The following is a 57671-nucleotide window of genomic DNA, read 5'->3' on the forward strand; positions in this document are numbered from 1 at the left end:
AGACGCTCAGAAGATCCACAAGCAACGACCGATCCTTCAAGAACAGCTCGCTACCACCATCCAACCGACCGCTGAGGCTTAGCTAAAGACCAATGATGGCAGCATTAGTTCGAGCTCTCGAGAACCATCCCGAACATCTGGATGACGTTGGTCATCGTCTTCAGGACGAACTTGATGTCGACCAAGGGGATGTTGATCGGAGCGAGGTTATTCGGCTTGCGCTTCGGCTTGGACTTCGAACCGCGGCACCAGAAGTTATGGAAGCAACGCGTGAGGCGGTCAGCGACAAGGCGACAAAAAACCTATAGATGGCCCTATATCGTATCCTATAGGAAAACCTATATTCACATATTCTCGCCGTATATTGCCTCTCATCTCCTTCTAACTATAGATGCGAGTGATCGAAGAGGATTCGTCAGTGGGCTAGGGTATTTACCGGACCAATCAAAATCTCCACTTACGATGAGTCAATCAAACGCATCATCCCCCGCTGACGATCACGGCTTCCACGATGGTGGAGGCCCCCTCGAGCTACCGGTGGAACTCGACGCAACCAAGATCGAGAACAGGTTTGTAAACGAGCCAGAGTACAAAATCCAGGGCCAGATCCCAGTCGAGCAAGGATCCGACCTTGAAGTGGACCTGTCTGCTCTCTCCAGTACCAGTGGTTGGTACGTTGATCCTGACGCCGCCCTCTACATTCAGGGGACGGGCTACACGCAGGGGACGATAGACAGCTATTACGTCAAAATTCAACAAGTCGCGACGCAAAGGCCGCGTATCGTCCCGATCGAGTCAGCAAAGGTCCCGGTCGCCAGCATGGACATCAAAAAAAGTCTGAGCGATGTCGGTGTGTCGGCTTCCACCCCTGGATCCGCCGTCGTTGATCTCGTCGATCGCTACGTCACTAGCGCGACCGAAGTCATCACGCAGAAACTGCTCAACGGTCGTGGTGGAATCGTTGACCTCCTCACTCACGCTGACGGCACCCGTGTCAGCATTGACGTCGAGAAACCCTACGCTGGATGGCAACACGACGTGCAGCAAATCAAAAACGACCACGATCTCCAAGCGCTTGACCCCGAAGACTACGAGCACGTACGCGCTATGGTGCGACCCGTTCTCGGTGCCACTTGGGGAGATAGCGAGTATGAGGCGAGAATAGAAGTGCCCGACCCAGACCTCGACCGCCTCTACGAACTCGCAGACGACGAGAGCTACGAAGCTCTTACTCGAGTCTGACCGCTACGCCTCCTGCTGATCTACGGTTCTATTGGGAGAAATTGATCTTGGTGAATCGAACAAATGAAGATGAGTTTCCGAAATATACGTAGGCGTATGCATGTATCGGATCATACGGTCTGGCTGCCGTATTGATGTCAGAGTGCCCATGAACCTAGCGGGATGTGTTTCTCCTTCTGAAACTGCCCATCCTCGACGCGGTTCAAAATGGCTTGAGGGACAGAAACCCCATAACTAGTGGATGTTCGTTCGGTAGGCCCCGTTTCACATTGATTCTTGAACGAATTCGGGTGTGACCCGCTCTTGGTTTTCCTCAACAGCAGAGTCCAATACGCGGCTACAGATAGCAAGGGCTTGGCGAACGTTACCCTGTGAACGTTGTAGGATCACATCCAACGCTTCATCAGTAAACGGGTCGATCGAAGAAGTTTCGGTCGGCCCATTGCGTTCTCGACTGAGGTAGTCTGATACCAGGTCGTTCAGATGCTCGTTTGTGAGGGGTTTCAGAGCGACCTCCTCGCCGATCCGCTCGCTAAAAGCATGATATTCACTCATGACGTCTTGCCAGACCTCGGGAGCACAGCCAAACAACATACACAACCCGGAACTATTCTGGTCCATCAGGTGTCGAATACTGTTGAGCGTGGCCTGCTCATTCTTTGGGCTGAGACGTGCGATACTCTCGAACTCGTCGACGAAAACGAATACGCCAGTGTAACCGAGTTCGAGTAGCATATTCTTGAAAGCGGTGAACGCCCGGACGCCCATCGTATCGTCATCGAGTGCGCTGTGGATTTCCATCTCCTTGCGCTGCTCATACCGGATACCCTCTGCGGTCAACCACTGCCAAGCATAGAGGTTGGTGTCTTCGTACACCATGTGTACGATCGCACGAGCAAAGTCGGCAAAGTGAGTCACATCGCTTAACCGTCGAACCGCCTCCGGGACGATCTCAGAGAGAAGGACGTCTCCCTCATCGATGAGCGATTTCATTGCGCTCGCGCTAATTGGATTCGCATCTGTGACGTCACGAGCAACCGAGGCGAGGTACTCGTAGGCCAACTCTTGGACTCGATTGAAACCTAGGTCGTACACGAACTCATGATAGATGTCGAGAAAGCCCTCTCCCGGTTGAGCGACGTACCCAACGACGACATCGTCCCGGTCCCGTAACAGAGAGCGGGTATATTTGAGCGTATGCGACTTTCCGTTGCCGTATTTCCCAGTGATAACGAGATGCTTAGACTTTCCAGTCGAAAGCATCGTGGAGACTGTGGAACTAATCTTTTCGGAGACGTGTTGTTGACCACAGTATATTTCGGGGTCCTCTGCGGGAACCGGGCTGTACGGAAACGGATTGGCCTCGAGGTCGTACTGTGAGTAATCTTGCTGTTCGTCTGAAATGTCGAATGCGTCGGCCATTATGTATCCTCCTGGTGGAACGTGACGTCGCGGTCGTGGACCGCGAGGTAGTAGTATTGTTTGTCGTACAATTCAACGCCAGACATCACCTGCTGTGTCGACTGCGACGTGGAGACTAACGTTCCCTCATCTGCCACGGAAATCCGCTTGATTCCGAGAGCAGAATCTTTAGCCTCCGTATCCATCGGAGCTCCCGAAAGCTCGAGTTTGCCGACGTTTTGCTGGCAGAGAGCGACTAGTGCCTCGTCGAAACCCGCACGTGAACATCCAATTCGTTCACAGACTTCCTCCCGAAGTTGCGGTATCGACAGATAGCGCTGTCGTAAATCTACGCCTGCTGTCTGTTCGAGGTGGTCATAAGCGTCAAGCACCACGAAAGGGAAGTTGTCCGGAATGCTGGATTGGCTGGTCAAATAGTAGCTCCCAGTGAAGGCATTCCGCTGAACGCGACCTAATCGTTCGGCCCAGTCGCCGACGACCTCTATGCCGGTCTGGTTGAAGGAATAGGGTGTATACTTCTGGTCTTCTTCCAGGCTCTCCAGAAGGGTATCGAGGTCTGTAGGTTCGAGTCGCTCCAGAACCTCGAGAAATGTTCCGTAGTGGGGGCTACGAGTTGCGAGGATTGAACTCACCTGCTGCCAGCTCTCATCCCGAATCGCCTCTAAGAAGGCTTCGCCGATAGCGGTGGTCCCGTAATAGGAATCGTCATCTGATTCGCGTTCGTCCAGCAGATCGATTCGTTTCGCTTCTAGAACCGTTTCTCGCGCTCGCCGATGACTTACATCGAGAGCGGTCTCGAGATCCTCTGTCGTTTTCTCGTCGTCTTCACAGGCATGTGTGAGTTCAACCAAACGACTCAGTGTGACTGGACGGATCGTCGCTCGTTCGTCACTCATGTGAGCCTCCTCACTTGCTGTTTTGCGGTCTCATAGGCCCGTCTAGTAACTTCGTTGCCCTGGAAGCGAAGATCGAGATAATTCTCGACATCCCGATCAGACTCAGCTATGTATTTGAACCGTCGAAGCTCCGTTGCAAGCGCCCAGAGGTTATGCTGAGTGAGTGCAGTTCGGTCTTCCCGAATGTCTTCTAAACTCCGTTGACCACAGATCGGACAGGGGCAAGGCAACCGATCTAAGTCCTCGATGTTGTGGAGTTCTTCCCCTCCAAAACCAGGTATCAAGTAATTACGATTGCCGGCACTTCTGATGAACGCCGACGAATCGAAACTATCGACACCGAGATAAAGTAAAAGTGGTTGATAGACTAATCCGCCGAGACCATAGACGTGTAGATGCTTCTCCGTCGCATTTCTTGCAGCAAGTACCAACTTTGTCACCTTTTTGTAATCTGTCCGGATCGGCACCATGCTCCCGAGTGCATATCCATCAAAATCTCCGCGGTTCTCTAGGTACTGGATATTGTTACGAATCGTTTCTGGATCGTACCCGTGAACGCTCGCGAAGAGTAGAGCATCACCAGTATGGAGATCACTTGCCTCGAGAGCAAACTCGATGCTTCGGTCGATACGCCGTTGATTCTCTGCTGCACGGTTTTCTCTGGACAAAGGGATGTCAATTGTCCCGTGTATGTCGCTATCTAATTTCTGTTGAGTTTTGATCGTCTTTTCCGGCGTAGTGTCGATCTCCTGTTCCGAAAAATCGAATCCACCGCTATCAGCGAAGATGATGGTGTCTTCTGGAACGTCCATCTCTTCGCGGAGGGTCACACCATTCGTTAGCCGATTCCACATCGGGTCCCGGTTCCGTATCGATCGAGCGTTAATCATCGCCGCGGAAAACTCCGGGATAGTGCCGACGTACTTGGGAGTGTTATCACTCGATCGCTTCCCCACGTTCCTAACTGGGAAGAGAACTGGTGTATCCAGTTCTCCGTGGGGAAGATCGAGTTTCCGTTGTCTGTACAGCATCCCTCCCGCTCGGATATGCTGTTATCTTACTTAGATAATGGGGCGATAGACGATCAGAAGAGGTGAAGTATAGAGGTTCGCCTTAGTAATTTCTCGTCTAATACTTCTCGAAGGCCATCTGAGTAGGTTCCTCTTCTACACGACGACAGAGGCCCTCAATCGCTTCAGGTTCCAGTGATTCGACACTGTCTATACGGTGTGCGAAATTCTTCATATAGTGTCCTTTCAACCCTACTACGATTGTGCCGTGGTTTTTCGCGTCTTCTGTGCGGGCAGGCACTGACACGATATTATCGAACTGGTCGTCGACGAGTTCCCGGTTGAAGACGACTCCAATACGATCAGAACGAACGTCCTGGACCATATTATCGATGTCAATGCTGGTGTAGTAATCCTTCCCGAGAGTGAAGAAGACTACATCGTAGTCTGACTCGTTCAGCACCTGCTCTAAGTCGGCCTGAATGCTGAGTTGTTTAGATCGCTCCCTGATGTCGGCAACGCCCATCGAGCTGAACGTCACTTCGTATGGCGGCAACGGTTCGTCCTCGGAAACGAGGCCGAAGCCTGCACTTATGAAGTACCGCTCGACATCGTGACCTTCTCCTTTGAGCCGTCTAACCGCTTCCTTCACGAACTCCTGCTGTCGGCCCGTGTAGAGATCCTTGGCGTTGATTGCAGGAACATTATCGCGCTCCAAGAGCTCTTCTCTCGAGAATTGGAGCGTCTCTTTATCATCGAAGACGGGTGCACCTTCGGGGATGTCCTTCGAGCCAGAACATTGGTCGATAACCAAAATGTCGAGCCCATCCTGGACGTTGATTTTGGGTGGGTGAGGCAGGAAGTCATCCCCAGCTATGTAATTCTCTCCGCACGCTTCCAAAGCATTCTGGCGCAGTTTCGATGGATCTTGGAACGTCTGGATTGTACAGTTACTTTCCTCCACGGCATCTACGATGTGCTCGTCGATTTCTCCGTCAGGTGTGTGGAGGAACACCTTCTGGTATCGCTCTGCTTGCTGACCAAGGTTTTCAGCCATGCGACTCCGGGCAAGCGAAACGCCGGTGGGGGTCTTGTCCCACCACTCTCGTACACCGCCGGCGTCCAAAACGCCAACTTCGGCAACTGGGAGATCATGCACCTGCTGCCAGAAGTCAGGATGCTCGGCTCGAAGGTAGTCCTCGATAGTTTCGTAGCCGTTCAGAGATGCCGTACCTCGAGTTCCGATGAGGATTTTCGGTAGCTCGTCGGTGAATTCGTCGTAGAACCGTCGGGTGTTATGGAATCCACGTCGACGGTTGCGGTCGTTACCACGGAAGATACAGACCTCAATACTGTTCTCGGTACAGATCGAGCAATCGCACTTCTCCCAAGGTCGGTTTTGCAGTGTACGCTGGTACTCTTCTAAGAGGTCTTCGTCGCCGATCCACGTCGCGTAATCGCGAACGACGGTCCAAATCGCGTCATAAGTAGTTTCAGGATCGTCGTTTTCAAGGATGGTAGTCATACGCGGGAAAGGCTCGAACTCCTGCTGTGCGACGGTTAGTAGATCAGAATACTCTTCGAAGCTAACCGGGTCCTCGGGATCGTCTTTCCGAAGAAGCTTGACCAGCTTTCCTCGAAGATTGTCGCTGAAACTCGCTTGTAGCTCTCGGGCGTACTCGAAATCGTCTCTAAAAGCGGTTTCGACTTCTTGGAGTAGCGAAGCGTCGTATTGCTCGTCGTGACGGTGTTCACGCAGATATTCTCGAGTGGCTGGAAGGACCTTTTCTGCTTTCTTTTGCCACTCATAGAGCGCGTCAACGATGGGTTCCTCAGAATCGAAGGCTCTCAACGCAACTAGCGTCTCGCGGCCTCGAAGGGACTTCTCCACGGCCTCTGCAAGAGAATCGCGGTTAGATGGGTAACGCACCCGAATCGCGTCGTATCGCTCGTTGTTGTCAAGCCGGTAATTCTGCCCTCCTGTCCATGCCGAACGGAGCATACTCGCACTATCGAAACTGGTCATCCCCGATCGACCGACCGTCTCGAATCCTTCGCTCTTCGCAAACCCGAAGACGTGCGAGTCAATGCGAGTGTTATTCTCGCGTTCAAACTCCTTTACAGACTTTCCGACGCCCTTCACGATTTGCCTGACGTCATGGATGGGACTGCCAGCGACGCCACCGATACCGAGATAATCGTATCCAATGTCGAGCACTTCTTCCGTGGCCTCGATATACGTCTCGGGGTTCCAGCCCTGGATCGCTACCATTAGCCGGAACGGGTAGTTACCTCGGTGGTACAGGTCGTACATCTCCTGAGCGTTCCGGAGAGTAAGCTCGTAGCGGAATGCTGCGTCGTCCTCTCGGTACACCGCTCTGGGATCGCGAGCCAATCGCGCAAGTACCGTATCGACGTCACCCTGGAAGTCCTCTGGAGCAAAGGCCTCGACCTCTTTCTTCGATTGAGTACAGATGGTCGGTTCGTACTCCTCGACGTAAGTAGGCCATTCGTTGGGCCACTCGTCGACCATCAAATCGACGACGTCAGTCAGTGCGTCTGGGATGTCACTCTTCTTGAAATCGGTATGGAAGGCGCGTTCGTCGAGGTACAGACGACCCTTGTCTTTCCCCGAGCCCAAAACGAGGTGATCGATAGTAACGCCGACTGTGACCTCCAGCGTTTCGTAGAAGTCGAGCATCTCGGCGTTCCCGTACGGAGGGAACGGGAGTGACTTGTAGCCCCACGCGCCGCAGTCGCTGATCGTAGGAAGCCATTCTGGAACGGACAACACCGGGTCATCGTAGACCCCGTACTCGGCGAGACGATTTGCTTTGCGAGTCGTCTCTTCGACTTGTTCACGCGAAATTAGCACGCCATCGATCGGGGTTGTGTCGCGCTCGAAAATGTCCCAGATGTAATCTAGATCCCGCTCCTGACGGTCGAGAGTAGAGAGTTCGTCGTGTCGGAAATCGTAGTGGGAATCGACCGCGTCGTCCCACTCAGGAACGTAAAATCTCACAGATTCTATTCACCGTCTTACGCTAAGTTGGTTCCTCCTTATGAATCTCCCTTTCCGCTTCGTCGAAGTGTAGTTCCGGAACGGATGAAAATATTATCACGTTAGGACGTACCCGAGCCCGAGGTGGGCTTTTCTGGTCTTGTTGAAACCCACAGCAGGTGATGGAGATTAGCGGTCGTGCTGTATAGAGCGCACATGTCGGTTATAGAGTAGGACGTCATCGATCGTCGGGAGAATCACTAAGTACAGATTGGTTATTCAACTATCTGAACTGCCTCTTCCGTCGGCTCAATACGACTATTTTTGTTCCGATGGTAGTAGTCCTCCAGATGCTGAGAAAGGTACTCCCATGCCTCTTTTCCTGTCTCGAGACCCCAAGAAGAAGCAAGTTCCCCATTCGATGTTGGCGCCAAGCGAACAATATCTGCCACTCGTTCCTGTTCCTGCTCCGAGAGCTCACGTCTCGCCGAAGAACCAGCACTCACCGAACCAGAGTCATCTGTCATTGGTGCCGGTACCTGCTGCGACTCAGAACCACTCTGCGTAGATTGTGAATCGTCCTCCGTAGTCTGCGTCGAAGCCGGGGTGTCTTCCACAGACGCGAGCGCTTGCAACGGTGTTTCTTCTGGGACTTCGTCCATCAATTCCTGCGCGATAAGCGAAAGCATCTGCTGCTGCCTCTCCGGAGTGATCGAGAACTCATATCGAATCTTTTCCTTCACAACCCCATCGGTCTGATGCCCCTCAAATACACTATGAGTATAAGACACCCGCTGAATATCCACCTGCCCGTGGAGGTTCGGTGCGACCGTTATCCCAAGCGTCCATGATTTCGGTTCAAGTTTACTGTAGTTGGTGGAGAACTGTGGAGATAGCTGCGTATCACGTTGGTCTACACTGGGCGGAATATCTGTTTCTGTCGATGCTAAATCATGAGTCGGTGAATACGTTTGCCCGTCACTCCCGACGAATTTCGTTTTACTGAGCCCGTTCCACTTTTGCACGTACTCGGAAGTGTTCTCGATGCGAGTTACACAGAGAAACCGGTCCTCAGTCTGGATAGAATCAATCTCATGAGGCCAAGCGAGTGGTTCGATGTCGGTTCGGAACAGTCCGATAAGAGACACGCGCAGCGGGCCCTTCTCGACTGTCAAGTCATCTGCAAGCGTGCCCTCTATCGACGCTACGCTAACGGGTGTACCGAGCGCCGCGAGTCCACGAGCAAACCCACTGAACGTACTTGTACCGTCCGCAGTACCAGCAGTTGGGTCACCATTCTGTATCTGCTTGTACGCATCCCGAATCTCTTGGAAACGCTCCTTGCTTCCACCCTGATCTGGATGGTGTTCCTTTACCAGCGCTCGATATGCAGCTTCAACAACTACCTCATTTGCATTTTTTGTTATTCCGAGGACATTGTACGGGTTGGGCATACGCATCGATACGAGTCAATCAAGAAATTTGTTTTCCTTCTTATAGATGCACGGCTATCTAACGACCGCATTGTTCTAACCGGCTGAAACAAACGATGACTTCTTACTGACCAAACGCGCTGTATTCAGCATACCATTCCTAGCAACTGGAGAGTGTTTCGACAGAATCAGGATCCTCCAAGAGAGGCGAACTCAAAGCGTGGTTTGTTAGCCACTGAGCCAATTTACCTACGGTTAAGACGGTTCTCGACCTACACGTTTTTGACGCGCGGTGGTCCACAGAAGTGGGCCCGGTGGTGAAGACACCGAACCCGCGCTGTCTGGAGCAGACAGCATGTACATAGTCGAGGACGATTCGCAAAAGTCCGACGATGGAATAGTAGACGCAACTATCGCATTGCCCTCAACGGAGGTGGAGAAGAATGGCAGCTAAGAGTGACGTCGACACCCAACCGGCTTCGGTGCACAAACTCCTCGGCAACGAACGGCGTAACCTGCTCATTCGGTACCTCTCTCTGTTCGAGGAGAACGCCTCTGTAACAGTCCGTCACATCGCGAGGGTCATTCGAGGAATAGAGACCGGCACGCCACCCACGCAGGTCAGTACAGGCGATTACGAATCAGCCTACAACGGACTGATTCAAACGCACCTCCCGAAACTCAGCGCGAGGGGCTTGATTGAGTACGATGAATCAGCGAAGGAGGTAGTGGTAACCCCCTGTCTCCAGAGGTACGCATCGATCTCTGTGCTCGCTCAACTCGCCATCTCGGTCTAAGGTCACCTCTTCAGAATAAAGTAAGTCACCAGTCTACGCGGCCAATATCTTTATCTCTTGACCGCATTTGATCCAGTGGACGACGGCCTACCGCGTAGTGGGATGCGCGGTATGCTCTGGAATTACGTCGTCCCCACCTGGGAAGCTTGGGAGTTGCCATCCTCCATCGGTGGCACGAACTTCCCTTTTGAAATAGTGACACAGCACCGCCAAAGTAGCCGGTATTAATTTGTGTGAACACAGAACACTCGACCATGCCAAGAATATCTCAGTCAACCACGCTGGAACAAGTTGAACACATTCTCGGGAGTGGATCTGGGATCCTTGATTTTGCAGTTGAAGGTGAGAATGACTACTACACGTGGGAGGATGGTGAAGATGCGAATTGGGAGATAGAGGGCGTTGACTGCGTCAAAAACGTTGAAGAAGATCGATTCATCATGTTCCCTGAAGGAGATTCATTCACGTGTGAGGTCGAAACCGAAGAGGATGAGAGTCGAGTTCGCTGCTGGTGCGAATGACCAGTTTTGTACGAGTTGGCTCTGATGAATTACTGGGCAGCGGCGACTTTCGGTAGGAAACCACGTCGCTCAAAGCGTTACGCTGGAACGCTCTTGTGTGCAATCTCGAAGGATCCGTGTTGGCGAACCAATTAGACGTTCTCACGATGACTCCAACACACTAGACCCCTTGCAGTATGGCGATTCGCCAGAACCTACGAGTTAATAATGGCAGTGGGGTCTGAAAACGAAGAAATAACAGATGGAGTTCAATTTGGCGGCCAAAAGTGTATTGGGGTTTATGTAACACTGACAAACATCCTAATACCAGAATTTTCATACGATACCTCTTGCCACGTCCCCCAATTCTCAAGGAATGTGTGCAACCTGCCCACATTAGGATAATCAGTCAAACTATTCTGGTCGTGTATTAAATTTGAGTTATAAAAACCATCTTATGTGTAGTAGGTTACCTAGCGCATGTCTGATTTTGAATATTGTGTTTCGGATTTCGTCTTGCGATTTCTGGAACTCTGTGGGCAATCTGCCCACATTACAGTAAAAATTCTCCCATGATGTGTACCAAGCGTGCTGCATAATGGTAATATTATTTATAATATGGAGGATGATACACAGAATATCATTTGGATGATTTCAGAGTCGTCTCGATGGCCTGCGATTTTTAGACCGATGTGGGCAGGTTGCACACATTTGTGTCATCCCGAGAAGCTATATTTGTCACCAGCACCGTCTTTCGGTAGTTCTAGTGGGAAACAAAAACCCAAATCCTATTTCGTCTTCTATAAACTCCTTAGAAAGTGTGAGGTCGGCAATGGCAAAAATCGACGAAATCTCTCACGCTTTCTCTCGCCATTAGATGGTATATTATCGTTTCTAATACTCTTATATAGCAAAACGTGGAGTCGTGAGGGTGGTTTTGAGTCCGTAAGAACCCATGCCTATGAGCCATTAAGGCGACGAACCGACTGAGCCAACTTGCGAAGAACTTCAGTCGCCAGTTGGGCTATCTACATATTTGCACCAACTTATATACTAACGTATGTTTCTTAGGTAGAGATCCAAATGCGCTTGTTAGGCCGAACAGGTCTAGCTATAGTACGTTGGTACTAGCTGGTGATCGGGAATCTCTTGCAACCGCTCAATCGATAATTCGTCAGCCGCCGAGATGTCCCATACGATGTCGAAGAATTCGATCGCGGCATCGACAAACTGCGTTCGTTCGGTGTAGATCCCACATTCGGGGTTCCAGTCGTAACTGTTTTCCATGAAGTTCGCAGACCCGAGGAGTGCTGCCCCTTCCTCCGGTGCACCGACCGTCTGGAGTTTGCCATGAATCCCGATCTCATTGAGGTCGCGGAAGTCCATATTGGGCGTCACACGCTGGTGTTGCTTGAACCGCGAATAGGTACGCACCGTCACTCGATCACGATGTTCTTTGATCTCGCTCAGCAGGTTTCGTTGAAGCCGCCGCCACTCCCAAGGTTCCTTCGTATGGCGAGTGAGCAAACGCAACTCGAAGCCATGTTCGAGAAGACGACGAATCTGAGCCACGTACTCATTGAACGTATCGTCGTCGAACGGTGTCATGATGCGCAAAACCTTGTCCTCGATGTCGCGCTCGAGGCCGAGGCTGAACAAGCGGTCGGTCATTGCAGTGTACGATTCCAGTCCCGACGAGCGCCTCTCATGCCAGCGGCGGAGACGCGCCCGTTCTCTGCCGAGTCCTCGTGAGTCTCTGACGTAGGCGTCCATCTTCTGTTCTCCGAGAGCGTCCGGATCGACGAGCGTGTAGGTGAAGTAGGTCGGCGCGATCGCCCCGCTGTCGATCGATTCGTAGTCTTGAACCACCATCGACTCGGTCGCAACGGGGTCTGGTGGGAGTGACACCGTCTCTTGAGAGAGGGAGTCGATACGACTCTGAAGGTCCGAACAGCGTTCTACGAGGTGTTTCGTGTATTCGTCTCGTACAGCCTCGACATCGACAGCTTCTGGCACGGTCTCAAATTCGACGAGGCCATCGCTAACTTCACACTTCACTCCCGGAACTGATGAAAGTGCTTGGTAGAGAGAGTACGGTGTTATGCTCGGCCACCGCTCAGTAACGAAGTGCACGTCGAACGTCGCCAGGACAGGGTATGCCGCAACAGTAGCGACGACTTTGAGAGCTGCCTCCCGTTCATCAGCGCTAAGGTCCGCATCTTCCGACACATCGTCGAGTCCGATCGACTGGTCCGTGTTGACTCTCTCTAAGTCGGCCTCAGTGGATGGCACCAGCAGTGACCGTACCTGGTCGAATTCGTTCTTGTATTCCTGCCGCTGGTTACGGACTGCGTCTTCGACTTCCGTTTCATCGACTGTGATCGCTTCCGTATTGGCGAGGTTTGCTACCTCGGCCATCTCCAGTTCTCCCTTCGTCGGAGTTGTTCCAATCAATCGCTGCACGAGGTCTTCTAGACAGGCTGCGTCCGCAGACTCGAAGACGCAAGAGAGGATGTCGCGATAGGATTCTGCAACAACGGTCTCAGTAGACATTGTCTGCTGGGCCGACAACGAACTGCCGATCCGTTCTCGATTAAGGTCGACGCTGTCGGGATAGATAGTCATGAACCCGAGTGACCCTAAGAGGGGAGCAAGAACGGTCTCATCCCACTCGTCGGCGAGCAGGCTGTCGAGTTCGCGTCTCGGGATGTTGTCCTCCTCAATCTCGTTGCACGAGCGAAGCACCATCTCAGCTGGCTGAAGCCGAGCGACAGTAGCTGTTCGGATGAACGGCTGTGGCTCGTCCGATATTAGCACTACCATTCCCAGTAGGGAAATGGTGCCGTTGTCGACGAGACCGAGTTCGTCGAGCAGCCACTCGTGTATCAAGATGACGGGATCGCGGCCTCGTTCGTCATTCGTTCTGACAATTTCAGTCCGAACGTGCGGTTCGAGCCGTTCCTGTATCGACTCCCCAGTTGCTGTTGCGGCGAGTGCAGAGTACACGCTCTCCGCTGAAAGCGCCCAGAGGCGCTCAGGTGACTGTGTTCGGAGTTCGTTCGCGGCGTTGAGTGGATCACTCATGGTTCCTTGGTTCGAGGTGAAGGTCGTGAGATAGCAGGTCTAGCAGTTCGTCCTTTGCAAACGATTCGGGGTCGTTCTGCTCTACACACCCATACTGGTAGAGGCAGAACGGACATCCGTTCTCGCAGTTGCACTTCGACTCGTCCGGTGAAAACGCCTCACGCATGAGTTCGACGGCGCGTTCGAATTTCTCTCCGTCATCTTGGGTCAGCAGCACGGTGATGCCGCTTCCGCCTTCGTCGGAATCGTAGACTAGTGTTCCTTCGTCCTCGATGGATTCCGGAACCTGCCTGACGCTAACACCGCCGATGTACTGGAGTGCGACTCGGAGGCCGTGAGCGAAGCCGTGTTCGAGTTCTTCGCTGTCGAAGCGTACCCGAACCGCCTTCGTAGAGAACTTCGTTGCGGGCCGGACAGCCTCGCTCTCATCGACCGGATGTTCGACGTTGTTCGTACAGTATGCCGAGTCTCCGGTTTTCGCGATTGCTCCGTTACATCCGTCGACACCGCACATCTCGAACACGTTCGGTAACGGGTCTGCTCCACCGTCCTTGTAGGTCGCCCAGTATTTGCTCGTCGAGGCGAGTAGCGTGACGTCACCGTACTCGAACTGTCCGTGGACGGTCCCGTTTTCGTCGATGATGTCCCGGGAGAACGTCGCCTCGAACGAATCGCCGGCATCGGTTTCGACGGGAGCGTACGTGCTCTGGGGTTCCGTATCGTTCTGGTAGACCGTCGAGGGTTGAAGTTGCTGGGTACTCGGCGTCGAACTGAGCGGGAGATCGTGCTGGTACGCAATCACTCTTTCCGGGACCTGAGTGACGAGCGGCTTCAGTCGCGTCCCGCACGACTCGCAGTTGGAAGTGTCGCTATCGTACTCGGAAGCACACGTCGGACAAATAGCCGCATCTTCGAGGTCGTCAGTGATGCGTGCGGATTCCAGCGGCTCCCAGTACACCTGTGTCACGACGTAGGTCTCGCTGTCGTAGAGATACGCAGCGCCAGGATGGAGTTCAGAGAGAGCGATGCGGCGCTCGCGTGACCCGTCGCTGACGTGCTCGAAGTCTTCACCGACGAGTTGGTAATCGACCGAGCTACCAACCGACCGCAATCCGAACGCAGCAGGACTCTCCCGGTTCAGATAGCTACCGAAGTCCATGTCCTCAAGTCGGTCGAGATAGTCGTTCAGTTGGTCGAGTTGACGCTCGACCTGCTCTCGCTGTTCTCGTAGGCGGCGCTTTTCGTCGCGGTCGCGAGTATTCCGTTCTTCTCGCCGTAGATCGCTTACTTCCTCGTCAAGTTCATCGATGTCGTCGTAGATGTCGTCTTGCTGGTCGCGATAGAGATCGACGATAGTCTCCTCGAAGCTCTGTTTGTCCTCGGTTCCGGCGAGGATCCCTTCGACGATGTCCCCATGCTTATCGAGAACCGACTCGACGACACCGTCACAGTCGTTACGCTGACACACCCCGCCGTAGCCAGCGGCGTGCTTTCGGCCACACGCTGAACAAACGCTGAACGACAGGAGGTCCTCCAACCACTGCTCGATTTCGTCCCGGTTCTCGTCGAGGAGCCTCCGAAGTGCTTCAAGCGGAGCATCATCGTTCCAACTCTGGACTTGGAAGTTCGTGGACGAAAGCACCCCGGTGAACGTCATCACGTCGTTCGGTCGGGGCTCCGTTCGCGGTACTGGCTCGTTGCCACAGACGATGAGGTCTTCGAGACCGCTCTGTTCGCGGCGCCATGGGACCCATCGGGTCGTCGCAGCCCAGTCGAGGACGGCCCACGAAAGCGACTGGTGGAGCACTTCGTGGTTCACCTCGTTGAGCGGAACCTGCTGGGGGTCGGCCGCGATGAGTTCCTCTGGGTGTTCGTGGTAGTAGTAATCGATGGGGTTCCGCTGGCTGACCGAGTGAATGAGGGAATTGCCCGAAGCCCGACCCGCACGTCCGATTCGCTGAAGATACGAGTTGGCGTTCGGCGGGGTCCCGTACAGGAGGAGCGTGTTGAGGTCGCCGATGTCGACACCTAACTCCATCGCCGGCCCAGACGAGAGGAAGTGTGGATACCGCCCCTGTCGGAACTGGTACTCCAGTTTTCGCCGCTCGTCGCGGTCGGTCTCACCGTAGTATGCCCGCGCGAGCAACATCATCGGGTCGGACGTCGAAACCTGTTGAGCAGTCAGGGAGTAGTGGGAGTGAGAGAACTCCGACCGGTCCTCTATCGTCGTTCCGAACTCGATGACATCATCCGGTGCGAGCCCTAGAGTGACTTCGAGCGAGGTCGCGTATTCCTCTTGGCTCGGACTGTAGTTCGTCGGCGTCACGTTGTCGACGACCGCACATTCGACCGCATCTTCGTCGACCATGACGAACCGACTCCCCTCCTCTTCGACGCGACGTAGAATACCGCGATCGACGAGGGAGTCGAGATGGTCGTGTCCGTTCTCGATCTCGTCCACCAGATTCGGCTCATAATGGTGGTTCTGACCGATTGCCTCTACGAGTAACTCACGCTCGCCCTCGCTGAGCTCGTCAAGTCCGGCGTCCAGCCGAACGTCGACCAGCCCCTCGTCGCTAAGCTGGCTACTGCGGTAACGCTGACTGTACTTACCTTCAAAGACGCGAGATAGCAATTCTTCTGTCAGGTATTCGTCGACCGACTGGTCGTAGCCGGTCAGATGTTCGTACATCTGCGGGGCGTTACCGTCCTTACCGACTAATTGCCCTTCGTACTGGTGTGCATCGTCTACTCCGCACTCCACGACGTCGGACAGTGTTGCCCAACCCGATTCGTCAGCCTCCGAGCTGACGCTATCTACGAACAACTGGTCGAAGAAGAACGACTCTTCGGGTTCGCGGAAGTTCCGTTCGAGTTCCTTCATGTCGGACTGGCTGTCCGCGAACGAGAGCATCTTCGATTCTCCGAAGGTACTGGGATCGTCACGATCTGCCAGTGAACGCAACAAATAGCGCCCGCTCGTCACAGCAGCATTGGCCGGACCACGGAGCATCGAGTCGTATCGCCGGTTCTTCGCGTAGGTTTCTCGCCGATCTTCGTGGTAACACGGCAGTCCGCCGGAGAAGTTACTCGCTTCCCTGATTCGTCCGTTATCGTCTACCATCCGAAAGTTCCCGTAGCCCTTCGCCCGGCGGCTAATCTCGGGATCGTCGCAGTTGCAGTTGTGTGGACCGTTAGGAAGGAACTCGTGCCCGCAGGACTGACACTCGTCGACCATGTTGATGTCGAACAGCGCGGATCGAACGAGTTTCCGTTTATTGCAACTGCACGACGCGGGTGGATTACCGAAATACACTTCGTCGCACCCGGGGTCGCTACACGTCCATCCGAGGAACCGTTTGGGCGTGAGTTCGCCGTCACAGTCGTCTGTAGTGCACTCCTGACCCTCCGGATCTTCATAGACTTCTCCACACTCGGTGCAATACTGAACATCTTCGTCTGCAAGCGGCTCTAACGCAGTGGAACGGCAGGAATGACATTCGGGTTCCCGTGCTTCCTCGACCGTGAGTTCGCCGTCACAGTCTGGGTTGGTGCAAACGTGCTTCTCCATCGAATCGTCGAGGACCATCGAGGCGTCGCAGTCGGGACAGTCATGCTGATGGTCAATCTTCTGACGCTCGCCACAGTCCGTACACTCGTAGTACGGTCGCCAGTAAACTCGAACCATCTCCGGTGTTTCGCCGTCGATGGTCTCACACTGACATTCTCTCCGTTGGAAATACTCGAAACGGCCTTCTTCCGACGTGACGGTATGAGGTGCGAGGCGCTCACAGTTTGGACAGAACCACGATTCAAGCGACTCTTCACCACACTCGTTACACAACGAGAGTTTCGTCACGAAGTGGTGGCCGCACTCAGTACAGGACGACTGCGGGGTGTCGTAGACTGTCCCACAGTTAATACACGTGTAGTAACCGTCGAGCGGCCAGCTGAACAAGTGGGCGCGGCGCTCGAGAATGCCCGACACCTCGCCGATAGTCATGAAGTTCGCTACGACTGTCTCCGCCTGGGACTCAGAAAGCCCAGCCTCGTCGATCAGGCGGCCCCGAAGACCGACTGGCCGAAGTGGGGTCTCACGGAGCGCCGCGTAGATCCCGCGGACGAACTCAAGGGGCCCACCTTCGTCCTCGACTAAATGTTCGTAGAGCGCATCATCAACGTCCTCACTACCATCCTTTACGGCAGCTGCGTCAAGTGCTTGCCTCGCGGCATCGGTGTCCCCGGCACGTAACTCCTCTTCGCTCATTTCTGCCGAAACAAATTCGTCGGGGATGTCGACGGGGAACGGTGCGTCGAGGGTACGCTCGTCTTCTTCGACAACTTCGATGTCAGGGTCGACGAACGGATTGATGCGCTGGAAGACCGTCCGTTTGTTCTCCACGGTCGCCGACGCACCGACGATGGTGAGATCGTCGTCTGCCTCACTCTCGTACCCGTTGAGTTCCTGCCGCTCTCGAATATACCGGCGCATGAGCGTCGACGTGAACGAACCGAAGAGCTCGGAATACTCGTGGATCTCATCGAACACAAAGTATTTCGGCTCGGCGACGAAGCGCTGCTGTTCCTCGTCACCGTTGACGTTGAAGAGCCTGTAGTTGATCGTGTCTGGGTTCGTCAACAGGATGTCCGCTGGCGATTCGACGATGGCGTCACGAGTGACATTGATGAAATCGAACGTGAGGTCGTCCTCGTGTTCCACCATCGGTTCGACGACGAACGAGTCGTCGTCACGCTGCCTAACCGTCAGCGACGAATCACACTCGTCGCACGGGCAGTCGAAGTATTGGAACGTGGTCTGGAGGTACGCGAGTTCGTCGGGGTCGCGACGCTTAGTGTCACCGTCGTAGATACCAACGGTCACTTGCTCGTCCGACGATCGATCTCGATTGAGCGTGAAGAGGTAGTCGATCAATCGCTTCAACTGGTCCTGTGCGAGTGCTTTTGTCGGGTATGTGAGGACGCACTTGACGCTGTCTGGTGGATGGTCGTCGTGCTGACCCGCTTTTGCCTCAGTAATGAACTGAAGGATAGGGATGAGCCATCCCTCGGTCTTTCCCCGACCCGTACTTGCGGTCAGGAGCGTGTGGTGGTCCTCGAGAACCGATTCGACCGCTGACTCCTGAAATTCATACAGGGATCGGAACCCGGCCTCAGAGAACGTTTCGGTGACATCGTCGTGGAGGCCTTGGTTACTGGCGAACGTCTCCCAAGAGGTGTCGCTCATCCGTGGAAGGTCCAGCACCTGGAGGAAGGGGCCTTTCGTCCGGATGAACTCAGGAAGGTCCTCCTCCAGTGACTCGCCAGACCCGTCGTGGTACCGCGAGACGAGGCTCTTGACGGCTCGCTGTGGTTGGGAGCCGGCGTAGTGTTCAGCGTACGATTCGCGCATCGAGTTCGCGAGTTCGAGTGGGTCGAAATCCATCGGTGGCAATTTGTGTGGGATGTTGGTCAGTCGGTGAGCTGTTCGTCGATTTCGTGGTTCGTGATCGGCTGAATGATCACGCTACCGTTGGCGAGGATGTCTCGAAGACGTTCTCGGTCGAACGACCGCTGGTCGTTCCTGACGTCACAGCCGTATTGGTAGAGACAGGACGGACACCCGTTCTCGCAGTCACAGTCGAACTGATCGCGCATAAGCCCGACTGCACGGTGGAACGCCCGGAACTCTCCGTCCGTCCGTTCGAAGAGGAGTCGCGCGACGTCGGACCCGCCCTCTTGAGACTCGAAGACGTCTACGTGATCCTCGCCGACATATTCGGCGAGGTCACGGATGTTGACGCCGCCGAGGTATTGCAGCGCGACTCGGAGGCCGTGAGCCAACGTGTGCGACAGGTCGCGGTCGTTGAGGTCAACTCGGACACCCTGAGTGTCGTACTGGTATCCAAGGCGAATGAACTCGGAGTCAGCACCGCGGCCGTTAGGGAAGTGGTCAGGGTCGGCGCTGCACCGACGCTCGTCGTCATCGTCACGATAGATGACGCCTGGACAGTTCTCTTCACCGCATACCTCGAAGGCTGTCGGCCTCGGATCGACCTCACCGGACTTGTACTTCGTCTTGTAGCTCTTCGTGTGCAGCAGAACCGAGTAATCGCCGTACTCGATCGTCCCGAGAGGATCGCCATCGGCATCCTGGAGTTCGAACGTCCGTTCAGAGTCGAACTCGAGTATCGACGTCTCCCGCTCGGCGTACGTGTTCTGGATCGGTTTGTTCGGTTCGTCGTGGAGGTAGCGCGCTTCGTCACCTTCTGCGGTCAGTTTGAGGTTGTCGTGGTAGGCATCGACCGAATCGAGTACCGCCAGTCGGCGTCGCTTGAGCGGTACATCGTTATCGCAATCACACCCGTCAGCGTCGAGGTCGTGCGAGGTGTGGCACGCCGGGCAAACGAGTTCCTCGGCCAGGTGATCTCCGTCGACGGCTTCGCTCACGGTATCCCGGAGGTCCGAGCTAGCCTTGTCGTCGAGTCGGACGCGCGAGACGGTGTACGTCTCCCCGCCGTCAAGGTAGGCGGCACCGGGGTGGAGTTCTGAGAGCGCCATCTGCATCGCGCGGCCGCTCCCCTGATCGCCGACGTTCCGGCGGTTGTACCCTTCGTCGACCAGGGACAGACCTGCCGTCGTGGCGACGCTCCGCATCGAGAAGTCGTATTTGCTTTCACGGGACTCTCTGAGGAAGTCGAAGTAGCTCGCACCACCTAGATCAGAGAGGTAGTCCTCGAGAACCTCGATGCGGTCCTTGAGGCCCCGGCGTTCGCGCATGATGCGTGCTCGTTCGTCTGACCCGGCCCGCTGCTGGTCACGACGCAACCGAGAGTTACGTCGTTTCAGGTTGGACAACTCACTTTCCAGTCCCCGTTTGTATTCGCGGTATCCAGTGATGTAGCGCTCGTCAAAGTTCGCGAGAACGTCGTCGACAAGGTGGCCGAACTCGCTCTGAGCGTGCAGGATTTCTCCATCACAGTCACTGTTGGTACACGTTTCGCGGTCGTCGTCAGTAGCATACCGCCGCTCACATTCTTCGCAGTAGCGGTAGTCGAGGAGAGATTCAAGGTAGTCGGCGATGTCTCGTTCATAGTCGTCGACGACTTCGCCGAGTACGTCGAGTTTTGAGTCGTCGCCACCGAGCGATAGCGTGTCGGCACCGAGGGACATCACGTGGGTCAGTTTACTGGCGTCGTCACGTTCGCTCTCGTCGAGCATGCTCCGACGGTGATAGGTATCTCCACCATCGATCGACCGCGCGCGACCGTGTCGACTGACGTCCCACGGAATAGTGAAGTTAGCCGCCACGTAGTCGAAGATCCCCCACGACAGCGAAACGCGTAGGACCTCCTCGTTGTGTTCGTTGAGCGGTACTGGAGTCGGATCGGTGTCGATGAGTTCGTCCGGGTGGTCGTAGTAGTAGTAGTCGATCGGGTTGCGCTGACTGACCGAGTGAACCATCGAAGAATGGGAGCTGCGCCCCGCACGCCCGACCCGCTGGAGGTACGCGTTCATGTTCGGCGGCGTCCCGTACAGCAGGAGTGCGTCGAGGTCACCGATGTCGACCCCGAGTTCCATCGTCGGTCCCGAAGAGAGGTGGTGGGGGTAGTTCTCCTCGCGGAAGAGGTACTCTAATTCCCGACGTTTGCGCTTATTCGTCGCCCCGAGATACTCCTCAGAGATGAGAATCCGCGTCTCTGAGTATTCGGCACGGTGGGCACGCTGTGTGAACCGGGGATGGGAGGTCGAGGCACGTTCGGCGAGCGACGTTCCGGACTGAACAGTGGACTGCGTATCCAGACCAAACTGGTGCTGGAGCGTCGTGTAGTACCGCTCAGTATCAGGGTCGAACCGAATACCATCACCGTCGCCCGCAACCGTAACAGCGAGCGCCGACGGATCGAACGAGACGTAGTCATCAGAGTGCCCGTAGGAGAGGATATTGCGGTCAACCAGCTTGTCGACGACTGCTTCGGCGGGCCTGTCGGGACTCGGATGGTCGAAGTTTGCGACACGATAGTCATTGCCCTCGTCGGCGAGTTCGCGGACGATAGCGCGCTCATCACCATCGAGTTCGTCGAGACCTGGGGCAAAGCGGACATCGAGCAGTCCTTCTTCGGTGAGGGAGCCGTCCCGCTCGCCCAAACGCTGGCTGTAGGTGTGTTCGAGTGCGCGTCGGGTGAGTCGATCCCGAAGCGCGTCATCGTCGTCCCAGCGCTTTCGGGGCTGATCTTTCAATCGTGACTTCAGGTCAAACTCGACACTCCTCGCGACTCGCGGCGGTTCCAGTGCATCGTTTACCTCGTCGACGATGTTCGCCGCGTCCTCGAGGACCTGATTAAACGGTGTCCAGTCGTTCCCGTCATTATGGGACGACGCACTTTCGATTAACAGTTGATCGAGAAGGGTCTCGACCTCTGGTTCCGAGAAGTCACGACTGAGCTCCTTCATGTCACGATGAGAGTCAGCGAACGACAGGAGCTTCGCCGCCTGTTGGCCCTCCTCGTCGGCGACGCGGCGCAACATGTACTGCGAGGTGGTCACCGCGAGATTGCTCGGTCCTCGCATCAGTTCGTCGAACCGGCGGTCAATCTCGTACCGGGCATACGGATGCGGGCACGGGACAGCCGACGGCTGCGAACTCATCGTGTGAATCCGCCCACTGGTGTCGATCGTCTTGTAGGCCTGATGATGACCGGTCCGCGGATGGATGTCCGGATCGTCACAGTTGCAGCCCTCGTCGCCGAGGAATGCCGTCTCACACGAACGGCAGTGTTGGTCGTCGTAAATCTCGAAGAGTCCGCGCTTTACGAACGACGATGAGCCACAGTCGCATTGATCAGGGGAATCATCGAAGAGGATCCGGCTACAATCGTCGCTCCCACAGACCCAGGGAAGGAACCTCGTCGAGGTGAGTGAGGAACCACAGTCGACGCACTGGTCAGGGGCCTGCTCGGGGTGTTCGTAAGTCGCGCCACATTCCGGGCAATCGAATCGACTCGCAACAGTAGCTAGCCCGAAGTCGGTCCCGTCACAGTTATCGCAGACTCGCTCAATCTCGTGAGCCGACTCACACTTCGGATTAACGCAGGTGAACGTCTCATCGTCGGTCCTGACGGTCTTGGAACCGCACTCGGGACAGTCACGGGTCGTCGTTCGCTCGGTTCGGAGTCCACAGTCGAGGCACTCGAGGAACGGCTGGAACGTCGTACGAACCATCTGGACGACATCGTCGCGCGCTACCTCACATCGGCGGCAGACGTGTTCCTCGTCTTGGTCGATCGTCCCGTGTTCGGTTGGCGTGTACGGCTCTAGTTGGTCGCAGCCTGGACAGTACCATCCGACAAGGTGTTCGTCGCTACAGTGTCGGCAGTAGGTAGAGCGCGTGACGAAGTCGAACCCACACTCGTTACAGTCGTCCTGTGGGGAGCGGTACGTTGCGTCACACGATGGACACGTATAGAAGCCGTCGATCGGCCAAGAGAACACGTGACTTCGGTTCTCCAGCATGCCGGAAAACTCACCGAGGGTCCGGACGTTCGCCACCAGTTTCGATGCTTCATCGGCGTCGAGATTCAGCGTCGTCGCTAACTCGTCGTGTAGTTGGGACCGCGTGAGTGGCCCATCGTACAACAACTGGTGGACGTAGCGAACGACCTGTGCGCCGGGGTCGTCCTCGGCTTCAGTGAGGTAATCGAAGAGAGCGTCACTCGCTAGCGTCTCCCGGCGGTCACGGTCGTAACTCGATGCATCCTCCAGCGTGTAGTCGAACGCATCGAGGCCCGGAACAACGTCGTCCGGCGCGGCCGTCGCACGCAGAATGCGGTCGACGGACAGACTGTGCGACGTTAGCTCTTCCGGAACATCGTCCGGAACCTCCCCATCGAGGTCGCGTGGTGACTCACTCACCTGTTTGACGTCGACGGCACCGCTAACCTTCTGGAACAACTCGACGTCGTTCTCGACGGTCGCACTGCTCGCGACGAGTTGTAAGTCATCGAGGCCGCGTTCCTCGCGGAGCGACTGGATTCGCTTCATCAGCGTCGACGTGTAGCTCCCGAACAGGCCGTCGTAGGTGTGGACCTCGTCGAAGACGAGGAATTCAGGTTCGTAGACGAACCGCTCGTGCTCGTCTTCGGCGTTAGTGTTGATGAGTCGGTAGTTGATCGTGTCCGGGTTTGTGAGCAGGATGTCAACGCCGTTCTCGAGGATGTCGTTCTTCGTTAGCCGCAGGAAATCGAGCGGAACGTCGTGCGGATCATCGTCTTCACAGTGCGCTTTCTCTGGGATGAGTTTGAACCGAGCGCCGGTGTTTCGGATCCGAACACCACCACCGCAGTCTTGGCATTTGTCGAGTTCGTCATTGTACCCAGGGCACTCGAAGTGACGGAAGGTCGCATTGAGGTACCCTTCGGAGCCTGATTCGCCGACATTCCGCGGGGTATCACCGTCGTAAATACCGACGGTAATCTGTTGTTCCGACCGTAGGTGGTTGTTGATGAGGTAGAGGTACTGGAGGAGGCGCTTCAACTGGTCCTGTGCGAGCGCCTTCGTCGGATAGATGAGCGTGGCCTTGACGCTCGTATCGTCACCCCCGTCACCATGCCGTTTGTTTTCGAGGATGCGGTTGAGGATGGGAATGAGCCACGCTTCAGTTTTTCCTCGTCCCGTCGCGGCAGTAATGACGGTATCATCTCCCTCAAGAATGGCCTCGATACTACGCTCCTGGAAGTCGTAGAGTCGTTCGAAGCCGATTTTCGAGAAAGCCCGGCGGATATGCGGCTCGAGACGTGCCGACCTGGCGAACGCGTCCCACGAACGGCCGCTCCAGTTCGGGATGTCGAGTGCCTGAAGGTAGGGGCCGCGCATCCCCGTGATGTCGTCCTCGCCGTCCGCCAGGCGATTAGCGACGCTACGCGCAGCCCGTCCACCACGACCGATAAAGTAGTCGTGGTATGCGGCTTGCATTTGTTCCGCGCTGGCGACGGGGTCCTTCATCGTTACAGGTTAAGCTCCACCGCCGATTCCAGTTCATCCACGCGTTTCATCTCCTCGAGCGAGTCGAGCGAGACATCAGCCAACGTAAGCTGTTGGGACTTACTGAGCGTCTTTACGTCCTCGATCGTGGAGTCTGAGAGGTCGTGTTTCTCTTGAAAGTCGTCGAAGCTCTGGAGCGATTGATGTTTCTCCCAGTCGCTGGTGGCGTTATCCCACTTTGATACGAAGCTCGTGGCGCTTCCGCTCGAGTCCATCAACTCTCGCGTCAGCAACGTGTGCATGTGGTTGAGTGTACGCGCGAAGTCCGAGTCCTGCCCACCGAGGATCTTCTGGAGTTCTTCCGCTGCCGCGACCTTTGTACTCCAATCGTTGCGCTTGCTGTCGAGTTGACTCTCAATGGTCTCGGTGACGTTCTTCACCTGCTTCTTCGCCGAGCGAATCTGCTCGATATGGGTCTCGACGTCCGGTGTCAGCTGGACTTCGAGGTCGCTCTGACCGTCTGCGCCAAGATCGTCGAGTTCCGCGTCTCCCTCGCCCATATCGTCGCTCTGGACGTTCTCGAGTAGATCCTCTTGAGTCACCTCGACCGCTTTCTCTGCCACCTGAACCGCACTACTGGTCATCGATGGCGCGGAACCGTCGAAGGCCTCCTCAAGCACTTTCTTGTAGTATTTCAGGTCTCGAAGGCGCTCGGCGAGGTCGTCGAGTTCGTCGTTCACCTCGCTGATGTTGTGCCGCGCGACCGAGACGTGATACTGCGTGTTCTGTGCCTGCTTGTGTTCTCGAGCCTTGTCTTCGAGAGCGTCAACGGCCGTCGGTAGTGATTTCGATTCGCTCATTTTACAGATCCTCCGTCAGAGAGACGATCGACTGGCGCTTCTGCTCGTAGTTACTGTACTCGCTGAGTTGCTTGATGCGATGTTCGAGATCGGCCCCGGTAGCGTGTTCCTGGTCTTGGAGATCGCTGATCAGCGAGTCGAACGCCTCGTATATCTCCCACGCTGCTTGTTCGTCTTGGCTCCGGGCGAAGTCGTGAAGTCGAGCGATGAACGTCACACCGGTTGCGTCACCCATGTTACGGAACTGCTTGACATCATCACGGAAGGCCGTGAGCTTCACTTCCTCCGGCGATTCGGTGAGCAGTTCGTAGGCGTCCTCGTAACTCGACTTGATCGGAACGTCCATCGCACCTGCGCACTGATACAACGTCTCGAACCACTCTGCGAGCTGGTCGACCGTATGGCCGCTGTCGTACCACCGTTCAACGGGTTCAAGCGCGTCCTGGATGTGTGATGCGTCGTCGTCGACCGTGAGCCGCTGGAGTTCTGCTGCGTAATCCGAAATCCGATCGAAAAGACTCGATACCTTGGTATTGGCGTTATTTCGCGTCGTTCCGACCTTGTACGCGTCAGCGAGTTCGTCGGTATCGATGACCATCGCAGCGTCGACGTGTGCCTCGAGGTCTTCGGCAACCTCCCTACGTGCTTCAGACAGGCGCTCGTAGTCTACGACGTTCGATTTGAGGAGGAAGAACCCCTCGATGAGGTCACTAATATCCCCCGACGACACGGTGAGGTCGGTGAACGCCTGTCCAAACGCGCTATCTCGATCGAAGTTTTCGACGATCGGTTTACCGTACGACTGATTGCTGTCATACTCCTCGAAGACGATTTCTGTGGGGATCTGATCGTCGTCGACCTCAACTCCACGGGCAGCGTTGATAAGGAAGAACTGTGCGAGGACCAGCGTTTTCTCTATCGTGAGTTCCTCGGGAAGACAGTCCTCGATCTCTTCGCGCATTTCATGCTGGAACTGGGCGACGTTAGTGTCTGCCCACGCACGGAGCTGATCGAAGTTCGTCGTCGTAGGGTCGAACATATCGAACAGTCCGTACTCCAGCATCGGTGTGTAGAGATCGGCGTGTTCTGCGCCCCATTCGAGTTCGATGTCGACGCTAGCTTGGCGTTGTTGGTCCCCTTGAATGGAGACCGGAATACTGTCGCCGCGAGCGTAGTAGATCCCACCGACCGACCGCGTCGAGGAGTTCGGATTACTCAGGCGCGTAGGGTTGTGCCACCGTTCGAGAACGGCGACTGCGCCGTCGTGGAGCGTGTCCGAACTGGGATACTCTTCGCCGCTCGTGACCCAGTCTTGGAACTCCTGGAATTTGCGCTGTCGCTCGCGTTCTTCCTCGCTCAGTTCTGGTTCGTCGATGACCTCAACCTGCTCGTCTTCTGGATCCTCGTCGTCTGCTGCTTCTTCGCCGTCTTCGACCTCAGAAGAGTTGCTTTCTGTATCGTCTCCGTCGTCCTCGGTATCGACCTCGTGATCCGGTACCGGCGGGTTCTTGATCTTATCGAGTACCGCACTCCCCTTGCCCTTGTCGAACACGACGTAATCGCCTTTCACAGCGGCAGTGTCGTCGTCCGGTAGTTCGATACCGAACGTTTCGAAGATGCCGACCTTGACCCCGACGCCGTCCTCGACAGGAACTCCGTACCAGCGGCTGACGTCTTGGTAGATTTGGTCGTATTTCATGTCGATCTCGAAGGTCGGCGTGTCGACGAACGAGTTCGACTTCATCGCTTCGTAAGGTGCCCACGTCGACTTGAGACAGTGCTTTACCACTCGAAGAAGCAACAGTCGCGGCGTCTTCCGGTTGCTTCCCTCGTCGTTTAGCTGTCGATAAGCGACGTGTATGAAGCGCTCGTTAAACGGGTATAAACCGTCGAAAGCTTCTGCAACGTCCTGAGGCGCATCTGCCGCATCAGAATTCCGTTCGATGGCACCTAGATACGATCGGGCGAGGGCTACCGAAGCATCGTCGTCGAGGAAGTACGCCTCGCCGTTCTCGTCGGTCATCGTTAGGTACCCCTCGGATCGGCCTTGCATGTACGTCGCTGCGTCTTCGCGAGCGAGGGCGTCGTCGATGTTGTCCTGCTCCCAACCGATCGTCCAACCGAGGACGATGTCGTAGCTGCTACTACTAAGTTCGAAGATGTGGTCTAGGAGTTGCTCTTTCAGGACGCTGAACGTCGTGAGGTCCTCACAGATGAGTACCGGCCGGATACCGCGCTCTTGATACATCTCCGAGTATTGCTGTAGCTGTTCCTTGAAGTCGCCCACGAGATTGCGGGAAAGGTATTCGTGAGCCTCGTTCTTCAAGACAGAGTACAGAACGTCTTTGTTCTCCGTGAGCTTCGTACTGAAGCTCAGTTGCAGGCGTAGAGTGCGGAAATCTGCGCGGGTTAGCAGATTGAAATCGGGATTCTCGTCACGAGACTCGAGAGCTTCCTGATACTCCCTGATGTTCTTGGCGAAGATTTCTCGCAGGTCGCTATTATCGCCTCTGCTCTCGGTCAGTTCCTGTATTTCTTGGTCTGAAAAGTGTTCGGTCGACCAGATACCGCGCATATACTCGACGATGGCGCTCGCCGCATCGGCGGGGTCGAGATCGTCGATGTTTCTGACATCAGTATCGACGTCGAGTGGTTCAGTGAGGACGTCGATGATCTGATCCATTCGGGTCTGGCTACGGGAGACGTGCAAGGCGACGTAATCTTCGACGCCATCGTCATCCTCGCCGTAACCATTGATCTGATACTTTGTCCACTCACAGAGCTGGCTTTTACCCGATCCGGGTTCACCACGGAGGATGAAAATACGGTTCGGGTCGTCGATATTCGACGCAGTAATCGCGTCGAGTACGTTCTCTTGGGTAACGAAGTCGCCCGAGATACCGAGTGGGGTCAGCGTGTCTGCGTAAATCCGATCGATGTCGACGTGGGTCTCTCGGAACTGTTCGGGCGTCTTCTTCTTCGTATGGGCTTCCGACGTGATGAAGTGGTCGACTTCCTCGTCGTCCCAGTATTGGGGCATCTCTCCGCTGGCCGGTGAATCTTTGATTTGTTGGCTCATTGGTGAGTGAGAAGTTGGTCGAGAGGGTACTGATACGCCGTTTCGTCCGGTCGAGAATGAATCGAAACGTGCGTCACGCTTCGTCTGTTTCCGCGGACGTCATCGTCGAGGTCTGCTGGTGGCACTTCTACCTGGTTCTGCGCGTCGCCGGGTGCAGACAGGGACAAGACCCCATCTTCCTCCATGTTACGGAGGACGTCAGCGATTGCAGGGTGAAGCCGCGGCGTTCCAGTTCGTGCCTTGTAGACGGTGAACAAGTTGTCGTTGATCCAGTTGAGTGCGCGTCGGAATTCACCGTTTTCAACTGTCTCTCCGTCGTAGCCTGCGTCCTCTCCCGAACTAGTTGGGGCGAGTATGAGCGCGTCGTACATCATTGCCCGACAGGGGCTCAGCACGAGACCGTCCTCGGTCTCCGACACGAGACCCAGTTGCTCGCACAACGTCACCCACATGTCGATCTTCTCGTCGGTCCAACTGAAGTCGTAGTCAGTCTCGCGCTTCAGGATGGTTCGAAGGTTGTCTCGGCCAGCGTTCACCGTTCGGCTCCCCTCACTCAATAGGGCACGGTGAACATCCCCAAAGTGGGACTGACGACCGTCCTGCTGATTGCAGTGGTATAGCAACTGTGCTTCGAAAGGGAGACCCTCGAAGTGCCGCTCGTTAATGGGTTCGACCGTATCTTTGATGTCTCCGGTCGGACTCTCGACGAGATCGACCGCATTCAGGAAACGAAGTGACCCTTCGACGTGATCGGTTTTCACCTCACCGCCGGTGGCTGGTCGACCGAATTTGCTCGTGACTTCCGAGACACTGGTGGTCCCCTGAAGTGAGCCGTAGATGTGTTTTAGCTCCGGTGCTCGCACCGAGATGAACCCGGTGAGTAGTTTGTCCGGCTTGTTGGTCGCCGGTGTGTATGTTGTACTCATATGTCCTCCTGGTGGCGATAACGATAACTGTCTAATCGATCTTCCTCGAATTCTACACGTTCGAGCATATCGAGCATGCTGTTCGCGACTTTCTGCGTGGGCCCGCGCTCAGTCCACGAACGGAGCGCCTCTCTGATGCGCTCGGAGTAATCTTCCAGTACACGGTCTACGTCCTCTCGAATGAGGTAGTAGAGGGGTGCCCAGGCGGGACTGTCAGCCGGAATCTGCGTGTAATCGAAGAGTACCGGAATCGAGCCTGCCTCGAGACCCTCCTGTTTGTGATGCGCAGAAATCTGATGGAAGAACAGATTCTGCGTTGTTGATAGCGGTAGATCCGAGTCGAGGTTGTACTGTATGTACCGCTTCAGCAGTCCTTTGTAATCGGTGACCGTGCACTCGAACTCGTCGATGAACGACTTCCCCGGTTTCTTCGTATGACGGGGCATCTTCGGTGTACTCGTATCAGTGACGAGCACATATGGCAGACCTTCCGGGCGCTTCCGCAGCAGCCGCCGAATAACATCCTGATCGTCGAACGTACTGTCTTCGTCCCGTAGTTCTCCCGTCAGCATCTCTTGGCTGACGTAGTGAACTAGTGGAAACTCGACACCATCCACCCCATTCTCTCGGAGATCCTCGTTCGGAAACAGTTCGTACTCGACGAGTCGCAACCCGTTGTCGTATATTTCGGGATGCGAGACTCTATCGAGGCCGAATTCGGCGAGGAACGGCAACGATCTGAGTTGCGCACGTGCTTGGGAACCAGTCTTTGCTAGTTGCGGATCCCGAATCACGAGAAACGAATCTCGTGTTCCGATGAAGTCCGCTAATGCTGGCGTCTCTGAGTCGGGTGGATCGTGCATCGTTCTGGTGATCGCTTGGGAGTTGGTTTCGGCGTCGGTGTGGGATGGACGCCGTCTGAACGCACCCATTGACCGTAGCTATCGCTACGTCGTTCTCGGCCTTCTCAGGCCGTGAACGTAGGGTGCGAACGCATAGCAGTCAGAGCGGAACCCACATAAAACTGTCGGGAAGGTTATAATTCCATAGATGCCTCTACTCGCCCCGTCGGCGAGATGAGCGAACACTTCACACTCTCTGTCGAATCATCATATAATTATCGGCGATGAAACAGTTAGACGTGAGTTGCGATAATGCGATACGGTAGATCGCGAACTAAACCAAGACATCGGATGTGCCAGTGATTTCTGGACCCTTCTCGTCGCTCCTGTTCGAATATAGTGCGCACTGTTGCACTATTCCGGAACAGTAACGATGCTTCGAGCAGATGCTATCGATATGCGCACATACCTCGCTCCATTGGGATTCGATAGTCGACGCGTAGTCAGACCAGTTTTGAGTGAAGGTATAGAGACAGGAGATCAAGTCGTATTACTGCAACCCGCAAGCAGTTCCGATCGAGGAGAGGATGCTTTTCAGGAAGTTCAAAATGTTCTGACGCAAGTAGTCCCGGACCTAGACTTAGAAACAGAGCATCTACCGTACACAGATTTTGTCGAGACAACGTTATACTGTGCTGATCTCATCCAAGCATCGGAAGGTGAAACCATCGTTATTTTGGGTGGTGGTGCGCGGGAATTACTGTTGCCACTAACAGTCGCGACATTCACTAGTGGTGAAAATATCGACACAGTGCTCCAAGTAGGCGATATAGATAGCAGTGTCCGACGGTTACCACGCTTGAATCTCCGCGGGGAAGTTTCGGACGCTGAAGCGACCCTTCTCGCCGACCTCCACGACCTGGATACAGTTTTATCAATAAGTGAAATAGCAGATGAGCTTGATAAGTCGAAGAGTACAATCGCACGCCATATCAATAGCCTAGAATCCGCGGGCTTCGTGCGGACCAGAAAGAATGGGAGAAGCAAAACGGTCGAAATCACCGACAGTGGTCGGATTTTCCTAAAGACAAGAGCTGCTAACGTTATCTGAAACGATCCGCTCTGTCCCTTCTAGCGGCATTATCACTATCTTGGAGAATAGACATCTTTGTGATGTTTATTCCAGACCTGCATTGAATTGTGTCCTATGGAAACGGTCAGAACCGAGATTTATGTCCCTGGACTGTCCAGTAAATCCTGGCGAATCGCAGGACAGCAGGAACCCCCGTTCGATAATCGAACGAAATCAAATGCGCGATCGGCGGCTCGTTTATAAACGATGTACCGCCGTCTTGCGAATGTGATCCGTTCGGAAAACGAATGGGCGCTGCAGGATTTGAACCCGCGGCAACTTGGTCCGAAGCCAAGCACTCTGTCCAGACTGAGCTAAGCGCCCGCACCCGTTCATTTCCGCGGGTTCCGTATAAGTGTCTCGATTCCCACTACGATTGATAGGCGAAACCACACCGCCCTGCCCGGATTCGGCACGGCTCGAGGGCCCCGACTCCGCTACGACTCGACCCGAATTCCCGGTCGATGAAAATCAGCGACGGCGGTCTTTAAGTGGAGATCCTACGACCGGATATGTCGCTGAACGAGGCCCCCATCCCCGACGATGGTCAGTCCGCGGACGAGCCCCTCGAGTTGCTCACGGACGACGAGGAGGTCTGGACGGCGGTTCCTGTCGACGCGACGGGGGACGACCGGATCACGAAGTGGATCTCGGTCGAGGACGATCTCCTCTGTGATCTCGAGGAGTGGCGATAGCCGAACGGCGCGGTCGACGAATTCTCCTGTTGCGGTTCCGTTGCGAGTCGGATCGCACCGTTTAACCACTCGGCCTGACCACTCACCGCTGTGCCATGACAGCGCGGGAGACGGTCCGAGGGTTGCTCGAGTTGACGCGGCCGGTGAACGTGATCGCCGCGAGCCTGTTGACGTTCATCGGTGCGTTCGTCGCCGGTGGGATCGCCGATCACGCCGCCGAGGTAGCGGCGGCGGTAGCCGCGACCGGCCTGGCGGTGGGTGCCGGAAACGCCATCAACGACTACTTCGACCGCGAAATCGATCGGATTAATCGGCCCGATCGGGCGATCCCGCGGGGAGCGGTGAGTCCGCGTGGAGCGCTCGCGTTCAGTATCGTCCTTTTCGCTGTCGCAGTCGTGCTGGCGGTGATGCTGCCGACGCTTGCGATCGCGATCGCGGGGATCAACCTCCTGAGTCTGGTGGCTTACACCGAGTTGTTCAAGGGACTGCCGGGGCTGGGGAACGCGCTGGTCGCGTACCTCGTTGGGAGTACGTTCCTGTTCGGTGCGGCGGCGGTCGGGGAGGTCGGCCCGGCGGTCGTCCTCTTCTTGCTCGCGGCGATCGCGACCCTGACTCGCGAGATCGTCAAGGACGTCGAGGATCTCGAGGGGGACCGCGAGGAGGGGCTCAACACGCTACCGATCGCGGTGGGCGAGCAGCGGGCGCTGTGGATCGCGGCCATTCTGCTGACGATCGGCGTTCTGGCGAGTCCAGTGCCGTACCTGCTCGGGTATTTCGATGTGGTGTATCTGGCACTGGTCGTGCCCGCGGACGCGGTGATGCTGGCCGCGGCCGTCCGAAGTTTCGACGATCCGACCACGGGTCAGTCGTGGCTCAAGTACGGGATGTTCCTCGCGGCGCTGGCGTTCGTCGTCGGCCGGGCGTCGCTCGAGGTCACTGGCGTGTGAGCGGCGTGTGGGCGGTGTCGACAGCAGCAGAACGCCGTGTGACCACGTGACCGCTGGCAGTTCGGCGTTCCGTCTCGTTCGACTTCCGCCGCCGAATGTGACAATCAAACCCGGCGCGCTGGTTCCGGATCTCACGGTGGGCTCGGCTCGTTCCATCTTCGAGGAGAACTCGTTCGTGGCCCCTATCAAAAGGATTATAAACTGGATCCTGTATTTTCATACCAGACGTTGGTACAGAGTGCTGGCTGCCGAGACGGTCACGGACGGATGTGAGTATCTGGTATGTATGACCTCGTAGATGTCCTCCCGGACACGGACCTCGGTCCGGGGACGAACATCCTTATCGCCGGTCCGCCGCTCACGGGCAAGCGGGAGATCGCGTTCGACATCCTCAGAAGCGGGATGAGCAGCGGCGACGGAACGATCGTCGTTTCGACCAAGGACAGTGCCGACAAGGTACTCGAGCAGTTGTCGTTGGACACTCAGGAGTCCGCGTCCGACACCGCTCCCGTCGGGGTCGTCGACTGTGTCACGAAACAGCGTGGTATCGGTGCCGTCGAGAACGATCCGCGGATCAAGTACGCGTCTTCGCCGGTCGATATGACCGGTATCGGGATCAAACTCTCCGAGTTCCTTCAGGAGTTCTACGAGAACCGGGGCGCGACGCAGAATCGGGTGCTGTTGCACTCGATTTCGACGCTGTTGATGTACTCGGACCTCCAGACCGTGTTCCGATTCCTGCACGTCTTTACCGGCCGCGTCCAGAGCGCCGACGCCCTCGGGCTGTACGTTATCGACTCGACGTCACACGACGACCAGACGATGAACACGCTCAAGCAACTGTTCGACGGCGTGATCGAACTCGAGGACGGCGACGGCGACGAGCCGGACATCACGACGGCAGGACTCTCTGCCTGAAACGGACCCCCGCTGGTCGTTAGGTTCCCGAGAGAGCGGACGATAGGTGTTTAGGCCGTAACCCGCTACGCTACGGTATGCCAGTCGAGTCCGACGCGGAGATCGAAGCGGTGCTCGAGGCCGAAACCGTCGCCGTCGTCGGCTGCTCGAGTACACCGGGCAAGGCGGCCCACGACGTCCCGGCGTACCTCGCGGACCACGGGTACGAGGTGTACCCGGTGAACCCGTTCGCCGACGAAATCCTCGGCCGACGAGCGGCCGATTCCCTTTCGGCACTCGACGACGCGGTCGACGTCGATGTGGTCTGTATTTTCCGGCCCAGCGACGAGGTGGCAGGGATCGTCGACGAGGCGCTCGAGCGCGACGACGTCGAGGCGATCTGGACCCAGTTGGGAATCGAAGACGACGAGGCGACAGTACGCGCCGAGCGGGCGGGAATGACCGTCGTACAGGATCGCTGTATGAAGGTCGAACACCGGCGGTTGCTGACATGACGACGAGCGACGATACGCTGGCGATCGTCCTATACCGCGATACGGCGGGCTTTGAAGGCCATGCGCCGGTTTCGACCCCAGCTACCGACAGAGACTTATTCGACAGAGGAGTACGCGGTACCAGTACCCATGTGTGACCGGTCCGGGAGCTGTACGAACGAGGGGACGTGCCAACTCGTCCTCAAGAACCGGAATACGGGGATGGAGATGGTGGAACATCACTGCAAGGCCCACCTCGTGCTTCGCGTCTGGGAAGTCGAACGCGACGACGAACTCGACGTCGTCGACGCGACTACGCTCCGTCAGCCACCGGCACCGGGGTGAAGCGGACGTTCGTGGAGCGACAGGGTCGAGATCGGGGTCGGGATCGAACGTCGCGATCGAAGGTCGATCCGAGCCACAGACGACGCGTCAGTCCCCTGGATTGACTTTTTCACTCTGAACCGGGGGCGCGGCGACCGGCCGTCGGCGGACCGGGTTACGAACTCCACTCGTCGAACGAACGATAGATTCCCTTCGAGAGGTATCGCTCGCTCGAGTCCGGGAAGACGGTGACTACGGTGTCGTGGGGGACGTCGATCGTCCCGTCGGCGATCCCGCGGGCGATGCGTTTCGCCGCGACGCTTGCTGCACCCGCGCTCGAGGCGACCAGGTGTCCTTCCTCGCGTGCGAGGCGGACGAGTTCGTCGTGGGCCTCGCGATCGGAGACAGCGTAGACCTCGTCGACCAGTTCGGGATCGAACAGTTCGTTCGTCGAGGGATCGTGCGTACCGATCCCCTCGATCTTGTACTCGTCTTCCTCGCGATCCTCGCCGACGACCTCGCCGTACAGCGACCCTTCCGGTTCGACGGCACCGACGTAGGTGTCGGGGTTCTGCTCGAGGGCGTAGCGGGCGATCCCCATGAGCGTGCCCGCGGTGCCACAGCCTGCGACGACGGCGCCGACCTCGTCGTCCAGCGCCTCGTAGATTTCCGGGCCAGTGGTCGCGTAATGTGCTTCAGCGTTCAGCGGGTTCGAGAACTGCTGGGGGACGACGGCGTCGTCCAGTTCTTCGGCGAGTTGCTGTGCACGGTCGATCGCGCCGCCCATTCCGTCCTCCGTCGGCGTGTTGATGATCTCCGCACCGAGTGCGTCCATCAGCTGTTGTTTTTCGACGCTGAACCGCTCGGGAACGACGAAGATCGCGTCGAGACCGAGCTGTTCGGCCGCGATCGCGAGCCCGATGCCGGTGTTCCCGGCGGTCGGCTCGATGATCGTTCCCCCGGCGGGGACGTCCCCGCGCTCGAGCATCCGCTCTAGCATGTAGCGGCCGATCCGATCCTTCACGCTCGCCCCCGGGTTGAACGACTCGAGTTTCGCGTAGATGCGTACGCCCTCGACGCCATCCTGTACGCGGACGAGCGGCGTGTCACCGATCGTCTCGAGTACCGACTCCAACGGTCGCTCGTGGGTCGTCATTGTGCTGGCAAATGTTGCCACTGTTGTTAGGTCTTGCTTTTACGCTCTCCCGGACCGGCGCTGCCGAACGATCGGACCGGTACGAAAATCCCCTCGAAGCGGGTGCGAGCGACCGATGAGCGTTCCTCGGCGTCGACGGCTCGTTAGGCTTCGGTCTCGCCGTCCTCGGCGTCGGCCGCGGTCGCGTCCCCGTCAGTCGCGTCTTCAGTCTCCTCGAGGTCCACGTCGTCGATCGCCGCGTCCGCGAGGATCTCCTCGCCGTCGATTCCCTGTTCGTCGGCGATCGCCAGCAGGAGTTCGCGCTGCTCGGTAAGCTGGTGGTCGATCCGGTTGACCGTGTCGTGGGTCTCGTCCATTTCCTCTTCCAGACTGATGATCCGCTTCTGGAGTTGCTGTACCTGTTTGTACATCGCTTCGGCCCGATCCGAGAGCCCCTGAAGCTTCTTTGCGGTGCTGCCGAGTCCCATGCCAGGACGATGTGTCGGCTCTGTAATGGGCCTTTTCCTCCATCGGAGTCTCCGGCTCGAGACGATGTGTTATCGAGTAACGTGGTTCGACAAATTTATTACGAACCGCGAACAATCTTCTACTGAATTCGAGGTGAACAGCCATGGTGCCCCGAGTGAACGCTCCCAGCACCTGGATGCAAGGCCTCGAGATGCCGTCCCGCCTGTTCGGCGACAGCGGTAGCGACTACGAACTGTACGAGGAGGACGACGAGTTCGTCCTCACGATCGACATGCCGGGCTTCGAGACCGACGAGATCGAGTTGGCGTGGGACGACGGCGTGCTCAACGTCGCCGCCGAGCACGTCGACGACGAGCGCGGTCGGAAGAAGACCTACCACCGTCGGTTCCGGTTCCCCAAGGTCGTCGACGACGAGTCGATCACCGCCGAGTACACCAACGGCGTGCTCGAGGTCCGGCTGCCGTCCGCCGAAACGACCGCCCGCGGCAAGACAATCCCGCTCGAGGGCGAGTAAGCCCTCGGTCCCGGTCGCTGACCGACAGCCCGTCAGCGACCCGTGAACCGGCACCCGGGTTCCGTCGGTGAACCCGGCGAACCCCTCGTCCCGACGACGAGGGTCGAACGAGGCCCTCGTCCGTCGGGCGTCCCCGCCGTTTTCCGACTTCGAACGCCCGAATCATCGCCGACAGGAACCATGCAGCTCCGCGTCAAACCACGCAAACGGAAGGACGCAGGGACCGGCCTCGCCGCGATCGACCGCGAGACGATGGACGACCTCGGCGTCTCGAGCGGCGAGTTCGTCGCGGTCGACGGACCGGACGGACGAGTGGTCGCCCGCGTCTGGCCCGGGCCCGCGGAGGACACGGGACGTGGTATCGTCCGCATCGACGGCCAGTTACGGAAGGCCGCCGGGGCTCGGATCGACGACCCGGTCTCGGTCGAGCCCGCGGACGTCGAGGGAGCCGACCGGGTTACCATCGCCCTCCCGGAGAACGTCCGGGTTCGCGGCGACCTCGGTTCCTATCTCCGGGACAAACTCTCCGAGCGCGCGGTGAGCCCCGGCGACCGGCTCTCCCTGTCGCTCGGCTTCGGGCTCCTCTCGACGCAGGCCGGCAGACAGCTCCCGATCACGGTCGTCGATACCGAACCGAGCGGCACGGTCGTCGTCGGCGCCGACACGGAGATCGACGTCGAGGTCGCGGACCGGGACCCGGACGAACTGGCCGTCGAGGCCGCCGGCCCGCTCGAGGGCGACGGTGCCGAGACCCCGACCGTGACCTACGAGGACGTCGGCGGCCTCGATCAGGAACTCGAGCAGGTCCGGGAGATGATCGAGTTGCCGATGCGCCACCCCGAGCTCTTCCGTACGCTGGGTATCGAGCCGCCCAAGGGCGTGCTCCTGCACGGCCCGCCGGGCACCGGCAAGACGCTGATCGCCCGTGCGGTAGCGAACGAGATCGACGCCCACTTCCGGACGATTTCGGGGCCGGAGATCATGTCGAAGTACTACGGCGAGAGCGAGGAACAACTCCGCGAGGTCTTCGAAGAGGCCGCCGAGAACGAGCCCGCGATCGTCTTCATCGACGAACTCGACTCGATCGCGCCCAAACGCGAGGAGGTCACCGGCGACACCGAACGACGGGTCGTCGCGCAACTGCTCTCGCTGATGGACGGCCTCGAGGACCGCGGCGAGATCACCGTCATCGGTACGACCAACCGCGTCGACGCCATCGACCCCGCGCTCCGACGTCCGGGCCGGTTCGACCGCGAGATCGAGATCGGCGTCCCCGACCGCGACGGCCGCGAGGAGATCCTCGGCATCCACAGCCGCGGGATGCCGCTCGCCGACGAGGTCGACCTCGAGCGCCTGGCCGAGAACACTCACGGCTTCGTCGGTGCCGACCTCGAGAACCTCGCCAAGGAGGCCGCGATGACGGCCATGCGTCGGGTCCGGCCCGACCTCGACCTCGATCAGGACGAGATCGACGCCGAGACCTTAGAGGAGATCGAGGTCACCGTCGACGACTTCAAGTCCGCGCTGCGGGGGATCGAGCCCTCCGCGATGCGCGAGGTCTTCGTCGAGGTTCCCGACGTCACCTGGGACGACGTCGGCGGACTCGCGGAGGCCAAAGAGCGGCTCCGCGAGAGCATCCAGTGGCCGATGGAGCACGCGGACGCCTACGAGCGGGTCGATCTCGAGCCCGCCAAGGGCGTCCTCCTGTACGGTCCCCCGGGTACCGGCAAGACCCTGCTCGCGAAGGCCGTCGCGAACGAGGCCGAGTCGAACTTCATCTCGGTCAAGGGGCCCGAACTGTTCGACAAGTACGTCGGCGAGTCCGAGAAGGGCGTCCGCGAGGTGTTCAGCACGGCTCGCGAGAACGCCCCGACGGTGATCTTCTTCGACGAGATCGACGCCATCGCGAGCGAGCGCGGGAGCGGCGTCGGCGACTCGGACGTCGCCGAACGGGTCGTCTCGCAACTGCTGACCGAGCTGGACGGCCTCGAGGAACTCGAGGACGTGGTCGTCGTCGCAGCGACCAACCGGCCGGACCTGATCGACGACGCCCTGCTCCGGCCGGGCCGGCTCGACCGCCACGTCGAGGTCGCCGAACCCGACGAGGAGGCCCGTCGCGAGATCCTCGAGATCCATACCCGCGACCGGCCGCTGGCCGACGACGTCGACCTCGCGGACCTCGCGGCCGAAACCGCCGGCTACACCGGCGCTGACCTCGAGGCGGTCTGTCGCGAGGCCGCGACGATCGCGGTCCGTGATCACGTCCGCGCCGAGGCCGAAGGCGAGGACCGCGACGTCGACGAGATCGAACTGACGGGCGACCACTTCGAACGGGCCCTCGAGGACGTCTCACCCGAGTCGGCCGCGGAGTTCGAGACGGGGCCGAGCGCCGGCGAGTTCGACGAGTTCCTCGAGGGAGCTGAGGCCGAGACCGGGACCGAGGCCGAATAGTCGGACGGTTCACGCCCATTGACTTGCGACCACTCGGTCGTCGATCATCGATAGTCGATCGTCGATCCCCGACGTTCGGCGCGGTCCCCTTCACAGGACCCGTCGAGCCTTCGGCGGGGGACGTCCGGGGCTGATCGCCGTCGGGTCCGGCGATTCTGGAGGCGAAAGGCCCTTAAGGTGCAACCGTCTACGAGGAAATGGATAGGTCGGGCAGTTTGGCCCTGCTCGTAACCCGCGCTATGGTCATTAGCGGGGACCGAACGCCGCGGGCGTCCGGTCAGACCGGCCGGGGCCCCGGGAGCCAACAGAGAAGCCTCGTCCGTCGGGGACAGCGGTCCGCGGTGGCCGTCCGCAGGGACGTCCCATCGCGGTTAGCCGGCGACAGCCCATCAGGCGCGGAAGCGAGCAGTGGACCGCCGGACACCTGTCGCTCGACGGGTCGCGGGGTGGAGAAGGCAACCGGGATTCCCCCGGCCGGAACGCCGGGCAATCGCGGAATCCACATTCATACGTCATTCCTCACCACCGCCGAGCCGTCAGGCCGGTAGACCGATCCGTTTCGATCGGTGCCGCGTTCGCCGTAACCGCAAGGCGATTGCCCGTCCGCGTCCAGATGCCCGTATGATCAGCCTCGCCCTGACGGTCCGGCAGTGTGACTGTCCGTTGAGCGCGGCGAGCGACGCCTACGACGTCGCGTTCGTGACTCCTCACTGGCGCTATCACCGCGAGCGGTCCACCCTCGAGTTGCGGGTCCTCGCCGACGCAGCCGACCGCGCCGCACTCGAACAGGGGCTGGACGTCGTTCGGAACCACGAGGAGACGACGAGGTTCGAACTGCTCGCCAAGCGCGGCGGGACGGGACGGGCCCGGCTCGCGATGGGGACGACCGACGTAATGGGGACGGTCGTCGACCACGGCGGTTACCTCACCGGGCCGTTCGAGAACGTCGACGGGAGCGAACGCTGGCAGATCGGGTTCGACGACGAGGCCGCCGCCGACGCGGCCCTCGAGACGCTCGACAACGCGGACGACGAGTGCGAACTCCGGAGTCGCCGGGTCCTCGATCCCGCGACTGTCCTCGAGGACGTGCGGGCGGAGGCGGTCGGCTCGACGGTGTTGGAGCGCGCCCGGGGCCTCACACCCACCGAACGCGAGACGCTCCGGCGGGCCGTCGAAGACGGCTACTACGACGTGCCCCGGTCGGCGACGCTCGGCGACCTCGCCGACGCGCTCGACGTGTCCGATCCGGCAGTCTCGAAGACGCTGCGGCGGGCCGAACGGAAACTGCTCGCGCCGACAGTGTCGGCCGTCGAGTCCGCTCGGCGGCGCGACCGGCGTTAACATTCTAACGAGAGCAACCATCCTCTTCGGACCCATAGCTCGAGTCGAATGCCGCTACTGTCGTCGAAGCCCGTGTGGTCGAGGCTCTCCACGTATCTGTTCGCGCTGGCGCCGCTCGCCGCTGCCGCGCTCTGGGGCGGCCTCTACGTCGTGAGCAAGTGGGGGTTCGACGCCGTCCCGCCGCTGACGCTGGCGTTCCTCCGCGTGGCGGTCGGCGCCGCCGCCCTGCTCGTCGTCGTCCGGGCGACCGCCCCGCGCCGGCGGTTTTCGCGTCGCGACCTGCTGGGGTTCGCCGCCCTGGGCGTGGCCGTCGCCGCGTCGCTTGCGACCCAGTTCCTCGGGACGGCCCTGACCACCGCCAGCCAGGGATCGCTCGTGACCGTGCTGACCCCCGTGTTTACCATCCTGCTCGGTGTGTCCGTGCTGGGCGAACGGCTCTCCGGTCGCCTGGTCGTCGGCATCGTCACGGCGACCGTCGGTACCGTCGTCGTGCTCTCGGGCCAGTACGACCTGGCGGAGTTGACCGGCTCGGCGACCGTCGGGATCGGGATGCTCCTGGTCGCGAGCGCGACCTGGGCGGTCTATACCGTCTTCGGAAAGCCGCTGATCGAACGCTACTCAGCCCTCGAGACGGCGACCTACTCCTGTGCCGTCGCGGTCCCGATCCTCGGGGCGCTGGTCCCGGTCGAGGTCGCGACGACCGGGGCGTCGCTGCGGGCGATCGAGCCGACGCCGGAGCTGGTCGTCGCGGTCCTCTACCTGGGACTCCTCGGAACTGCGGCTGCGTGGTACCTCTGGTACAAGGGGATGGAGTACGTCGACGCGAGCGTCGTCTCGGCGTTTTTCTTCGCCCAACCGGTCGTCGGCGCACTCTTCGGAGCGGCAGTACTCGGCGAGTCGCCAGGGTCGCGGTTCGTCCTCGGCGGCGCCGTAATGGCGGCCGGGATCTACCTGGTGTCGACGACCCGGGCGAGTGCGTAGCGACTCGACACACCGGACGGTACCACGCGCATTCAGGCGACAGGTAGGGTGGCCTCGAGTCCCTACCGCCCCCGATGGGTCGCTTGCTTTCTCCGTCGACGACTGCACCCGAGGCGAAACCGCTCGAGGACCAGACCGTCGTGATCACCGGCGCGTCGTCCGGAATCGGCCTCACGACCGCGCGGATGGCCGCCGACCGCGGAGCCCGGGTCGTGCTCGCCGCCCGGAGCGAGAACGCCTTACGAGAGGCCGTCGCGGATATCGACGCCGAGGGCGGCGACGCCGAGTACGTCGTCGCCGACGTCGGTGATCGCGAGGACGTCCGCGAGATCGTCCGCGTCGCCGAGGAGACCTACGGCGGCTTCGACACCTGGGTCAACGGCGCGGGCGTCTCCATCTACGGTGAACTCGAGGAGGTGCCGGTCGAGGAGATGCGCCGGCAGTTCGACACCAACGTCTGGGGCCTGCTGTACGGCTCGCTCGAGGCCGCAGACCACCTGCGAGAGCGAGGTGGCGGAACGATCGTCAACGTCGGCAGCATCGTCTCCGAGCGTGCGATCGTCCTGCAGGGGAGTTACTCCGCGTCGAAACACGCCGTCAAGGCGTTTACCGACACATTGCGGATGGAACTGGAGAAAGACGGCGCGCCCGTCTCCGTGACGCTCGTCAAACCGAGCGCGATCGATACCCCGTTCGCCGAGCACGCGCGCAATCACATGGACAGCGAGGCGACCCTCCCGCCGCCGGTCTACGCGCCGGAGACGGTCGGGCGGACGATCCTCGAGGCGGCGACGGATCCGGACGCCGACGCCGAGATCACCGTCGGCGGCGGCGGGAAGAACATGATCGTGCTGGGGCGTTTCGCCTCGCGGCTGATGGACCGGCTCATGGAGACGCTCTTCTACCGCCTCCAGCGGCAGGATCGCCCCCCGACGGACCGCGACGCGCTCGAGGAGCCGTCCGAGGACCTCGCGCAACGCGGCGGGTACGAGGGGCACGTCGTGGACTCGAGTCTCTACACCAGGCTTCGCCAGGGTCGCATCGACTCGAAGACGGTCGCCGGCGTCCTCGCGGCGACCGGCGCGTACGCCGCGTACCGCCGTCTCGCCCGTCGAGCGTGAGCCGATCCGGGAGGCCAGTCACCTGGAGTGACAGTCATCGATCGGGTAACGTTTAGGAGGGTCGCCATGATGGGTGGGGACAATGACAGTCCGTCGAGCCGCGTTCGTCCTCTGTCTCCTCGTGGTGCTCGTCCCGCTGAGCGGCTGTATCGTCCTCGAGGACGTCGCCGATGACAGGTCGTCGACGGCCGGACCGGGGTCGGAGTCCGAGTCGGACGCCCCACGCGACCAGTCGTCCGACCCCGCCGCCGTCTTCGAGGGCGCGTTCGTCCACCCGGAGAACCTCGACAACGTCCGCGGCGAGCGGACGACGACCGTGACGATCGGCGAACCCGGCGACGCCGAAACGCGAACCGAACGCGTCGCGGTCGTCGAACGCCCCTACGTCGAGTACCGCAGCGAAGTCCTCGAGTCGTCCGCGCCCGATCGCGTCGGCGACGTCTACGTCTCGAACGCGTCGGTCTCGTGGTGGTACGACCCGGACGGGCCGTCCGCCAGCTACTTCCCGGTCGAGGAACCCTTCGACGACGAGGCGGTTCGGGCCGACCGCGCAGCGCAAGCCGACCGTCAGAGCGACCGCTACGACCTCGAGTACCTGGGGACCGAGACGGTCGCCGACCGCGAGGCCCACGTCCTCGCCGTCGAAGCGAAAAACGAGACGGTCGCCGAGGGAATTTCGCTGCTGGTCGGCGATACCGAGTTCGTCTACGCTCTCGAGACGATCGACCCGACCGAGGAACTCGTCGCCGACGAGCAGCGTCTCTGGATCGACGCGGAGTACGAGTACCCGCTGAAGGAAGAACTCGTGGTGAGCGCCGAAAGCGGGGACTCCGAGGCCGACCGCTACGTCATGACCGAACGGTTCGAGACCGTGACGTTCAACGACGGGACTGTCAGCGACGACACGTTCGCGTTCGACCCGCCCGAGAACGCGACGGTGACGGACCTCACTGAGGAGTAACGGAGCCAGGAGAGCCGACACCTCGGAATTCCGGCCGACGCTTCGAAAAACGGAAACGTTCTTCACGTTGGTTCGATGATATCACGGGACCGGTGGGATGACGCTGCAACTGCAAAAAGCGGACGAAAGCGACCTCGAGGCGCTGGCCGAACTCTGGCGCGCGCTGGCCACGGACATGGTACAGTATTCCGACCTGAACGAACTGTCCGATGGTGCCGCGAGCGAGGCCGTCGAGGAGGAGTTTCGCAACCAACTCGAGAGCGAGGACGTCACGAATTATCTGCTCCGGGAATCGGAATTGGAGTCGGAGTCGGAGTCGGGATCGGGAACGACGATCGGATTCGTCACCCTCCGGGAGGGAACGCACCCCTCGAGGGAGTACTCGGAGTACCTCCGGATCGTGAACCTGTTCGTGAAAGAGGGATACCGAAGCGAGGGTTACGGGTCGGCGGTCGTCGACCGCGTCGTGGAGATGGCCCGAGAAGAGGGCTGCGACCACCTCAAGGTCTCGTTCGAGATCGAGAACGACGGTGCACGGCGATTCTACGCCGAGAACGGCTTCGAAGAGAAGCAGATCGATTCCGTGTACCGACTCGAGTGACCCGTCGATCGCCTCGAATTATCGCAGGGGAGGAGAAACGGAACCGCCTACTCGGCCGCACCGAGAACGTCCGGTTCGTCCGCGAGTTCGAGGCCGCCCTCGAGGGTCCGGACTGGGTAGGGGATGTCGATCCCTTCCTCGTCGAACCGCCGTTTCACCTCGGTCACGTACTCGCCCTTGATGCGGACGAAGTCGGCCCGCGAGGGGTCCGCGATCCAGAACCGCGACTGTAGCCCGACGTCGGAGTCGCCGAGTTCGGTCAGTCGCACGCTCGGTGCGGGATCGTCGAGGATATCCGGGTGGCGTTCCGCCTCGTCGACGATGATCCGGCGCGCCTGATCGATGTCGTCGTCGTAACCGATGCCGAAGACGAACTTCATCCGGAGCTGGTCCGCCTCGACCGGGTTCTTGATGACGCTGTCGGTCAGTTGCGCGTTCGGCACCGTCAGCAGTTCGTTGTCGAAGGTACGAACGCGAGTGACCCGGAGGCTGATGTCCTCGACGACGCCCGAGTGGTCCTCCCACTCGATCCAGTCGCCGATCCGGAACGGCTTGTCGATGTAGATGAACACGCCGGAGACGAAGTTCGAGATCGTACTCTGCATCGCGAGGCCGACCGCCAGCGCGCCGGCCGCGGCGATGCCGGCCATCGAGACCAGGAAGTTGCCGAAGCCAGCGAAGCCGAACGCGACAGCGATCGCGAGGAAGACGACCCCGAAGGTGGCGAGTTTGAGCAGCGGCTTCTGGGCGTGGGCGTCGAGTTCGCGCGCCTCGAGCCCCCGCCGAACGATCGGCAGGAGAACGGCCTTTCCGAGGCCGTAGACGACGACGAACGCGGCGACGAAGAGGATCAGTCCCTCGAGGCTATCGGCGACCGTTGCACCCGTGAACTCCTCGAGTGCGCTGCCGATCGGACCGAGTTCGTCGGCCGCCTGCGAGGGAGCCCCGGTCATCGATGCAACACCGCGGTGTGCCCGCGGGTCTCGACGAGTTCGGCTCCGACACGTTCGGCCAGGTCAGCCGCCTTCTCCTCGGTCGAACTCCCGGCCCGGGCGGCCCGGAGGAACTTCACCTTCACCAGCTTTCGGTCCGCGAGCTGGTCGTCCAGTTCGTCGACGACGGATTCGATACCGCTCTTGCCGACCCAGACGGTGACGTCGAGGTCGTGCGCTCGTTTCTTGAGTTCCTGTCTGTCCATACCCTCGAGTAATGGAGTCAAGCCGTTTGAATCTTCGCGAACTGGACGGACGGTAGACCGACTGCGGACCGACGGCGGACCGACGGCGTTCGATACGTTCAGCCCCGGGACGGCTACGTGACGGTCCGGTCACCACAGGTAGTCACACGGGCGGGGACGTCGGCCGACAATACGGGAAGCGACCGAGTCGTGATCGTGGTTCCACGCTCCATCGGGGGCGCTACCCGGCGGTCTCGCACTTTCGCCCTCTCGCACTCTCACATCTCGCGCTCTCGAGCCCGCCCACTCAGTCGTCGTACGGATACCGTGCCTGCTCGCCACAGTCGCAGGTGATCACGACGTGGCCGTCCTGCAGCCTGACTCGAGCGTTCCGTCCGGGTCGGAGATAGGCGTCGCAAGCGTCGCAGGTGAACCGGCGGAACGTCCGCGGGAGACCGAGACGGTTGCGCTCCGCGACCCGTCGCGCGAGCCGGACGTAGTATCGCGCACGTTCCTGATCGCCCTCTGTCGCCGCCGCTCGAGCCAGCTCGTGCAGCCGTTCGATCCGTTCGGCGGCGACGCTCATGGCGTGTGGTTTCGTCGGTTCGCCTATTGATGTTGCGTTCGAGTCTCGAGACTCGAGGCTCGATGCTCCGGACGCGAGACCGACGGGTGAGAACGCCGTTCGGCAGCCAGAAGCCAGTACGGCGTCGTTACCGCACGTAGTCCGGTCCGACGGTCCGTAACCACAATCAATACCGGAATATCGTACACAATACTGTTATATATCAACGACGAAGAACCCCGAAGGAAGCGAATGAATCGGAACGCCCTGTCCCCATCCTCGCCCTCCTCCCTCCCCGACGAGCGCGTGAGTCGTCGCTCCGTGCTCGCCGCCGCGGCCGTCGCTACAGTGCCGACGAGCGGCTGTGCTACCCGTGTCCGCAGCGTCGTCGACGATGGCGGCCCGCAACTCTCGCTGACGCTCGGTACCGTCCCCACCGACGACGACCGCGGCGCGATCCGGATCGCCCGCCACCTCGAGTCGACCCTCGAGGCCGTCGGCATCGACGTGACGCTGGACGTCCGACAGTCCTCGGAGTTTCTCGAGGCAGTGTTGCTGGATCACGAGTTCGACCTCTTCGTCGGTCGGTACCCCGTCGACGGTGGTCCCGATCCCGACCCCGACTTCCTCTATGGAGCGTTGCACTCGCAGTTCGCGACCGAGGCCGGTCGGCAGAACCCCTTCGGGGTCACCGACATGGCCCTCGATGAAGCCCTCGAGACCCAGCGTCGCGCCGACGGTCGGGAACGGCGGGGGGCCGTCGAGTCGGTACTCGCGTACGTCGCCGAACGGAAGCCGTTCGAACCGATCTGCCGGCCGATCGAGCACCGCCTCGCCCGGCCCGAGGCGATCGACGGCTGGGCGGACGGCTGGCTCGGCACCGAACTCGACTATCTCGGCCTCGAGTCCGTCGGTACCGCGGGCGACGGCTCGGCGGATCGCCTCCACGCGCTCCTCCTCGATTCTCGCCCGTCCCGGAACTGCAACCCCCTCTCGGTGACGATGCGAGACCGTGACGTGATCGTCGACCTCCTGTACGACTCGCTTGGCGCGGTCGAGCGCGAAACCGGCACGATCCGGCCGTGGCTCGCGGATCGGTGGGAGTGGGAATCGAAGCCGGAACCGAACCACGATGGAACCGGCTCCCCTCGGCGGACGACCGCGACGGTTACGCTCCGGGAGGATGCACACTTTCACGACGGCGAACCGATCACCGCCGCGGACGTCGCCTTCACGTACCGGTTTCTCGCGGACACCGCCCTCGGTAACGCCCCCGTCCCTTCGCCCGCACCGCGGTACCGGGGACGCGTCGCCGCGGTCGACGACGTCGAGGTTCGCAGCGAAACCGAACTGTCGATCACGGTCGATGCCGGCTCCGAGGTCGCAAACCGGATCGCGACGGTTCCGATCCTCCCGGAACACGTCTGGATCGAGCGGCTCGCCGAGTACGGCGTCGATCCGGACCGCGGCCTCGAGGACGAGGCCGAAAATACCCTCGACACCAATCCCGGGCTCGAACCAGGGTACGAATCGGAACCGGACGACGAGAAAGCCGCCGTCTCGGCCCCGCAGGGGCGCTGGGGGCCCGTCGCGGGCGACGTCGAACCGATCGGGAGCGGCCCGTACCGGCTCGCCGACCGGTCGGAGCGTGATGGAATCACGCTCGAGCGATACGAGGGACACTTCGCAGTACCCTCGTTCCCGGACGAGAGCGCGGACCGAGACGGGAATACGACCGCGACTATAGACGAAGACGGGCCGAACGACGAAACCCACGGACGGACGGAGAGCGACGGGAGCGGCGAGGACGGGGCGCAGTCCGACACTCCCACAGCCTCGATCGACGAGTTGTACTTCGACATCGACCCGAGCAGCGCGTCCGCGATCCAGCGAACCGTCGCCGGGGACGCCGATCTGACGGCGTCGATGCTCGAGGCCGACGCGCTCGATCGGATCCCGGCGGCGGCCGACGCCGACGGCTCGGTCCGCCGCCTCGAGGCCCGCTCGCCGACGTTCTACTACCTCGGGTTCAACACGCGCCGGGGACCGGTCGGCAACGTTCATTTCCGTCGTGCGGTCGCCCACCTGATAGACAAGGCCTGGATCGTCGACGACGTCTTCCACGGCGAGGCCGACCCGATCGTAACGCCAGTCGGAGAGGAGTGGCTCCCCGACGCGGAACCCGATCTGACGTGGGATGGGACGGACCCGGTCGCCCCGTTCCCCGGCGAAGAGGGCGAACTCGACGTCGAGGCCGCTCGAGCGCTGTTCGAAGACCGCGGGTTCCAGTACGACGAAGACGGTCGCCTGCTGCGGCGGTACTGACGGAGGGACGTACGGATATGTTCACCGAGATGTTGCTCCGCGTCGTCGTCGCAGTGGGCTGTCTCCTGCCGCTCGCGCTGGTCGCGTTCGTCGGGCGGGAGCGTCTCGCCTCCCTCCGGCGGGAGTGGCGCCAACGGCTCCGGGAGAGCGCGCCAGCCGTTGCGGTACTCGCCGTCGTTCTCGTCGTGAACCGGCTATTGCGATCCTCGGCCCCGCGTATCTCCGACGAGGTCGGCGTCCACATGACCTCTACGCTCTACGACCTCGAGGGCGAGTTCGTCTTCGTCTTCCAGTCCATCGAGACGCCGGCACTGACGGCGTATTTCTCGGTCGTTTACGTCTACGGTTACACGTTCCTGCTCGTCTTCCCGATCCTCGCGTACGTCGCGCTGTCCGACACGGTCCGGTTACGGCGGCTCCTGGCGGCGTACGCGCTGAACTACGCGATCGGGCTGGCCTGTTACCTGGTCGTGATCGCGCTCGGCCCGCGCAACGTGATGCCCGAGGCGTTCGCCGAGACGATGCTGTACGATTCCAACCCGGAGTATCAGCATCTCACGCGACAGGTCAACCGCTACACCAACGTCTTCCCCTCGCTGCATACCTCGCTTTCGGCGACGGTCGCGATCTTCGCCTACCGGACGCGGTCGACGTACCAGGCGTGGTTTCCTGTCGCCGGTGTCCTCGCGGTCTCGGTCGCCATCTCGACGATGTACCTGGGAATGCACTGGGCGACCGACGTCGTCGCCGGGATCGTCCTGGCGGCCGTCTCGGTCGTGCTCTCGGTGTCCCTCGTGGGTCGGGGGTGGGCGTCGACGCTCCGCGAGCGGGTCGGACTCGAGTGACGGCCGCGTTGCGTTCGAAAGCCAAAGACCGGCCGTCCCAGCGCAATACTGTTATATCACCCCTGGCGAACAGAGACAAACGAACGAGAGACGAGATGTCAGAGCCCTCTCCTCCCTCCGCCGAGACGCCGCGTCGCGGTGCCGAGAGCGACCGCCGCGGCCGAGGTCCGACGACGAGCCGCCGCGCGATGCTCGCCGCGACCGGCCTGACGGCGGCGATGGCCGGCTGCGTTCGGGAAGTTCGCAACGCGGTCAACCGCGACGGAATCGACCAACTGTCGCTGACGATCACCACGCTGCCCGCCGACGGCGACCGCGAAAGTATCCAGCTCTCCCGGGCGATCCGGAACGCGCTCGAGGCGGTCGGCGTCGACGTCTCGATCGCGATGCGCTCCCACGAGGAGTTCCTGCGGGAGACGCTGATCAACCACGAGTTCGACGTTTACGTCGGCCGCTACCCGACCGGGACCGATCCGTCCTACCTCTACGAGGCACTCCACTCGCGGTACGCCGACGAGGCGGGCTGGCAGAACCCGTTCGGATTCACGAACCTCACGTTCGACCAGAGCCTCGAGCGCCAACGCGACGCCGGCGACGGCGAGCGACGCGACGCCGTCGCGGAGACGCTGTCGGCGTTCGCCGCCGAGCAGCCGTTCGTTCCGATCTGTGCGCCCCGGGAGTACCGGCTGGCCCGGACCGACCGCTTCGACGGCTGGGGGGATCGACACCCGGCGACTCCGCTGGGATATCTCGGACTCGAGGCTCTCGACCGGGAGAACGGGAGTGGAAACGACGACAGCCGACTCCGGGCCGTCCACACGGACGCCCGCCCCTCGCAGAACCTCAATCCGCTGTCGGCCGAATACCGAAACCGGGGACTGTTCACCGGATTGCTATACGATACGCTCGCGGTCGATGCAGCCCTGCTCGAGGATTCGGGAGCCGAGTCGGACGGCGAGGATGGGGAGGACGGCGAGGACCGCGAGAACCGCGAGGACGGCGAGGATGGGGAGGACCGCGAGAACGCGGCTGAGGAGGATGAGGGAGACGAGGGAGAGACAGGGGACGAAAACCCGGACAGGGAAACCGATGCGAACGACGCCGATGCCACGGGACCCGACCTCCGCCCCTGGCTCGCCGACTCCTGGACCCTCGAGGACGACGTACTGACGGTACGGCTCCGCGAGGACTGTCCGTTCCACGATGGACGGCAGGTAACCGCCGACGACGTCGCCTTCACCTATCGGTTCCTCGCGGACACGACCCTCGGCGACGACCGGGTTCCGACGCCGTCGCCGCGCCACCGCGGCCAGGTCGCCCCCCTCGAGGCGGTCGAGGCGGCCGGCAACGACCGCGAGATCGCGTTCCGGTTCCGACGCTCGCTCGAGGACGCGAGCGCGGCGGTCGCTGGGGCGCTGACGGTCCCGATCCTCCCGGAACACGTCTGGCGAGAGCGGTCGGCGGCCGCCGACGTCACCGGCGTCCGCATCGCCGAAGGGGTCACCGAGGCGCTCGTCGTGGACAACGTCCCGCCGATCGGGAGCGGCCCCTTCGCGTTCGCCGACCGAACGGACCGGGAACACGTCACCCTCGAGCGCAACGACGACCACTTCACGCTTCGCGAGGGCGTCGATCTCCCCGCGCCGACCGCGTCCGAGATGCGGGTCGCCATCGACCCCCGGAGCACGTCGGCCGTCGAACTCGTCTCCGACGACGACGCCGACGTTACCACATCGACGCTGGAGAGCTACGTCCTCGACGACGTGATCGAGGCCGCCGACGAGGCCGACGACCTCGAGGTGCTCGAGTCGTCGCCGCGATCGTTCTACCATCTGGGTTTCAACGCGCGTAAAGCGCCGTTCAGCAATCCCCGATTCCGGCGAACGGTGGCCCGACTGATCGACAAGGCGTGGATCGTCGACGAGGTGTTCGACGGCTACGCCCGGCCGATCGCGGCGCCGCTCGTGGATCAGGAGTGGGTGCCGGACGACCTCGCCTGGGGCGGTGACGGCGACGGCGACCCCGCAACACCGTTCCTCGGACAGGACGGCGAGGTCGACGTCGAGGCAGCGCGGGCGGCGTTCGAGGCGGCAGGGTTCAGGTACGACACGAACGGCCGACTCCGTACACGGGTGAGTCGGTAATGCTTCTCGAGGTCCTGATCCGGCTCGTCGTCGTCGTCACCGTCATGCTGCTCGCCTCGACGGCCGCCTTCGTCGGCCGCTACCGGCTCCGGGACACGCGCCTCGAGTGGCGCGAGCGCGTACAGGAGGTCGCGCCGATCACGGTCGTTCTCGTAGCCGTATTGCTCGGGAACAGCGTTGCCAGACAGACGGTTCCGGACCTCTCGTGGATGATCGGCTGGGAGCGGACGGGACAGATCGAGGCCCTCGAGGGGTCGTTCATCGTCTGGCTGCAGTCCCAGGCGACCCCGGAGCTGACGGCGTATTTCTCGTTCAGCTACATCTACGCCTACGTCTTCCTGCTCGTCTTCCCGATCGTCGCCTACTTCGCGCTCTCGAATACGCGTCCGCTCCGGGAGTTGCTGGCGGCATACACGTTGAACTACACGCTCGGACTGGTCTGTTACGTCTTCGTGATCGCCTACGGTCCGCGAAACATGATGCCGGAACTGGTCGATGCCCTCCTGTACGACACGTACCCGCGATACCAGCACCTCACGCGGCAGGTCAACCGCAACACGAACGTCTTCCCTTCGCTGCACACGTCGCTGTCGACGACCGTCGCTTTCCTGGCGTACCGAACACGAGAGATCTATCCGAAGTGGGCCCTCGTCGCCCTCTGGATCGCGCTCTCGGTCGCCGTGTCGACGATGTACCTGGGGATCCACTGGGCGATCGACGTCCTCGCGGGCGTCGCACTCGCCTACGTGAGCGTCACCCTCTCCGAGTTGCTCGTCGGGCAGTGGTCGGTCTGGGACTGGCTCGAGAGCCGGGTTCCGTCCCAGTCCGAACCGAGCGGACAATCGGGAAAGCGGCCACGAGAGACGCGGGACCCCGAGCGCGACCGCGCCGTCGAACCGACCGATTCGAGCGGCGAGGACGGGTAACCGCTGTTCGAGGCTGGTGCTATCGGTATCGGGGGAAGCGTCGTCGAAAGGAGTGGGACTGCGATCGTTCGTCCGTTCCGGGCGTAATCTGTCCGTACGCCGTACTCGCAGCCGATCGCTCGCCGGTTAGTCGTCCTCGAGCGCGTCGGCGATCCGCTTGAGCGCGCGGGTCTGGTCGCGCATCTCGTCTCGCAGCTGTCGAACCTCGCGGACGAGTTCCTCGTTGCTCTCGTCTCCGCCGCCGCGGCCGCCCGGACCGCCGGGGCCGCCGCCCATCATGCCGCCCATCATCTGTGCGAAGGGGTTGCCGCCGCCGCCCATGCCGCCGGGGCCGCCACCGCCGCCACCGAACGGACTCTCGGGGGCCTCGCCCTCTTCGCCTTCCTCGGCGCGCTTCTCACGGATCTCTTCGACGCGCTCTCGGAAGGATTTCTCCTCGCTGTCGTCTCCTTCTCCGTTCGCACCGGATTCGGCTTCGTTGTCGTCCGTCATACCCTCGGGTTCTTGACGGCCGGGGAAAAGGATTGCCATGTTTGCAATCCGGCCTGTACGAGTTTTGCTTTGCAACCCCGCCCGCACGAGCCGTTCACGGCCTGGCGGTGGCACATCGGGCCGCGTGAGCCGCGGACTCGAGTGACGTACCTCGAACCCCGAAAGATCGACCGTGTGCCGACGATCGCTCACTCTCGACGACAAAGCTTGGCTTTATCAGTCCGGAGGGCGAGGGTCGAGATATGCAAGGAAACCTGCCGCCGGAAGCACAGGAGAAAATCGAACAGCTTCAGGACCTTCAGGAGACGGCCCAGGAAGTCGCCGTCCAGAAGCAGGAGGCCGAAACCAGCCTCACCGAGGCCCAGAACGCCCTCACCGAACTCGAGAACATCGACGAAGAAACGACCATGTACCGACAGGTCGGCGAACTCCTCGTCGAGACCGAGTACGACGAGGCCGAGGACGACCTCGAGGACAAGGTCGACACGCTCGAACTCCGCCTCGAGACCCTCGAGAAGCAGGAGGACCGCGTCCAGGAGCAGTTCGAGGACCTCCAGGACGACCTCGAGGAACTGCTCGGCGGCGCCGGCGGCATGGGCGGCCCCGCGGGTCCGGGCGGTCCGGGCGCGGGCGGCGCGTAAACTCGTACTCGTAGCGACCGATAATCGACTCGATTCCCTCGATACATGACCTCGGATACCGACGCGGACGCCGACGTAGGCAGCGAGACAGACGAGCCGTCCGACGAGACCGTCGTCCAGACGGCGTCGGACGCCGCGGAAGGACTGATCTTCTCGCGGTACAAGCAGTCCGAGGTCCGCGATTACGACGTGACGATCACCTTCGAGGACGGCGTTCTCGAGGTCGACGTCTACCTCAACGCTCCGGACGAGGAAGACGGACCGGATCCGGAGCGAGTCGCGGACGACGCCGCGCTGGCCGCGCGGCAGGCGGTCGACGAACTGTTCGCCGACGGGCAGTAACCCACTTTCCGGTCGACCGCTAGCTACTCGCCGTTCTCACGTGGCCCACAACTGATAAGTATCCGTCCTGTGAATCGAACGTTGAGGACTATGGAGACCTCTTCTCAGTAGTTCGGCGCTCTCGCCTCGCAATAGTAGCTACACTTCCGTGAGTGGTGAGTGCCGCGTGGTTCCCGGCGATAGCCGCGGGACAGTATCGGTTATTCGATAGCCATGACGCCACCAACCACATGTCACGAACGCACGACGCAGAAAGACGAACAGCCATCGCGAAGAAATCGGAGACCACCCCCATCGAGACAGACGAGATAGAAGCGCTCGCCCGGGCGGCAGGCGACGAGGTCGTCGCAACCGTAACCCAGGCCGGCCGAGAGGATCCGGGAACCTACTTCGGTCGCGGAAAGGTCGACGAACTCGCCGAGACCGTCGCCGCGAGCGACGCCCACCGCGTCGTCGTCGACGACGCACTTACGCCGGGCCAGCACCACGCCCTCGAGTCGGCGATGCCCGACAGTACGGCGGTCGTCGATCGCCACCGACTCGTCCTCGAGATTTTCGAGGCGGGCGCAGGATCGAGACGGGCGACGCTACAGGTCGAACTCGCCCAGCTCCGGTACGACCTGCCGCGCCTGATCGAGTCGGCCGACGAGGGCATGCTCAACGAGATGACCGAGAAGGGATCGCCCGTCTACGACGTGCGCGACCGGATCGATCGACTGGAGCGGAAACTCGGGGAACTCCCCGAACCGGCGGAACAGTTCCGCGAACGCCGCCGTGAGGAGGGGTTCGACCTCGTCACGCTCGCCGGCTACACGAACGCGGGGAAGTCGACACTGCTGCGCCGACTCGCGGACGAGATGTCGCTCCGGAACTCGAGCCGCGAGGCGGGCGACGCCAGTACGGAGAAAGGCGCTACCGCAACCGTCCGGGACCGGTTGTTCGAGACGCTCGAGACGACGACCCGTCGGGCGACGGTCGACGGCCGACCGCTGCTCGTGACGGACACGGTCGGGTTCGTCGACGACCTCCCGCACGATCTCGTCGAGTCGTTCAGTTCGACGCTATCCGAGGCGGGTGCGGCCGACGCCGTCGTGCTCGTGGTCGACGCGAGCGATCCCGAACCGCTGTTTCGGGACCGGCTCGACGTCTCACTCGCGGTACTGAAATCCCAGGGCGTCGAGGACGAACGGATCGTCCCGGCGTTGAACAAGGTCGACTGCCTCCCGGCTGACGCTCGAGGGCGCCGACTGGACCTCGCCGAGAAACGGTTGCCACCGGCGGCCGCCAATCCGATCCCGGTGAGCGTACTCGAGGGGACGAACCTCGAACGCCTTCGCGACCGGATTCTGAAGCGGTTGCCCACCGACGCTGCGGCCCTCGAGGTCCCCAACTGCGACGAGGCGATGACGCTCGTCTCGCGGGCCTACGACCGAACATCCGTCGAAACCGTCGACTACGACGACGCGGTGACGATCCGGTGTCGGGGCCCGCCGCGAGTCCTCGAGCAGTTACGGGCGCGGGCCGAACGGATCGCCGGCGAACGCGCCTAGCGATCCGGCCCCAGTACCTCGATCGGGTGCGGTACCGGCCGCTCGAGTAGCGTCTCGAGCTGGTCGCTACAGGACGTCCCGGAAGCGACCACCCGCTCACTCCCCTCGAGTTCCTCCGCCAGTTGCTCCCCCGCGTCCACGCTCACGTCGTAGTACTCCCGCTTGTAGCCGAACGAACCGGCCATGCCACAGCACTCGCTACCCGTCGTCTCCGGTGTATAGCCACACCGCTCGAGGACGGCCGTCGTCGGGGCCTCCAGATCGAGCGTGCGCTGCTGGCAGTGGGAGTGGTAGGCGATCGGTTCGTCGCCGTCGGCGGTCGAGAGCGCCCCGACGTCAGCGCCGTTCTCGAGGAGGCCGTAGACGTACTCACAGATCTCGTAGCTGTTCGACCGGAGCCGCTCGAACGACGCCTCGGGGAGCAGTCGTTCGTACTCCCGCCGAAAGGCAGCCAAGTCGGAGGGTTCGATCACGACCACGTCCCGGCCGGCATCGATGTCCGCGGCGAGTTCCCCGTAGAGTTCGCTCGCCCGTCGATCCGCCGTCGCGATCATCCCCTGGGAGAGCGCTGCGCGGCCGCTTTCCGGGAGAGACGGAACCGAGACGGGCACGCCGAGTGCCTCGAGCGTCCGGACGGTAGCCTTCCCCCGAGCGACGTCGACGTAGTTCGTGTAGACGTCGGGGTAGAGGACCGCCTCGCGCTCGAGGGCCGTCCCCACTCGAGCGCGGCGTCGGGACGCCTCGGCGCCGCCGTTCGCCTCGAACCAGTCGACGAGCGACTGGCGCTGGAACACAGGGAGGTCCCGTCGCCGGTCGATCCCGATGGTTCGCTCGAGGAGCGCGCGAACCGGACCCGTGCCGGCGAGCCAGTTCGAGAGCGGCGCGGTCGCGCTCGCCAGTTTCGCGACGGTCCCGACGTTCCCGAAGAACCGCTTGTCGAGGGGGACGCCCGACCCGGACTCTGCGTCGGGCGTAAGCCCGTCGACGAGAAAATCGTAGGTCCCGGGGTCTTTCCCGCGGTTGATCCGATCGCGAACGACGGTGTTGATCCACGGGATGTCGATCTCGACCGGACAGGCATCGACACAGCGCGTACAGCCAGTACAGAGGTCGTTGAACTCGGCTGCGGCGTCCTGACCGTGAAGGCCGGCCTCCCAGCCGGTCGCGATCCCCCCGGAGTAGGTCTCGCCGCCGAAGCCGTGGCCGCCGACCGACTGGAAGTTCACACAGGCGTTCGAGCAGGCACCACAGCGGATACAGTACAGCGTCTCCCTGAGCTGGTCGTCCTCGCGCATCGCCGTCCGGCCGTTGTCGAGCAGGACGAGGTGGAACTCGCGGTCCGACTCCCCGTCCGACGCGGTGATCGGCTCGTCGGCGTCGGGACCGTCGAACTCGAGCGACGGCGACTCCGTCGGGGGCGTAAGCATCGTCACGTACTGGGAGATTGGCTGGCCCGTCGCGCTCCTGGCGATCAGGTTCACGAACGGCTCGAGGTCTTCTATCGACGGGATCAGTTTCTCGATTCCGGCGACGGCGACGTGGGTGTCCGGCGTGACCGCACACTTGCGGGCGTTGCCCTCGTTCGTGACGAGCGTGATCGTCCCGCTGTCGGCGACGACGAAGTTCGCGCCGGTGATTCCGACGTCGGCTTCGCGGATGCGTTCGCCGAGGTAGTCGCGGGCGAACGCCGTGAGGTCCGCAGCGGTCTCGAACTCGACGTCGGGATCGAACTCCTCGCGAAGCAACTCGGCGATTCGCTCGCGACTGAGGTGCATCGCCGGGCCGACGATGTGCGAAGGCGACTCGTCCGCGACCTGGATCACCCACTCCCCGAGGTCCGTCTCGTAGACGTCGACCCCCTCCCGCTCCAGGGCGTCGTTGAGATCGATCTCCTCGGTGGTCATCGACTTGGACTTGACGACCGACGGTCGGTCGTGGTCGGATCGGCCGTCGGCGTCGACGGCGTCGACGACGTCGGCCACGTAGGCGTTCGCATCCGCGGCGTCGTCCGCAACGTAGACCGTGCCGCCGTTTTCCTCGACGACCTCCCGGACGGTTTCGATCAGTTCCGGGAGGCGGTCGATCGCGTCTTCCTTGATGGCTCTCGCGTCGGCCCGGAGCGCCTCGAGATTCGCCAGTTCGTCGTACGCGGCTTCGCGGCGGGCATTGTCCTCGCTCGCTCGTGGCCGGACGATCTCGCCTTCGGTCTCGAGCAGGTGACGCAGCCGTTCTGCGGTCTCGCTGCGGGACGGGTCACTCGCCATCGTCACCGGTCCTCCAGCACGACGACGTGTCCCTCGCCGGGGCCGTGGACGCCGTGGACCAGCCCGCCCATGTCCGCGGTCGCGCTGCGGCCGGTCGCGAAGACGACGCTCCCCCGGCCGCGGGAATCACCCTCGAGCAGTCGATCGAATCCGTCGCCGAGGTCGGCGACGACGTCGCTTCCGGCGACGACCGCGACGTGGCGGTCCGGGTAGAGACTGACTGGTTCCTCGCCCCGTTCGCTGGAGCC

The 57671-nt window shown here is 60.4% G+C and carries 43 protein-coding genes, 1 tRNA gene and 1 other RNA gene (1 of these 45 running past the window's edge); 24 read left to right on the top strand and 21 right to left on the bottom strand.

The features are described 5' to 3' along the window. Positions 1-462 precede the first annotated feature (462 nt). Positions 463-1242 carry a hypothetical protein gene (locus BM113_RS09000; RefSeq protein WP_143095817.1) on the top strand — a complete coding sequence of 260 codons (780 nt, stop codon included), beginning with the start codon at positions 463-465 and terminating at the stop codon, positions 1240-1242. Between the two features lie 264 nt (positions 1243-1506). Here the strand turns inward: BM113_RS09000 and BM113_RS09005 are convergent, their stop codons facing one another. The 5 genes from BM113_RS09005 to BM113_RS09025 form a co-directional block, all read right to left on the bottom strand. Further along, a complete protein-coding gene (locus BM113_RS09005; RefSeq protein ID WP_089787258.1) occupies positions 1507-2664 on the bottom strand; it encodes a BREX system ATP-binding domain-containing protein in 1158 nt (385 codons plus the stop codon). Beyond that, on the bottom strand, positions 2664-3560 hold the full coding sequence (locus tag BM113_RS09010; protein ID WP_089787260.1) for a hypothetical protein: 897 nt from the start codon (positions 3558-3560) through the stop codon (positions 2664-2666). The genes BM113_RS09005 and BM113_RS09010 overlap by 1 nt, the downstream gene beginning before the upstream one ends. Next, positions 3557-4591, bottom strand: coding sequence for a tRNA-guanine transglycosylase (locus BM113_RS09015; RefSeq protein WP_089787261.1), 1035 nt, complete (start codon positions 4589-4591; stop codon positions 3557-3559). The genes BM113_RS09010 and BM113_RS09015 overlap by 4 nt, the downstream gene beginning before the upstream one ends. 97 nt (positions 4592-4688) lie before the next feature. After that, positions 4689-7592 carry a DUF6884 domain-containing protein gene (locus BM113_RS09020; RefSeq protein ID WP_089787263.1) on the bottom strand — a complete coding sequence of 968 codons (2904 nt, stop codon included), beginning with the start codon at positions 7590-7592 and terminating at the stop codon, positions 4689-4691. Positions 7593-7846: 254 nt separating this feature from the next. Continuing rightward, positions 7847-9025: a DUF5797 family protein gene (locus BM113_RS09025; RefSeq protein ID WP_177209135.1), complete on the bottom strand. Its 1179-nt coding sequence runs from the start codon at positions 9023-9025 to the stop codon at positions 7847-7849. 422 nt (positions 9026-9447) lie between these two features. Here BM113_RS09025 and BM113_RS09030 point away from each other — a divergent pair, with 422 nt between their 5' ends. Both BM113_RS09030 and BM113_RS09035 read left to right on the top strand, forming a co-directional pair. Continuing rightward, positions 9448-9801, top strand: a complete 354-nt coding sequence (locus BM113_RS09030; protein WP_089787266.1) for a DUF7344 domain-containing protein — start codon at positions 9448-9450, stop codon at positions 9799-9801. A gap of 233 nt (positions 9802-10034) precedes the next feature. Further along, entirely contained in the window at positions 10035-10322 is a 288-nt protein-coding gene (locus BM113_RS09035; protein ID WP_245758008.1) for a hypothetical protein, read from the top strand. Positions 10323-11408: 1086 nt separating this feature from the next. On the opposite strand, the gene BM113_RS09040 is transcribed toward BM113_RS09035, so the two are convergent. From BM113_RS09040 to BM113_RS09070, 7 genes are read right to left on the bottom strand one after another with little or no spacing between them, the layout of a single operon-like run. Continuing rightward, positions 11409-13385 carry a phospholipase D-like domain-containing protein gene (locus BM113_RS09040; RefSeq protein ID WP_089787270.1) on the bottom strand — a complete coding sequence of 659 codons (1977 nt, stop codon included), beginning with the start codon at positions 13383-13385 and terminating at the stop codon, positions 11409-11411. Further along, positions 13378-18828 (bottom strand): DEAD/DEAH box helicase, encoded by a 5451-nt coding sequence (locus BM113_RS09045; RefSeq protein WP_089787272.1) that lies wholly within the window; start codon positions 18826-18828, stop codon positions 13378-13380. The genes BM113_RS09040 and BM113_RS09045 overlap by 8 nt, the downstream gene beginning before the upstream one ends. Before the next feature lie 26 nt (positions 18829-18854). Beyond that, a complete protein-coding gene (locus BM113_RS09050; protein WP_245758009.1) occupies positions 18855-24353 on the bottom strand; it encodes a DEAD/DEAH box helicase in 5499 nt (1832 codons plus the stop codon). Positions 24354-24385: 32 nt separating this feature from the next. Further along, positions 24386-25222 (bottom strand): hypothetical protein, encoded by an 837-nt coding sequence (locus tag BM113_RS09055; RefSeq protein ID WP_089787276.1) that lies wholly within the window; start codon positions 25220-25222, stop codon positions 24386-24388. 1 nt (position 25223) lies between these two features. Beyond that, positions 25224-28301 (bottom strand): hypothetical protein, encoded by a 3078-nt coding sequence (locus BM113_RS09060; protein WP_089787278.1) that lies wholly within the window; start codon positions 28299-28301, stop codon positions 25224-25226. Further along, positions 28298-29227, bottom strand: a complete 930-nt coding sequence (locus tag BM113_RS09065; protein ID WP_089787280.1) for a hypothetical protein — start codon at positions 29225-29227, stop codon at positions 28298-28300. The genes BM113_RS09060 and BM113_RS09065 overlap by 4 nt, the downstream gene beginning before the upstream one ends. Continuing rightward, the gene (locus BM113_RS09070; protein ID WP_089787281.1) at positions 29224-30090 is read right to left on the bottom strand and encodes a hypothetical protein; all 867 of its coding nucleotides are present in this window, start codon (positions 30088-30090) and stop codon (positions 29224-29226) included. The genes BM113_RS09065 and BM113_RS09070 overlap by 4 nt, the downstream gene beginning before the upstream one ends. 412 nt (positions 30091-30502) lie before the next feature. Here BM113_RS09070 and csa3 point away from each other — a divergent pair, with 412 nt between their 5' ends. Beyond that, positions 30503-31180, top strand: coding sequence for a CRISPR-associated CARF protein Csa3 (csa3, locus tag BM113_RS09075; RefSeq protein ID WP_245758010.1), 678 nt, complete (start codon positions 30503-30505; stop codon positions 31178-31180). Positions 31181-31450: 270 nt separating this feature from the next. On the opposite strand, the gene BM113_RS09080 is transcribed toward csa3, so the two are convergent. After that, positions 31451-31525 (bottom strand) — tRNA-Arg (locus tag BM113_RS09080). A 188-nt stretch (positions 31526-31713) separates the two neighbouring features. Here BM113_RS09080 and BM113_RS09085 point away from each other — a divergent pair. From BM113_RS09085 to BM113_RS09105, 5 genes are all read left to right on the top strand, one after another. Beyond that, positions 31714-31896, top strand: coding sequence for a DUF7511 domain-containing protein (locus BM113_RS09085; protein ID WP_007142460.1), 183 nt, complete (start codon positions 31714-31716; stop codon positions 31894-31896). Between the two features lie 95 nt (positions 31897-31991). Continuing rightward, positions 31992-32843, top strand: a complete 852-nt coding sequence (locus tag BM113_RS09090; protein WP_089787284.1) for a geranylgeranylglycerol-phosphate geranylgeranyltransferase — start codon at positions 31992-31994, stop codon at positions 32841-32843. Between the two features lie 282 nt (positions 32844-33125). Further along, a complete protein-coding gene (locus BM113_RS09095) occupies positions 33126-33761 on the top strand; it encodes an RAD55 family ATPase (RefSeq protein WP_089787285.1) in 636 nt (211 codons plus the stop codon). Between the two features lie 77 nt (positions 33762-33838). Continuing rightward, the gene (locus tag BM113_RS09100) at positions 33839-34255 is read left to right on the top strand and encodes a CoA-binding protein (RefSeq protein ID WP_089787289.1); all 417 of its coding nucleotides are present in this window, start codon (positions 33839-33841) and stop codon (positions 34253-34255) included. Positions 34256-34384: 129 nt separating this feature from the next. Then, the gene (locus tag BM113_RS09105; RefSeq protein ID WP_007142464.1) at positions 34385-34579 is read left to right on the top strand and encodes a hypothetical protein; all 195 of its coding nucleotides are present in this window, start codon (positions 34385-34387) and stop codon (positions 34577-34579) included. A 154-nt stretch (positions 34580-34733) separates the two neighbouring features. On the opposite strand, the gene BM113_RS09110 is transcribed toward BM113_RS09105, so the two are convergent. Both BM113_RS09110 and BM113_RS09115 read right to left on the bottom strand, forming a co-directional pair. Then, positions 34734-35714, bottom strand: a complete 981-nt coding sequence (locus tag BM113_RS09110) for a PLP-dependent cysteine synthase family protein (protein ID WP_089787291.1) — start codon at positions 35712-35714, stop codon at positions 34734-34736. A 143-nt stretch (positions 35715-35857) separates the two neighbouring features. Continuing rightward, positions 35858-36181, bottom strand: a complete 324-nt coding sequence (locus BM113_RS09115) for a DUF5798 family protein (RefSeq protein WP_089787292.1) — start codon at positions 36179-36181, stop codon at positions 35858-35860. A 143-nt stretch (positions 36182-36324) separates the two neighbouring features. On the opposite strand from BM113_RS09115, the gene BM113_RS09120 reads away from it, so the two are divergent. From BM113_RS09120 to BM113_RS09155, 8 genes are all read left to right on the top strand, one after another. Next, complete coding sequence (locus tag BM113_RS09120) at positions 36325-36696, top strand: Hsp20/alpha crystallin family protein (protein WP_177209136.1); 372 nt, start codon at positions 36325-36327, stop codon at positions 36694-36696. A gap of 180 nt (positions 36697-36876) precedes the next feature. Further along, positions 36877-39147, top strand: coding sequence for a CDC48 family AAA ATPase (locus BM113_RS09125; protein WP_089787294.1), 2271 nt, complete (start codon positions 36877-36879; stop codon positions 39145-39147). Positions 39148-39341: 194 nt separating this feature from the next. Continuing rightward, an RNA gene (gene ffs / locus BM113_RS09130) (signal recognition particle sRNA) lies at positions 39342-39653 on the top strand. A 115-nt stretch (positions 39654-39768) separates the two neighbouring features. Continuing rightward, the gene (locus BM113_RS09135) at positions 39769-40488 is read left to right on the top strand and encodes a helix-turn-helix domain-containing protein (protein WP_089787296.1); all 720 of its coding nucleotides are present in this window, start codon (positions 39769-39771) and stop codon (positions 40486-40488) included. A gap of 48 nt (positions 40489-40536) precedes the next feature. After that, positions 40537-41469: a DMT family transporter gene (locus BM113_RS09140; protein WP_089787297.1), complete on the top strand. Its 933-nt coding sequence runs from the start codon at positions 40537-40539 to the stop codon at positions 41467-41469. Positions 41470-41543: 74 nt separating this feature from the next. Beyond that, complete coding sequence (locus BM113_RS09145; RefSeq protein ID WP_089787299.1) at positions 41544-42590, top strand: SDR family oxidoreductase; 1047 nt, start codon at positions 41544-41546, stop codon at positions 42588-42590. 82 nt (positions 42591-42672) lie between these two features. Beyond that, positions 42673-43551 carry a LolA family protein gene (locus BM113_RS09150; protein WP_089787301.1) on the top strand — a complete coding sequence of 293 codons (879 nt, stop codon included), beginning with the start codon at positions 42673-42675 and terminating at the stop codon, positions 43549-43551. Positions 43552-43654: 103 nt separating this feature from the next. Continuing rightward, positions 43655-44152 (top strand): GNAT family N-acetyltransferase, encoded by a 498-nt coding sequence (locus tag BM113_RS09155; RefSeq protein WP_089787860.1) that lies wholly within the window; start codon positions 43655-43657, stop codon positions 44150-44152. A 47-nt stretch (positions 44153-44199) separates the two neighbouring features. Here BM113_RS09155 and BM113_RS09160 read toward each other — a convergent pair whose 3' ends face one another. The 3 genes from BM113_RS09160 to BM113_RS09170 all read right to left on the bottom strand — a co-directional run bounded on the left by BM113_RS09160 (position 44200) and on the right by BM113_RS09170 (position 45915). Beyond that, positions 44200-45105, bottom strand: coding sequence for a mechanosensitive ion channel family protein (locus BM113_RS09160; protein ID WP_089787303.1), 906 nt, complete (start codon positions 45103-45105; stop codon positions 44200-44202). Continuing rightward, positions 45102-45350, bottom strand: a complete 249-nt coding sequence (locus BM113_RS09165) for a YhbY family RNA-binding protein (RefSeq protein WP_007142472.1) — start codon at positions 45348-45350, stop codon at positions 45102-45104. Before BM113_RS09165 ends, BM113_RS09160 begins: the two co-directional genes overlap by 4 nt. A gap of 286 nt (positions 45351-45636) precedes the next feature. Then, complete coding sequence (locus BM113_RS09170) at positions 45637-45915, bottom strand: ribonuclease P protein component 4 (RefSeq protein WP_089787304.1); 279 nt, start codon at positions 45913-45915, stop codon at positions 45637-45639. A gap of 231 nt (positions 45916-46146) precedes the next feature. Here BM113_RS09170 and BM113_RS09175 point away from each other — a divergent pair, with 231 nt between their 5' ends. The 4 genes from BM113_RS09175 (at position 46147) to BM113_RS09190 (ending at position 52134) form a co-directional block, all read left to right on the top strand. Beyond that, the gene (locus BM113_RS09175; protein WP_089787306.1) at positions 46147-48219 is read left to right on the top strand and encodes an ABC transporter substrate-binding protein; all 2073 of its coding nucleotides are present in this window, start codon (positions 46147-46149) and stop codon (positions 48217-48219) included. Between the two features lie 17 nt (positions 48220-48236). Further along, entirely contained in the window at positions 48237-49064 is an 828-nt protein-coding gene (locus BM113_RS09180) for a phosphatase PAP2 family protein (protein ID WP_089787308.1), read from the top strand. Positions 49065-49159: 95 nt separating this feature from the next. Continuing rightward, on the top strand, positions 49160-51208 hold the full coding sequence (locus tag BM113_RS09185; RefSeq protein ID WP_089787310.1) for an ABC transporter substrate-binding protein: 2049 nt from the start codon (positions 49160-49162) through the stop codon (positions 51206-51208). Beyond that, entirely contained in the window at positions 51208-52134 is a 927-nt protein-coding gene (locus tag BM113_RS09190) for a phosphatase PAP2 family protein (RefSeq protein ID WP_089787312.1), read from the top strand. Before BM113_RS09185 ends, BM113_RS09190 begins: the two co-directional genes overlap by 1 nt. A gap of 126 nt (positions 52135-52260) precedes the next feature. On the opposite strand, the gene BM113_RS09195 is transcribed toward BM113_RS09190, so the two are convergent. Then, positions 52261-52665, bottom strand: coding sequence for a hypothetical protein (locus tag BM113_RS09195; RefSeq protein WP_177209137.1), 405 nt, complete (start codon positions 52663-52665; stop codon positions 52261-52263). A gap of 203 nt (positions 52666-52868) precedes the next feature. Here BM113_RS09195 and BM113_RS09200 point away from each other — a divergent pair, with 203 nt between their 5' ends. From BM113_RS09200 to hflX, 3 genes are all read left to right on the top strand, one after another. Beyond that, on the top strand, positions 52869-53267 hold the full coding sequence (locus tag BM113_RS09200; RefSeq protein WP_089787316.1) for a prefoldin subunit beta: 399 nt from the start codon (positions 52869-52871) through the stop codon (positions 53265-53267). Positions 53268-53312: 45 nt separating this feature from the next. Then, the gene (locus BM113_RS09205; protein WP_089787318.1) at positions 53313-53609 is read left to right on the top strand and encodes a DUF3194 domain-containing protein; all 297 of its coding nucleotides are present in this window, start codon (positions 53313-53315) and stop codon (positions 53607-53609) included. A gap of 230 nt (positions 53610-53839) precedes the next feature. Next, positions 53840-55159 (top strand): GTPase HflX, encoded by a 1320-nt coding sequence (hflX, locus tag BM113_RS09210; protein ID WP_089787320.1) that lies wholly within the window; start codon positions 53840-53842, stop codon positions 55157-55159. On the opposite strand, the gene BM113_RS09215 is transcribed toward hflX, so the two are convergent. Together BM113_RS09215 and BM113_RS09220 are read right to left on the bottom strand one after the other, a co-directional pair. Further along, positions 55156-57423: an LUD domain-containing protein gene (locus tag BM113_RS09215; RefSeq protein WP_177209138.1), complete on the bottom strand. Its 2268-nt coding sequence runs from the start codon at positions 57421-57423 to the stop codon at positions 55156-55158. The genes hflX and BM113_RS09215 overlap by 4 nt on opposite strands. A 2-nt stretch (positions 57424-57425) precedes the next feature. Beyond that, positions 57426-57671, bottom strand: partial view of an LUD domain-containing protein gene (locus BM113_RS09220; protein WP_089787324.1) — the 3' portion only. It continues 261 nt past the right edge of the window; only the last 246 of its 507 coding nucleotides appear in the window; its start codon lies off the right edge, out of view — the gene reads right to left on this strand; it ends in the stop codon at positions 57426-57428.

The sequence above is a fragment of the Natronobacterium haloterrestre genome, assembly GCF_900112205.1.
Classification (GTDB): Archaea; Halobacteriota; Halobacteria; order Halobacteriales; family Natrialbaceae; genus Natronobacterium; species Natronobacterium haloterrestre.

Excerpts from the sequence above, each read along its gene's own strand:
- BM113_RS09055 (WP_089787276.1), bottom strand. The coding sequence starts at position 25,222 with ATGAGCGAATCGAAATCACTACCGACGGCCGTTGACGCTCTCGAAGAC.
- BM113_RS09030 (WP_089787266.1), top strand. The coding sequence starts at position 9,448 with ATGGCAGCTAAGAGTGACGTCGACACCCAACCGGCTTCGGTGCACAAA.
- BM113_RS09195 (WP_177209137.1), bottom strand. The coding sequence starts at position 52,665 with ATGGCAATCCTTTTCCCCGGCCGTCAAGAACCCGAGGGTATGACGGAC.
- BM113_RS09200 (WP_089787316.1), top strand. The coding sequence starts at position 52,869 with ATGCAAGGAAACCTGCCGCCGGAAGCACAGGAGAAAATCGAACAGCTT.
- BM113_RS09050 (WP_245758009.1), bottom strand. The coding sequence starts at position 24,353 with ATGCAAGCCGCATACCACGACTACTTTATCGGTCGTGGTGGACGGGCT.
- BM113_RS09105 (WP_007142464.1), top strand. The coding sequence starts at position 34,385 with ATGTGTGACCGGTCCGGGAGCTGTACGAACGAGGGGACGTGCCAACTC.
- BM113_RS09170 (WP_089787304.1), bottom strand. The coding sequence starts at position 45,915 with ATGAGCGTCGCCGCCGAACGGATCGAACGGCTGCACGAGCTGGCTCGA.
- BM113_RS09215 (WP_177209138.1), bottom strand. The coding sequence starts at position 57,423 with ATGGCGAGTGACCCGTCCCGCAGCGAGACCGCAGAACGGCTGCGTCAC.
- BM113_RS09010 (WP_089787260.1), bottom strand. The coding sequence starts at position 3,560 with ATGAGTGACGAACGAGCGACGATCCGTCCAGTCACACTGAGTCGTTTG.
- BM113_RS09135 (WP_089787296.1), top strand. The coding sequence starts at position 39,769 with ATGATCAGCCTCGCCCTGACGGTCCGGCAGTGTGACTGTCCGTTGAGC.
- BM113_RS09110 (WP_089787291.1), bottom strand. The coding sequence starts at position 35,714 with ATGACGACCCACGAGCGACCGTTGGAGTCGGTACTCGAGACGATCGGT.
- BM113_RS09205 (WP_089787318.1), top strand. The coding sequence starts at position 53,313 with ATGACCTCGGATACCGACGCGGACGCCGACGTAGGCAGCGAGACAGAC.
- BM113_RS09025 (WP_177209135.1), bottom strand. The coding sequence starts at position 9,025 with ATGCCCAACCCGTACAATGTCCTCGGAATAACAAAAAATGCAAATGAG.
- BM113_RS09005 (WP_089787258.1), bottom strand. The coding sequence starts at position 2,664 with ATGGCCGACGCATTCGACATTTCAGACGAACAGCAAGATTACTCACAG.
- BM113_RS09040 (WP_089787270.1), bottom strand. The coding sequence starts at position 13,385 with ATGAGTGATCCACTCAACGCCGCGAACGAACTCCGAACACAGTCACCT.
- BM113_RS09150 (WP_089787301.1), top strand. The coding sequence starts at position 42,673 with ATGACAGTCCGTCGAGCCGCGTTCGTCCTCTGTCTCCTCGTGGTGCTC.
- BM113_RS09065 (WP_089787280.1), bottom strand. The coding sequence starts at position 29,227 with ATGAGTACAACATACACACCGGCGACCAACAAGCCGGACAAACTACTC.
- BM113_RS09175 (WP_089787306.1), top strand. The coding sequence starts at position 46,147 with ATGAATCGGAACGCCCTGTCCCCATCCTCGCCCTCCTCCCTCCCCGAC.
- BM113_RS09115 (WP_089787292.1), bottom strand. The coding sequence starts at position 36,181 with ATGGGACTCGGCAGCACCGCAAAGAAGCTTCAGGGGCTCTCGGATCGG.
- BM113_RS09000 (WP_143095817.1), top strand. The coding sequence starts at position 463 with ATGAGTCAATCAAACGCATCATCCCCCGCTGACGATCACGGCTTCCAC.
- BM113_RS09145 (WP_089787299.1), top strand. The coding sequence starts at position 41,544 with ATGGGTCGCTTGCTTTCTCCGTCGACGACTGCACCCGAGGCGAAACCG.
- BM113_RS09125 (WP_089787294.1), top strand. The coding sequence starts at position 36,877 with ATGCAGCTCCGCGTCAAACCACGCAAACGGAAGGACGCAGGGACCGGC.
- csa3 (WP_245758010.1), top strand. The coding sequence starts at position 30,503 with ATGCTTCGAGCAGATGCTATCGATATGCGCACATACCTCGCTCCATTG.
- BM113_RS09070 (WP_089787281.1), bottom strand. The coding sequence starts at position 30,090 with ATGCACGATCCACCCGACTCAGAGACGCCAGCATTAGCGGACTTCATC.
- BM113_RS09015 (WP_089787261.1), bottom strand. The coding sequence starts at position 4,591 with ATGCTGTACAGACAACGGAAACTCGATCTTCCCCACGGAGAACTGGAT.
- BM113_RS09185 (WP_089787310.1), top strand. The coding sequence starts at position 49,160 with ATGTCAGAGCCCTCTCCTCCCTCCGCCGAGACGCCGCGTCGCGGTGCC.
- BM113_RS09090 (WP_089787284.1), top strand. The coding sequence starts at position 31,992 with ATGACAGCGCGGGAGACGGTCCGAGGGTTGCTCGAGTTGACGCGGCCG.
- BM113_RS09160 (WP_089787303.1), bottom strand. The coding sequence starts at position 45,105 with ATGACCGGGGCTCCCTCGCAGGCGGCCGACGAACTCGGTCCGATCGGC.
- BM113_RS09180 (WP_089787308.1), top strand. The coding sequence starts at position 48,237 with ATGTTCACCGAGATGTTGCTCCGCGTCGTCGTCGCAGTGGGCTGTCTC.
- BM113_RS09140 (WP_089787297.1), top strand. The coding sequence starts at position 40,537 with ATGCCGCTACTGTCGTCGAAGCCCGTGTGGTCGAGGCTCTCCACGTAT.
- BM113_RS09100 (WP_089787289.1), top strand. The coding sequence starts at position 33,839 with ATGCCAGTCGAGTCCGACGCGGAGATCGAAGCGGTGCTCGAGGCCGAA.
- BM113_RS09190 (WP_089787312.1), top strand. The coding sequence starts at position 51,208 with ATGCTTCTCGAGGTCCTGATCCGGCTCGTCGTCGTCGTCACCGTCATG.
- BM113_RS09120 (WP_177209136.1), top strand. The coding sequence starts at position 36,325 with ATGGTGCCCCGAGTGAACGCTCCCAGCACCTGGATGCAAGGCCTCGAG.
- BM113_RS09045 (WP_089787272.1), bottom strand. The coding sequence starts at position 18,828 with ATGGATTTCGACCCACTCGAACTCGCGAACTCGATGCGCGAATCGTAC.
- BM113_RS09095 (WP_089787285.1), top strand. The coding sequence starts at position 33,126 with ATGTATGACCTCGTAGATGTCCTCCCGGACACGGACCTCGGTCCGGGG.
- BM113_RS09060 (WP_089787278.1), bottom strand. The coding sequence starts at position 28,301 with ATGAGCCAACAAATCAAAGATTCACCGGCCAGCGGAGAGATGCCCCAA.
- hflX (WP_089787320.1), top strand. The coding sequence starts at position 53,840 with ATGTCACGAACGCACGACGCAGAAAGACGAACAGCCATCGCGAAGAAA.
- BM113_RS09165 (WP_007142472.1), bottom strand. The coding sequence starts at position 45,350 with ATGGACAGACAGGAACTCAAGAAACGAGCGCACGACCTCGACGTCACC.
- BM113_RS09085 (WP_007142460.1), top strand. The coding sequence starts at position 31,714 with ATGTCGCTGAACGAGGCCCCCATCCCCGACGATGGTCAGTCCGCGGAC.